At 68.5% G+C, this 56253-nt stretch carries 51 protein-coding genes (1 of these 51 only partly in view); 28 read left to right on the top strand and 23 right to left on the bottom strand.

Annotated elements, in window-relative coordinates:
- Positions 1-25: 25 nt before the first annotated feature.
- From mrdA to RZE77_RS01490, 4 genes are all read right to left on the bottom strand, one after another.
- Positions 26-1993 (bottom strand): penicillin-binding protein 2, encoded by a 1968-nt coding sequence (gene mrdA / locus RZE77_RS01505; protein ID WP_319440383.1) that lies wholly within the window; start codon positions 1991-1993, stop codon positions 26-28.
- A gap of 68 nt (positions 1994-2061) precedes the next feature.
- Positions 2062-2583, bottom strand: coding sequence for a rod shape-determining protein MreD (gene mreD / locus RZE77_RS01500; protein WP_124958383.1), 522 nt, complete (start codon positions 2581-2583; stop codon positions 2062-2064).
- Positions 2580-3563: a rod shape-determining protein MreC gene (mreC, locus tag RZE77_RS01495; RefSeq protein ID WP_319440382.1), complete on the bottom strand. Its 984-nt coding sequence runs from the start codon at positions 3561-3563 to the stop codon at positions 2580-2582. Before mreC ends, mreD begins: the two co-directional genes overlap by 4 nt.
- 171 nt (positions 3564-3734) lie before the next feature.
- Entirely contained in the window at positions 3735-4778 is a 1044-nt protein-coding gene (locus RZE77_RS01490) for a rod shape-determining protein (RefSeq protein ID WP_007833435.1), read from the bottom strand.
- Between the two features lie 214 nt (positions 4779-4992).
- Here RZE77_RS01490 and gatC point away from each other — a divergent pair, with 214 nt between their 5' ends.
- The 3 genes from gatC to gatB are packed head-to-tail and all read left to right on the top strand — an operon-like array spanning position 4993 to position 8268.
- Positions 4993-5292 (top strand): Asp-tRNA(Asn)/Glu-tRNA(Gln) amidotransferase subunit GatC, encoded by a 300-nt coding sequence (gene gatC / locus RZE77_RS01485; RefSeq protein WP_319440381.1) that lies wholly within the window; start codon positions 4993-4995, stop codon positions 5290-5292.
- Positions 5289-6776, top strand: coding sequence for an Asp-tRNA(Asn)/Glu-tRNA(Gln) amidotransferase subunit GatA (gatA, locus tag RZE77_RS01480; RefSeq protein WP_319440380.1), 1488 nt, complete (start codon positions 5289-5291; stop codon positions 6774-6776). The genes gatC and gatA overlap by 4 nt, the downstream gene beginning before the upstream one ends.
- A gap of 1 nt (position 6777) precedes the next feature.
- Positions 6778-8268 (top strand): Asp-tRNA(Asn)/Glu-tRNA(Gln) amidotransferase subunit GatB, encoded by a 1491-nt coding sequence (gene gatB / locus RZE77_RS01475; RefSeq protein WP_319440379.1) that lies wholly within the window; start codon positions 6778-6780, stop codon positions 8266-8268.
- 9 nt (positions 8269-8277) lie between these two features.
- On the opposite strand, the gene RZE77_RS01470 is transcribed toward gatB, so the two are convergent.
- Together RZE77_RS01470 and pyrE are read right to left on the bottom strand one after the other, a co-directional pair.
- The gene (locus tag RZE77_RS01470; protein ID WP_319442286.1) at positions 8278-8901 is read right to left on the bottom strand and encodes a DUF4124 domain-containing protein; all 624 of its coding nucleotides are present in this window, start codon (positions 8899-8901) and stop codon (positions 8278-8280) included.
- A gap of 70 nt (positions 8902-8971) precedes the next feature.
- Complete coding sequence (gene pyrE / locus RZE77_RS01465; RefSeq protein WP_124958378.1) at positions 8972-9655, bottom strand: orotate phosphoribosyltransferase; 684 nt, start codon at positions 9653-9655, stop codon at positions 8972-8974.
- A gap of 12 nt (positions 9656-9667) precedes the next feature.
- Here pyrE and RZE77_RS01460 point away from each other — a divergent pair, with 12 nt between their 5' ends.
- The gene (locus RZE77_RS01460) at positions 9668-10471 is read left to right on the top strand and encodes an exodeoxyribonuclease III (protein WP_319440378.1); all 804 of its coding nucleotides are present in this window, start codon (positions 9668-9670) and stop codon (positions 10469-10471) included.
- Between the two features lie 9 nt (positions 10472-10480).
- On the opposite strand, the gene RZE77_RS01455 is transcribed toward RZE77_RS01460, so the two are convergent.
- The 13 genes from RZE77_RS01455 to RZE77_RS01395 form a co-directional block, all read right to left on the bottom strand.
- Positions 10481-11245 carry a GntR family transcriptional regulator gene (locus tag RZE77_RS01455; RefSeq protein WP_319440377.1) on the bottom strand — a complete coding sequence of 255 codons (765 nt, stop codon included), beginning with the start codon at positions 11243-11245 and terminating at the stop codon, positions 10481-10483.
- Entirely contained in the window at positions 11242-11913 is a 672-nt protein-coding gene (locus RZE77_RS01450; protein ID WP_319440376.1) for a cysteine hydrolase family protein, read from the bottom strand. Before RZE77_RS01450 ends, RZE77_RS01455 begins: the two co-directional genes overlap by 4 nt.
- A gap of 463 nt (positions 11914-12376) precedes the next feature.
- Complete coding sequence (locus RZE77_RS01445) at positions 12377-13975, bottom strand: ABC transporter ATP-binding protein (protein ID WP_319440375.1); 1599 nt, start codon at positions 13973-13975, stop codon at positions 12377-12379.
- A gap of 7 nt (positions 13976-13982) precedes the next feature.
- Positions 13983-14687, bottom strand: coding sequence for a biuret amidohydrolase (gene biuH, locus RZE77_RS01440; RefSeq protein WP_319440374.1), 705 nt, complete (start codon positions 14685-14687; stop codon positions 13983-13985).
- Positions 14688-14692: 5 nt separating this feature from the next.
- Entirely contained in the window at positions 14693-15616 is a 924-nt protein-coding gene (locus tag RZE77_RS01435) for an ABC transporter permease (protein WP_319440373.1), read from the bottom strand.
- Complete coding sequence (locus RZE77_RS01430; RefSeq protein WP_319440372.1) at positions 15613-16674, bottom strand: ABC transporter permease; 1062 nt, start codon at positions 16672-16674, stop codon at positions 15613-15615. Before RZE77_RS01430 ends, RZE77_RS01435 begins: the two co-directional genes overlap by 4 nt.
- A 25-nt stretch (positions 16675-16699) precedes the next feature.
- The gene (locus RZE77_RS01425) at positions 16700-17818 is read right to left on the bottom strand and encodes a BMP family ABC transporter substrate-binding protein (RefSeq protein WP_319440371.1); all 1119 of its coding nucleotides are present in this window, start codon (positions 17816-17818) and stop codon (positions 16700-16702) included.
- Positions 17819-17866: 48 nt separating this feature from the next.
- Positions 17867-18247, bottom strand: a complete 381-nt coding sequence (hpxZ, locus tag RZE77_RS01420) for an oxalurate catabolism protein HpxZ (RefSeq protein WP_319440370.1) — start codon at positions 18245-18247, stop codon at positions 17867-17869.
- Complete coding sequence (locus tag RZE77_RS01415; RefSeq protein ID WP_319440369.1) at positions 18244-19077, bottom strand: ABC transporter ATP-binding protein; 834 nt, start codon at positions 19075-19077, stop codon at positions 18244-18246. Before RZE77_RS01415 ends, hpxZ begins: the two co-directional genes overlap by 4 nt.
- Positions 19074-19904, bottom strand: coding sequence for an ABC transporter permease (locus RZE77_RS01410; protein WP_319440368.1), 831 nt, complete (start codon positions 19902-19904; stop codon positions 19074-19076). The genes RZE77_RS01415 and RZE77_RS01410 overlap by 4 nt, the downstream gene beginning before the upstream one ends.
- A 2-nt stretch (positions 19905-19906) precedes the next feature.
- The gene (locus tag RZE77_RS01405) at positions 19907-20917 is read right to left on the bottom strand and encodes an ABC transporter substrate-binding protein (protein ID WP_319440367.1); all 1011 of its coding nucleotides are present in this window, start codon (positions 20915-20917) and stop codon (positions 19907-19909) included.
- 17 nt (positions 20918-20934) lie between these two features.
- The gene (gene atzF, locus RZE77_RS01400; protein ID WP_319440366.1) at positions 20935-22644 is read right to left on the bottom strand and encodes an allophanate hydrolase; all 1710 of its coding nucleotides are present in this window, start codon (positions 22642-22644) and stop codon (positions 20935-20937) included.
- A gap of 138 nt (positions 22645-22782) precedes the next feature.
- Positions 22783-23649 carry a M48 family metallopeptidase gene (locus RZE77_RS01395; RefSeq protein WP_319440365.1) on the bottom strand — a complete coding sequence of 289 codons (867 nt, stop codon included), beginning with the start codon at positions 23647-23649 and terminating at the stop codon, positions 22783-22785.
- A gap of 76 nt (positions 23650-23725) precedes the next feature.
- Between RZE77_RS01395 and RZE77_RS01390 the strand changes: the two genes are divergently transcribed.
- From RZE77_RS01390 to RZE77_RS01360, 7 genes are all read left to right on the top strand, one after another.
- On the top strand, positions 23726-25093 hold the full coding sequence (locus RZE77_RS01390) for an AmpG family muropeptide MFS transporter (RefSeq protein ID WP_319440364.1): 1368 nt from the start codon (positions 23726-23728) through the stop codon (positions 25091-25093).
- 129 nt (positions 25094-25222) lie between these two features.
- Complete coding sequence (locus RZE77_RS01385) at positions 25223-26425, top strand: beta-ketoacyl-[acyl-carrier-protein] synthase family protein (protein ID WP_319440363.1); 1203 nt, start codon at positions 25223-25225, stop codon at positions 26423-26425.
- 124 nt (positions 26426-26549) lie between these two features.
- Positions 26550-27386, top strand: a complete 837-nt coding sequence (locus RZE77_RS01380) for a beta-ketoacyl synthase chain length factor (RefSeq protein WP_319440362.1) — start codon at positions 26550-26552, stop codon at positions 27384-27386.
- 6 nt (positions 27387-27392) lie between these two features.
- The gene (locus RZE77_RS01375) at positions 27393-29099 is read left to right on the top strand and encodes an NAD(P)/FAD-dependent oxidoreductase (RefSeq protein ID WP_319440361.1); all 1707 of its coding nucleotides are present in this window, start codon (positions 27393-27395) and stop codon (positions 29097-29099) included.
- A complete protein-coding gene (locus RZE77_RS01370; RefSeq protein WP_012745423.1) occupies positions 29096-29818 on the top strand; it encodes a response regulator transcription factor in 723 nt (240 codons plus the stop codon). The genes RZE77_RS01375 and RZE77_RS01370 overlap by 4 nt, the downstream gene beginning before the upstream one ends.
- A gap of 7 nt (positions 29819-29825) precedes the next feature.
- The gene (locus RZE77_RS01365) at positions 29826-31025 is read left to right on the top strand and encodes an ATP-binding protein (RefSeq protein WP_319440360.1); all 1200 of its coding nucleotides are present in this window, start codon (positions 29826-29828) and stop codon (positions 31023-31025) included.
- 71 nt (positions 31026-31096) lie between these two features.
- Entirely contained in the window at positions 31097-32356 is a 1260-nt protein-coding gene (locus RZE77_RS01360) for an O-antigen ligase family protein (RefSeq protein ID WP_319440359.1), read from the top strand.
- A 48-nt stretch (positions 32357-32404) separates the two neighbouring features.
- Here RZE77_RS01360 and RZE77_RS01355 read toward each other — a convergent pair whose 3' ends face one another.
- Positions 32405-32614 carry a zinc-finger domain-containing protein gene (locus RZE77_RS01355; RefSeq protein WP_012745419.1) on the bottom strand — a complete coding sequence of 70 codons (210 nt, stop codon included), beginning with the start codon at positions 32612-32614 and terminating at the stop codon, positions 32405-32407.
- 8 nt (positions 32615-32622) lie between these two features.
- Positions 32623-33576: a branched-chain amino acid transaminase gene (locus tag RZE77_RS01350; protein WP_319440358.1), complete on the bottom strand. Its 954-nt coding sequence runs from the start codon at positions 33574-33576 to the stop codon at positions 32623-32625.
- 132 nt (positions 33577-33708) lie between these two features.
- Between RZE77_RS01350 and RZE77_RS01345 the strand changes: the two genes are divergently transcribed.
- Positions 33709-34713: a recombination-associated protein RdgC gene (locus RZE77_RS01345; protein WP_319440357.1), complete on the top strand. Its 1005-nt coding sequence runs from the start codon at positions 33709-33711 to the stop codon at positions 34711-34713.
- Between the two features lie 24 nt (positions 34714-34737).
- Here RZE77_RS01345 and RZE77_RS01340 read toward each other — a convergent pair whose 3' ends face one another.
- Together RZE77_RS01340 and radA are read right to left on the bottom strand one after the other, a co-directional pair.
- Positions 34738-35181: a glycerate kinase gene (locus RZE77_RS01340; RefSeq protein ID WP_319440356.1), complete on the bottom strand. Its 444-nt coding sequence runs from the start codon at positions 35179-35181 to the stop codon at positions 34738-34740.
- A 238-nt stretch (positions 35182-35419) separates the two neighbouring features.
- Positions 35420-36808, bottom strand: a complete 1389-nt coding sequence (gene radA, locus RZE77_RS01335) for a DNA repair protein RadA (protein WP_012745415.1) — start codon at positions 36806-36808, stop codon at positions 35420-35422.
- Between the two features lie 81 nt (positions 36809-36889).
- On the opposite strand from radA, the gene RZE77_RS01330 reads away from it, so the two are divergent.
- The 16 genes from RZE77_RS01330 to RZE77_RS01255 form a co-directional block, all read left to right on the top strand.
- Complete coding sequence (locus RZE77_RS01330) at positions 36890-39274, top strand: type VI secretion system Vgr family protein (RefSeq protein ID WP_319440355.1); 2385 nt, start codon at positions 36890-36892, stop codon at positions 39272-39274.
- 7 nt (positions 39275-39281) lie between these two features.
- Positions 39282-40865, top strand: coding sequence for a hypothetical protein (locus RZE77_RS01325; RefSeq protein WP_319440354.1), 1584 nt, complete (start codon positions 39282-39284; stop codon positions 40863-40865).
- A gap of 47 nt (positions 40866-40912) precedes the next feature.
- On the top strand, positions 40913-45247 hold the full coding sequence (locus RZE77_RS01320; protein WP_319440353.1) for an RHS repeat-associated core domain-containing protein: 4335 nt from the start codon (positions 40913-40915) through the stop codon (positions 45245-45247).
- Between the two features lie 2 nt (positions 45248-45249).
- On the top strand, positions 45250-45846 hold the full coding sequence (locus RZE77_RS01315) for an SUKH-4 family immunity protein (RefSeq protein ID WP_319440352.1): 597 nt from the start codon (positions 45250-45252) through the stop codon (positions 45844-45846).
- A 177-nt stretch (positions 45847-46023) separates the two neighbouring features.
- Positions 46024-46458, top strand: a complete 435-nt coding sequence (hpaR, locus tag RZE77_RS01310) for a homoprotocatechuate degradation operon regulator HpaR (RefSeq protein ID WP_012745410.1) — start codon at positions 46024-46026, stop codon at positions 46456-46458.
- A complete protein-coding gene (locus tag RZE77_RS01305; protein ID WP_319440351.1) occupies positions 46455-47093 on the top strand; it encodes a fumarylacetoacetate hydrolase family protein in 639 nt (212 codons plus the stop codon). The genes hpaR and RZE77_RS01305 overlap by 4 nt, the downstream gene beginning before the upstream one ends.
- Positions 47090-47863 (top strand): fumarylacetoacetate hydrolase family protein, encoded by a 774-nt coding sequence (locus RZE77_RS01300; protein ID WP_319440350.1) that lies wholly within the window; start codon positions 47090-47092, stop codon positions 47861-47863. The genes RZE77_RS01305 and RZE77_RS01300 overlap by 4 nt, the downstream gene beginning before the upstream one ends.
- Entirely contained in the window at positions 47860-49320 is a 1461-nt protein-coding gene (gene hpaE, locus RZE77_RS01295; RefSeq protein ID WP_319440349.1) for a 5-carboxymethyl-2-hydroxymuconate semialdehyde dehydrogenase, read from the top strand. Before RZE77_RS01300 ends, hpaE begins: the two co-directional genes overlap by 4 nt.
- A 2-nt stretch (positions 49321-49322) precedes the next feature.
- On the top strand, positions 49323-50186 hold the full coding sequence (hpaD, locus tag RZE77_RS01290; RefSeq protein WP_319440348.1) for a 3,4-dihydroxyphenylacetate 2,3-dioxygenase: 864 nt from the start codon (positions 49323-49325) through the stop codon (positions 50184-50186).
- 22 nt (positions 50187-50208) lie between these two features.
- Complete coding sequence (locus RZE77_RS01285) at positions 50209-50613, top strand: 5-carboxymethyl-2-hydroxymuconate Delta-isomerase (RefSeq protein WP_319440347.1); 405 nt, start codon at positions 50209-50211, stop codon at positions 50611-50613.
- 4 nt (positions 50614-50617) lie between these two features.
- Positions 50618-51421, top strand: coding sequence for a 2-oxo-hept-4-ene-1,7-dioate hydratase (gene hpaH, locus RZE77_RS01280; RefSeq protein ID WP_319440346.1), 804 nt, complete (start codon positions 50618-50620; stop codon positions 51419-51421).
- 10 nt (positions 51422-51431) lie between these two features.
- A complete protein-coding gene (hpaI, locus tag RZE77_RS01275) occupies positions 51432-52253 on the top strand; it encodes a 4-hydroxy-2-oxoheptanedioate aldolase (RefSeq protein WP_319440345.1) in 822 nt (273 codons plus the stop codon).
- Positions 52254-52267: 14 nt separating this feature from the next.
- Positions 52268-53998, top strand: a complete 1731-nt coding sequence (gene ilvD / locus RZE77_RS01270) for a dihydroxy-acid dehydratase (protein ID WP_319440344.1) — start codon at positions 52268-52270, stop codon at positions 53996-53998.
- A gap of 31 nt (positions 53999-54029) precedes the next feature.
- Positions 54030-55019, top strand: coding sequence for a Bug family tripartite tricarboxylate transporter substrate binding protein (locus tag RZE77_RS01265; protein WP_319440343.1), 990 nt, complete (start codon positions 54030-54032; stop codon positions 55017-55019).
- 19 nt (positions 55020-55038) lie between these two features.
- On the top strand, positions 55039-55836 hold the full coding sequence (locus tag RZE77_RS01260; RefSeq protein WP_018907534.1) for a class II aldolase/adducin family protein: 798 nt from the start codon (positions 55039-55041) through the stop codon (positions 55834-55836).
- Position 55837: 1 nt separating this feature from the next.
- Positions 55838-56253: the start of a 2-dehydropantoate 2-reductase gene (locus RZE77_RS01255; RefSeq protein ID WP_319440342.1), read on the top strand. Its footprint extends 562 nt past the window's final position; the window shows 416 of its 978 coding nt (coding positions 1-416); its start codon is at positions 55838-55840; its stop codon lies beyond the right edge, outside the window.

The raw sequence follows: 56253 nt of genomic DNA, 5'->3' as shown, positions 1-56253 counted from the left end.
CTCCCGGAGGGAGAGGGAGCAAGACTCAGGGTGCTGTTGCGGCAGAGGCCGCTGCCGGCCACGCCACTTCACTCGCCACGCGCGGCTTGCCGATCGGCGCCGTGGCCTTGCCGATCCTGACGGCCGCCATGTCGGCTTCGCTCGGATACTGGTCCATCAGCCAGTAGTCGAACACGCGGCGCGCAATGGGCGCCGCCGCGCCCGCGCCCCAGCCGGCGTTCTCGACGATCACCGCCAGCGCGATCTTCGGATCGGTGGCCGGGGCGAAGGCCATGAACAGAGCGTGGTCGCGCTGGTGCTCCTCGAGCGCCTTGGCGTTGTACTTGGTGTTCTGCGCCTGCGTCACGGCCTGCGCAGTGCCGGTCTTGCCCGCCGCCTGGTAGCCCGCGCCGGCGAACACGCCGCGCGCGGTGCCGCTGCTGACCACGCTGGTCAGGCCCTCGCGGATCACCGCGATGTTGGCCGCGGTGTAGCCCAGGTTCTCGGCCGGCGGCTGGGGCAGCGGCACCACCTGCCCGCTCACGGTGTTGCGCGTGGCCAGCACGAGGTGCGGCTTGCGCTTCAAGCCACCGTCGGCCACGATGGCCGTGGCCTGTGCGAGCTGCAACATCGTGAAGGTGTTGTAGCCCTGCCCGATGCCCAGCGAAATGGTCTCGCCCGCATACCACTTCTTCTGCTCGGGCCGCCGGTAGGCGTTGCGCTTCCACTCGGTGCTCGGCAGCACGCCGCGCACCTCGCCGCCCAGGTCGATGCCGGTGATCTGGCCGAAGCCCAGCGGCTTCATGAAGTCGTGGATCAGGTCCACGCCCATTTCGTTGGCCAGCGAGTAGTAGTAGATGTTGCTCGACAGCTGGATCGAGCGGCGCATGTCGACGCCGCCGATGTTGCCTTCGGGGCTGCCGAAGCGGTGGCCGCCGAAGTTGAAGTAGCCGGGATCGTTCACCACCACGTTCGGGCCGCGCTTGCCGGTCTGCAGCGCCGCCAGCGCCATGAAGGGCTTGTAGGTGGAGCCGGGCGGATAGGTACCGCGCAGCGCGCGGTTCAGGAGCGGCTTGTCGAGCGACTCGGTCAGCGCCTGCCAGCTCTCGGTGTCGATGCCTTCGACGAACAGGTTGGGGTCGAAGGTGGGCTTGCTCACGAAGGCCAGCACCTCGCCGGTCTTGGGGTCGATGGCCACCAGCGCGCCGCGGCGGTCCCCGAACATGTCTTCCACCAGCTTCTGCAGCTTGATGTCGAGCGACAGCATCACGGTGTTGCCGGGCGTGGCCGGGTGGCTGGCGAGCCGGCGCACCGCGCGGCCGCCGGCCGAGGTTTCCATCTGCTCGACGCCGGTCTGGCCGTGCAGCGTCTTCTCGTAGCTCTGCTCGATGCCGAGCTTGCCGATGTAGTCGGTGCCCTTGTAGTTGGCCTGGTCTTCCTCGGCCCAGTCTTCCATCGCGGTCTTCTCGCGCTGGTTGATGCGGCCGATGTAGCCGAGCACGTGCGAAGCCAGTTCGGCGTGCGGGTAGTTGCGGAACAGCCGGGCCTTGATCTCCACGCCCGGGAAACGGTAGCGCTGCGCGGCGAAGCGCGCGACTTCCTCGTCGCTCAGGCGGGTACGGATCGGAATGGAATCGAAGCTGCGCGAGTCTTCGCGCAGGCGCTTGAAGCGGCGGCGGTCGCGCGGCGAGACCTCGAGCACCTGGGTCAGGCTCTCGATGGTCTCCTCGACGTCGCCCACCTTCGAAGGCGTGATCTCCAGCGTGTAGGCCGAATAGTTGGAGGCCAGCACGATGCCGTTGCGGTCGAGGATCAGGCCGCGGTTGGGCACCACGGGCACGATGGCCGTGCGGTTGCTCTCGGCCTGCTCCGCCAGGTCTTCGTGCCGCACCACCTGCAGGTAGAACAGGCGGGCGCCGAGCAGGCCGAAGGCGAAGAGCACCACGAGGCCGATCACGATCACGCGGCGCTTGAAGCGCGCGAGATCGGCAGCGACGTTGCGGATTTCGGTCATGGCGGCGGAAGTGCGAGCTTAGGCGCGGGCCGTTGCCATGGCAACCGCGGGCCTGGTGAGCGACGAGCTCATAGCGGCCGGTTCTCGTCGGGATCCGGCGTGCGCAGCTGGGGCGCGAGCAGCAAGGCGGTGGCCAGCGGCCACAGCGCAGCCTCCACGGCCGGCGAGATCAGCACGCTCCAGCCCGGAAACACGCCGCCGCCGACCATCCGCGTGATCACCTCGATGAGCTGCGACAGCGCAAAGAGCGGCAGCACCTGCAGCGCCTGCGAGGCCACCGGATACCAGAGCAGGCGCCGGTGGATGGTGATCGCGAAGAAGCCCAGCGTGGTGTAGGACAGCGCATGCTGGCCCAGCATGGAGGCCTGGTGCACGTCCATGCACAGCCCGAAGACGAAGGCCGCGCCGATGCCCACGCGCATCGGCTGGTGCACGCCCCAGAACACGATGGCCAGCGCGAGCAGGTCGGGCATCCAGGCGGCGCGGCCGATCGGGATCATGTTGATGAGCAGCGCCACCACCAGGCTCGCCCACATGAACAGCGGGCTCACGGGCAGCAGGAGTTGCTGTTGTCCTGGACGCTTGATCATCGGGCGCGCTCCGCGGCTTTCTTGTTGTCGGCCTTGTCGGCGGCCTTGTCCGCCTTGCCGGCTGGCCTGGCCTCGGGCTTCTTGCGCACCGCGGCCGCGGGCGCTGCGGGCGGTGGCGCCGAGGGTGCGCCGGTGGGCGCGAGCACCAGCACGTAGCGCGCGGCGGTCACATGGGCCAGCGGCACGCAGTAGATGCGCGCAAAGGCCGAATCGGCCCGGCGCTCGATGCGCTCGATCTTCGCCACCGGCAGGCCGGGCGGATAGACGCCGTCGACGCCGCTGGTGGACAGCAGGTCGCCCTCCTGCAGGTCGGCATTGGCGGCCATGAAGCGCAGCTCGAGTCCGCCGCCATGCGCCGACGCGTCGCCGAAGGCCACGCTGCGCACGCCGGTGCGGGTGTTCTGCACGGGAATGGAAAGATCGCGGTCGATCACCAGCGTGACCTCGCTCGTGAACGGCTGCACCTGCGTCACCTGTCCCAGCACGCCGTGCGCGTCGATCACGGGGGAGCCGGCGGCCACGCCCTGCGTGAGCCCCTGGTCGATGACGATCTTGCGCGTGTAGGGGTCGGCCGCGTCGTACAGCACCTCGGCCGCGCGGCCCGGCGCCTGGGTGGTCTCGCGCAGTTCGAGCAGCGCGCGCAGCCGCGCGTTGTCCTGCGCGAGCGTGTCGGCCTGGCTCGCGCGCTCGGCCTGCAGCATGAGCGCCTTGCGGGCCTCGTCCTCGTTGCGCTGGGCCGTCTGCAGGTCTTCGAAATAGCGGCTGCCGCCCATCACCATCTGCACCGGCTTGAGCGCCAGCCACTGCACCGGGTAGAGCACCGCGCCGACGGCCGCGCGCAGCGGCTGAACCAGATGGAAGCGCGCATCGGCCACCATCAGGAACAGCGAGAGCGCGCCGAAGAAGATCAGCTTGCTGAGTGCCGACTGCCCCTGGTTGAACAGGGGTGGGGCTGTGCGATCGAGCGTGCCCAAGGGCATGGATTCGGCCTAGTTATCACCGCGCTTTGCGCGAGTCACGACACGTGAAAGTAACACACCGCCATTCGCCGGAATACCGCGGAACCGGCTTTGCCGGGCCGCTGGTATTGCCCCCTGCAAGGGGGTTGGCGCAGCGACACGAAGTGCGCGAAGCCTGGGGGTGTGCGTCAGTTACTCGCTCGTGAAGATGCTGCCCAGGCGGTCCATGCGTTCCAGCGCAATGCCGCAACCGCGCACCACGCAGGTCAGCGGATCTTCGGCCACCAGCACCGGCAGGCCGGTTTCCTCGGCCAGCAGGCGGTCCAGGTCGCGCAGCAGCGCGCCGCCGCCGGTCAGCATCATGCCGCGCTCGGCGATGTCGGCGCCCAGTTCGGGCGGCGTCTGCTCCAGCGCGTTCTTCACGGCCGAGACGATGTTGTTGAGCGGATCGGTCAGGGCCTCCAGCACTTCGTTGCTGCTGATCGTGAAGCTGCGCGGCACGCCTTCGGAGAGGTTGCGGCCCTTGACTTCCATCTCCTTGACCTCGGAGCCCGGGAAGGCCGAGCCGATGTTCTTCTTGATGACTTCGGCCGTCGGCTCGCCGATCAGCATGCCGTAGTTGCGGCGGATGTAGTTGATGATGGCTTCGTCGAAGCGGTCGCCGCCCACGCGCACCGAGCCCTTGTAGACCATGCCGCCCAGGCTGATGACGCCCACTTCGGTGGTGCCGCCGCCGATGTCGACCACCATCGAGCCCGAGGCCTCGCTGACGGGCAGGCCGGCGCCGATGGCCGCGGCCATGGGTTCCTCGATCAGGTAGACGGAAGTGGCGCCAGCCGCTTCGGCCGCGTCCTTGATGGCGCGGCGCTCGACCTGGGTCGAGCCGCAGGGCACGCAGATGATGATGCGCGGGCTCGGCGTGAGCAGCGTGCGCGGGTGCACCATCTTGATGAACTGCTTGATCATCTGCTCGGTGATCACGAAGTCGGCAATCACGCCGTCCTTCATCGGGCGGATGGCCTCGATGTTGCCGGGCACCTTGCCCAGCATGGCCTTGGCCTCGCGGCCGACGGCCTGGATCACCTTCTTGCCGTGGGGGCCGCCTTCATGGCGGATGGCGACGACCGAGGGTTCGTCCAGCACGATGCCCTTGTTGCGAGCGAAGATCAGGGTGTTGGCGGTGCCGAGGTCGATCGCCAGGTCGGTGGAAAAGTACCGACGGAAAGCTCCAAACATGTGCGGAATCCTCTGGAGCACGCCTGCGCGTCGGCAGGTCGTCGCTCTGTTTTTTGGGTCGTATGACGGGGTGAATTGATCGTTTTTGGCGCAAAAGCCGGCGCGTTCGCGGGGGTTGCGGCAAAGGCGGGATAATACCCGAATCCCCTCTGAATCCCGTGTTAGCACCCTCTCCGGCGTGCGATTACTTCCGGTTTTTCGACCGGTCCGACCCATGTCACTTTCCGCTTCAGATATTGCACGCATCGCCTCCCTGGCGCGGCTGCAGCTTGCTTCCGACGAAAGCGAGCGCATGCTCAGCCAGATCAACGGCTTTTTTGACCTGGTCGAGCGCATGCGTTCGGTCGACACCGCCGGGGTGGAGCCGCTGGCCCATCCGGTGGCGGCCGTGGAGGACGTCACGCTGCGCCTGCGCGACGACGTGGCGAGCGAGCCCGACAACCGGGAAGCCAACCAGAAGAGCGCCCCGGCCGTCGAAGCCGGCCTGTTCCTCGTGCCGAAAGTGATCGAATGAGCGGCGAATTGCATCAAATGGGGGTGGTCGCCCTGGCCAAGGCCCTGGCCGACCGCAAGGTTTCTGCCGTCGAGGCCTCGCAGGTCTTCCTGGGCCGCATGAAGGCCCACGAATCGCTCGGCACCTTCGTCGACGTGAACGAGGAAGTCACGCTGGCCCAGGCCCGCGCGGCCGACGCGCTCATTGCCAAGGGCAACGCGCCCGCACTGGCCGGCGTGCCGATCGCGCACAAGGACATCTTCGTCACCACCGATTTCGCCACCACCGCCGGCTCCAGGATGCTCGCGGGCTACCGCTCGCCCTTCGATGCCACCGTGGTCAAGCGCCTGGCCGAGGCCGGCGCGGTCACGCTGGGCAAGCTCAGCTGCGACGAATTCGCGATGGGCTCGGCCAACGAGAACGTCGCCGTGCCCGCCGTGGGCCACGACAAGGCCGTGCCGGTGCAGAACCCGTGGAACCGCGAGCGCATTCCGGGTGGCTCCTCGGGCGCCAGCGCCGCGGCCGTGGCGGCGCGCCTCGCGCCTGCGGCCACCGGCACCGACACCGGCGGCTCGATCCGCCAGCCGGCCTCGTTCTGCGGCATCACCGGCATCAAGCCGACCTACGGCCGCGCCTCGCGCTACGGCATGGTGGCCTTCGCATCGAGCCTCGACCAGGCCGGCCCGATGGCCCGCTCGGCCGAGGACTGCGCGCTGCTGCTGTCGGCCTTCTGCGGCCCCGACCTGGACCGCGACTCGACCTCGCTCGACAAGCCCGCCGAAGACTTCGGCCGCTCGCTGAACGGTTCGCTCGAAGGCCTGCGCATCGGCGTGCCGAAGGAGTTCTTCGGCGAAGGCGTGGCGCCCAGCGTGCGCGCGGCCATCGATGCGGCGCTCGCGCAGTACGAGAAGCTCGGCGCCAGACGCGTCGAAGTCACGCTGCCGCTCACCGAACTCTCGATTCCCGTGTACTACATCCTGGCCGCGGCTGAAGCCTCGAGCAACCTGAGCCGCTTCGACGGCGTCAAGTTCGGCCACCGCGCCAAGCAGTACAAGGACCTGGCCGACATGTACGAGCGCACGCGCGCCGAAGGTTTCGGTGACGAGGTCAAGCGCCGCATCATGATCGGCACCTACGTGCTTTCGCACGGCTACTACGACGCCTACTACCTGCAGGCGCAGAAGGTGCGCCGCATGATCGCCGACGATTTCCAGCAGGCCTTCAGGCAGTGCGACGTGATCGCCGGCCCGGCCGCGCCGACCACCGCCTGGAAGATCGGCGAGCACGGCGGCGATCCGGTGGCCGACTACCTGGCCGACATCTTCACGCTGCCCGCCTCGCTGGCCGGCCTGCCGGGCATGAGCGTGCCCGCGGGCTTCGATTCCGGCATGCCCGTCGGTTTGCAGCTGATCGGCAACTACTTCGGCGAAGCGAAGCTGCTGAACGCAGCCCACCGCTTCCAGCAAGCCACCGACTGGCACATGCGCACGCCGGAGGGCTTTTGAAATGAGCGAACCCGTGAACACTTTCGAAGCACAGCAAGAAGGCCGCCCGACCGGCCCGCTGGTGCGCGGCTATGAAGTCATCATCGGCTTCGAGACGCATGCGCAACTCTCGACCGCGAGCAAGATCTTCAGCCGCGCCTCCACCGCCTTCGGCGCCGAGCCCAACACGCAGGCCTGCGCGGTCGACCTCGCGCTGCCCGGCACGCTGCCCGTGATGAACAAGGGCGCGGTCGAACGCGCCATCAAGCTGGGCCTCGCGCTCGGCTCGCACATTGCGCCGCGCAGCGTGTTCGCGCGCAAGAACTACTTCTACCCCGACCTGCCCAAGGGCTACCAGATCAGCCAGTACGAGATCCCGGTGGTGCAGGGCGGCTCCGTCTCGTTCTTCCTCGGCGAAGAAAAGAAGACCGTGCGCCTGGTGCGCGCCCACCTCGAGGAAGACGCGGGCAAGTCGCTGCACGAGAACTTCATCGGCCAGAGCGGCATCGACCTGAACCGCGCCGGCACGCCGCTCCTGGAGATCGTGACCGAGCCCGACATGCGCTCCACCGCCGAGGCCGTGGCCTATGCGCGCGAGCTGCACAAGATCGTCACCTGGATCGGCATCTGCGACGGCAACATGCAGGAAGGGAGCTTCCGCTGCGACGCCAACGTGTCGGTGCGCAAGCCCGGCGAGAAGCTCGGCACGCGGCGCGAGATCAAGAACCTGAACAGCTTCAAGTTCATGCAGCAGGCGATCGACTACGAGATCAACTCGCAGATCAACGAGCTGGAAGACGGCCGCAAGATCGAGCAGGCCACCGTGCTGTTCGACCCCGACACCGGCGAGACGCGCACCATGCGCACCAAGGAAGACGCGGCCGACTACCGCTACTTTCCCGACCCCGACCTGCCGCCGCTGGCCATCGAGGCCGAGTGGATCGAACGCGTGCGCGCCACCATGCCCGAGCTGCCGCGCGCCATGGCCGAGCGCTATGTGCGCGACCACGGCATGTCCGAATACGACGCGGCGCAGCTCACGCAGAGCCCGGCGCTCGCGCGCTATTTCGACGACGCGGTGAAGGCCGGCGCGACGCCCAAGCTCGCGAGCAACTGGATCACCGGCGAAATGGCGCGCCGCCTGAACGCGCAGGAGATCGGCATCGAGGCCGCGCCCGTCACGGCGCAGCAGCTGGCGCAACTGGTCGGGCGCATTGCCGACGGCACGCTGCCCAACAACGCCGCGCGCCAGGTGTTCGACGCGCTCTGGACCGGCGAAGGCAGCGATGTCGACGCCATCATCGAGGCCAAGGACCTGAAGCCCATGAGCGACACCGGTGCGCTCGACAAGATCCTGGACGAAGTGATCGCAAAGAACGCGAAGAACGTCGAGGAATACCGCGGCGGCAAGGAAAAGGCGCTCAACGGCCTCGTGGGCCAGGTGATGAAGGCCAGTGGTGGCAAGGCGAACCCGGCGCAGGTGACCGAGCTGCTCAAGGCAAAGCTGGGCTGACGCTGGCCCTCAGCGTTTGCTGAGGCCGTTCTGGGGGGCCCAGAGCGGCTTGAGGCGCGTGCGCTCCTCGTCGAAGCGCGCGTTGACGCGCTTCTTCTCGTCTTCCTGCTCGCCGATGAAGCGGTTCTGCACCGCCACGCTCTGCGCGTTGTCCTCGAGCTTGCGGCGCACGGCGCCGGGCGCCTTGCTCACGTCGTGCTTGTAGAACTCGAGCTCCTCGTCGACCTTCCGGCGGTCTTCGGCGAGTTCGACCAGGCGCTTCTTCGCGGCCTGGATCACCGCGTCGATCTGCACCAGTGCCTCGGCACGCTCGCGGTCATGCACCTCGGCGTTGGGATAGCGCACCAGCAGTGCGCGTTCGCGGCGGCGCTCGTCGGTCAGGCGCGCGGCCTGCAAGGCGGCCTCGCGGGCGCGGTCTTCGCGCTCGGCCAGTTCACGGGCCGTGTAGGTGGGCTCGAGCCGGCGGCGCGTGGTGCCGCTCGGGTTCAGTTCGCGCTGCTCGCGGTCGATGCATTCGGCAATCGGGCGGTCGGCCGTGAGCGTGCGGCCGCGCGCATCGGTGCATGAATAAATGCCGGCGGCCGGCGCCGGTGCGGGCTGCGCCGGCGCCGCGCCGGCCCACAGTGCCATCATCAGCAGCACCCAGGGGGCTGCGAACGGCCGGGCCGCCAGGTCGAGCTTGCGCTTGGGCACGGCGTCGATCTCAGCTGGCGCCGTAGCGCGCCCGGTAGGCGAGCACCCGCTCGCGATGCACGCCCAGGTCGGCGGCGGCACTGCCCGAGAGATAGTTCAGCAGGTCGTCGAGCGTGGCAATGGCCACCACCTGCAGGCCCAGCTGGTTGCGCACGTACTGCACGGCGCTGTGGTCCACGTCGACGCCGTTCTCGGTGGCTTTTTCCTGCCGGTCGAGCGCAATGGCCACGGCGTGCGGCGTGGCGCCCGCGGCCTCGATGGCGGCAATGGATTCGCGCACCGCGGTGCCGGCCGACATCACGTCGTCGACGATCAGCACGCGGCCCTTGAGCGGCGCACCCACCAGGTTGCCGCCTTCGCCGTGCGCCTTGGCTTCCTTGCGGTTGTAGGCAAAGGGATGGTTGCGCCCGCGCCGGGCCAGTTCGGCCGCCACCGTGGCGCCCAGCGGAATGCCCTTGTAGGCGGGGCCGAAGATCATGTCGAACTCGACGCCGCTCTCGATCAGCCGGTCTGCATAGAATCCGGCGAGCCGCGCGATCTTGGCGCCATCGTCGAAGAGCCCCGAATTGAAGAAATAGGGGCTCATTCGCCCGGCCTTGGTCTTGAACTCGCCAAAGCGCAGCACCCCTGCGTCGAGTGCGAACTGGACGAAATCCTGCGCCACCGCGCTGCCTTGCACACCATCTACAGCCATCGGAAATTCCTTGTGTTCAAACTGACCAGCCTCAATCTCAATGGCCTGCGTTCGGCCGCCACGAAGGGGGTGGCGGACTGGGTGGCCGAACTTGCGCCGGATTGTATTTGCATGCAGGAGATCCGGGTGCAGGCGAGCGACATCGAGGGCCGCTTCGAGGAAATGGCCGGCCTCAAGGGCCATTTCCATTTCGCCGAGAAAAAGGGCTACGCCGGCACCGCGATCTACACCCGCCACGCGCCGAGCGCCGTGGTGGTGGGCTGGGGCGACGCCGAATTCGACGCCGAGGGCCGGTATCTCGAACTGCGCTTCGACACGCCCCAGCGCAAGCTCTCGATCATCAGCTGCTATTTTCCGAGCGGCAGCTCGGGCGAGGAGCGGCAGGAAGCCAAGTTCCGCTTCCTGAAGGGCTTCTTTCCGCACCTCACCGCGCTCAAGAAAGAGCGCGAATTCATCCTTTGCGGCGACATCAACATCGCCCACAAGGAAATCGACCTCAAGAACTGGCGCGGCAACCAGAAGAACAGCGGCTTCCTGCCCGAGGAGCGCGCCTGGATGACCCGGCTGCTCGACGCCGGCACCGACGGCGCGGGCTTGGTGGACGTCTACCGCCTGCTCAAGCCCGACACCACCGCCGAGGCCTACACCTGGTGGAGCAACCGCGGCCAGGCCTACGCGAACAACGTGGGATGGCGGCTGGACTACCACCTGGCCACGCCGGCCCTGGGCGCGCTCGCGCGCAGCGAGCAGATCTACAAGACCATCAAGTTCAGCGACCACGCGCCGATCACGGTGGACTACGACTTCACGCTGTAGAAGGGCCGCTCAGCGCGGCGCCGCCTTGCCCGCGTGCCGCGCCAGGTGCACCTGGTGCAGCGTGATCTTGCGCACCTCCGCCTGGCTGGTCTCGATGTGCGCGCGCAGCAGCATCGCGGCCTGCTCGCCGCGGTTGGCGCGAACGGCCTTCAAGATCTTGGCGTGCTCTTCATACGTGGCGTCGATGCGCGGCTGCTGCGTGAAGTCGAGCCGGCGGATGATGCGGATGCGCTCGGTCACGTCGCCATGCACGCGCGCCATCTCGGCGTTGCCCGCCGCGGCCACGAGCGCGCAGTGAAAGGCCTCGTCCCACTGCGCCACCTGCGCGGTGTCGCTGCTGCGCTGGGCGGCGGGCACGAGCCAGATCTCGGCCAGCGCGTCGAGCAGGCTGCGGTCGACGCGGCGGTCGGCTTCGCAGAGGCGGTGCACCGCGGTGGTCTCGAGCACCATGCGCAGGTCGTAGAGCTGCTCGAACTGGTCGAAGTCGAAGGGCAGCACGCGCCAGCCGCTGCGGAACAGCACCTCGACGAAGCCCTCCTGCTGCAGGCGGAACAGCGCCTGCCGCACCGGCGTGCGCGAGACGCCGAGCCGGTCGCTGATCTCGTTTTCGGTGAAGCGGTCGCCGGGCACGAGGATGAAATCGGCCACGTCGCGCTTGAGCTGCGCGTAGACCTCGTCGGCCCGCGTGCGGAAAACGGTGGCGTCGGAAGCGGGGGCGGGCGAAGCGGAGCGGGGTCGGGCGGTAGACACGTGGGGAATGGTAGTCGCAGTCATTGCCCCTGTCCGAGCGCCGCCAGCAGCGCGCTGCTCGGCGCGGTCCAGCCCACGATCGCGCCCTGCGCGCGGACCATCTCGAGCGTGGCCGCCTTGAAGGCCGGAAAGTAGCTTTCGGTGCAGTCTTCGAGCAGCAGGCTGTCGTAGCCGCGGTCGTTGGCCTCACGCATGCTGGTCTGCACGCAGACCTCGGTGGTGACGCCGCCGAACAGCAGGTGCGTGATGCCGCGGCGTTGCAGCAGTTCATGCAGGCCGGTGGCGTAGAACGCGCCCTTGCCGGGCTTGTCGATGACGATCTCGCCGTCCACGGGCGCCAGCGCATCGATGATCTGGTTGCCGGGTTCGCCCGCGACGAGGATGCGGCCCATCGGGCCTTCGTCGCCGATGCGCAGGCTCGGGTTGCCGCGGTTGCGCTTGGCAGGCGGGCAATCGGAAAGATCCGCCTTGTGCGCCTCGCGCGTGTGGACCACGAGGCCGCCGGCCTTTCGCCATGCCTGCAACGCCGCTTTTGTGGCCGGAACGATCGCTTCGAGCAGCGACACATCGTTGCCCAGCGTTTCACCGAAGCCGCCGGGCTCGATGAAGTCGCGCTGCATGTCGATGAGGACCAGGGCGGTGTTCTTCAGCTCGAAGTCATAGGGAAATGGGTTGGCAGTTTCTATGCGCATGCTGGTTCTCGCTGTTTTCCATGCCTGGGGTTCGGCGATGAGCGGTGTGCCCCTGGCCGGCCGACGTCACCGGCCCTTCGGGCTGCCCTGCGCTGCTCACGACAGGCGGGGTCTCGCCCAAACTCGCTTCGCTCAAACAAGGGCGAGCCCTGATCCGCCTGTCGCTGCGCTGCTCGGCGGTGCCTCAACGGCCGGCCAGGGGCACACCGCTCATCGCCTCGGACGCACCGGGGGCAAACACTCCACCTCGGAGCCCGGTGTGTGGTGCGGGGCGGGCGGCCCCTCTGTGCCGCCGAGGAGCGCAGCGTTTCGCGGATCAGGGCTCGCAGCTGTTTGAGCGAAGCGAGTTCTGCGAGACCCCGCGAAACGCGAGCACCGCAGGGCAGCCGCGAAGCGGCCGGCACAGTGGGGCCGACCGCGCCGCACCGCGCACCGGGCGGCCCCGCAACAGCTGCCAGGGCACTCATGCCGCAACCTTCAACGGCTCATGGTGCCCCCCACCCATGTGCGCCCCGATCACATGCCTCTCTGCCCCCGCAGCCGAAGTCTCGAACACGATCCGCCCCTCGCTCATCACGACGATGCGGTCGGCCAGCTCCAGCAGCTCGTCGAGGTCCTCGCTGATCAGCAGCACCGCCCCGCCCTTCTCGCGCACCTGCACGATGCGCTCGTGGATCTCGGCCACGGCCGCGAAGTCCAGGCCGAACACCGGGTTGGCCGCGATCAGCACGTTGATGTCGCCGGCCAGCTCGCGCGCCAGCACCGCGCGCTGCACGTTGCCGCCAGACAGGCTGCGGATCGGCGCACCCTCGCCCTGCGTCTTCACGCCGTATTCGGCAATCCACTCGCGCGCCCGGTTGCGCCAGAACGGGAAGTTCAGCACGCCGCCGCGCGACAGCGGCGGCCGGTCGAAATCGCGCAGCGCCATGTTCTCGGCCACGCTGAGGTCGCCCACGCAGGCATTGCGCAAAGGCTCCTCGGGCAGGCTGCGGACCTTGAGGCTGCGGTTCTCTGCGCGGCGCGCGCTGTAGGGCTGGCCCATCACGCTCACCCTGCCGGCCAGCCGCGCGCGCTGCCCGACCAGCGCCTCGACCAGTTCGCGCTGGCCGTTGCCCGAGACGCCCGCCACGCCGAGGATCTCGCCCGCGCGCACCGCGAGGCTCAGCCCGTGCAGCGCGAGCGTGCCGCGATCGCCCTGCGCCTCGAGGCCTTCGACCCTCAACGCGACGGACGCCGCATCGGGCACCGGTTTTCTCGCGACAGGCGATGAAGCCGGCGCAGGCGCCGAAGCGCCCTCGCCACCCATCATGGCCTGCGCCAGCTGCGCCGGGTTCGTGTCCGCCACGCGGCAGTGGTGCACCGCCTTGCCGCGGCGCAGCACCGTCACGCTGTCGGCGTACGCCATCACCTCGCGGAACTTGTGCGTGATGATGAGCACCGTGCACAGGCCGCTCTTCGCGAACTCGCGCACATGGCCCAGCACCTCGTCGGCCTCCTGCGGCGTGAGCACCGAGGTCGGCTCGTCGAGGATCAGCAGGCGCGGCCTCAGGTACAGCTGCTTGAGCAGTTCGAGCTTCTGCTTCTCGCCCGCCGCGAGTTCGGATGGCCGTGCATCGAGGTCGAGGCTGAAGGGCGTGGTCGCAAGAAAATTCCTGAGCTCCGCGCGTTTCGCCTTCCAGTCGATCAGCGCCGGTGTCTTGCCGCCCGCGAGCAGCAGGTTCTCGGCCACCGTCATGCCCGGCGCCAGCGTGAAGTGCTGGTAGACCATGCCGATGCCGAGCGCGCGCGCCACGATCGGGTTGGCAATGTCCTGCTCGCGCCCGTCGATCAGGATGCTGCCCTCCTCTGCGCGCTGGAAGCCCGCCACGCATTTCACCAGCGTGCTCTTGCCCGCACCGTTCTCGCCGAGCAGCGCATGCACCGTGCCGGGCTCGACTCGCATCGTCACGCGGTCCATCGCGGTGAAGGCGCCGAAGCGCTTGGTCAGCGCGTAGGTGTCGAGCGCGAGCGCGCCGCTGCCCGCAGGCAGTGCGCCGATGGCGTGGGGCGTGGGGTCGGCCATGCCTTCGTCAGTCCAGCGCAGCCAGCAGTGCCTGCGAGCTGGCATGCGCGCCGAACACGCCGCCCTGCATCGTGATCATCTTCAGCGCCGCCAGGTGGTTGCCGTGGTCGGTGGCGGCCGTGCAGTCCGACAGCAGCAGGCATTCGAAGCCGCGGTCGTTGGCATCGCGCATCGTGGTGTGCACGCACACGTCGGTGGTGATGCCCGCGAGGATGAGGTTCTCGATGCCGCGCGTGCGCAGGATCAATTCCAGGTCGGTGGCATAGAACGAGCCCTTGCCGGGCTTGTCGATCACCACCTCGCCGGGCAGCGGCGCGAGTTCGGGAATGATCTCCCAGCCCGGCTCGCCGCGCACCAGGATGCGCCCGCATGGCCCGTCGTCGCCAATGCCCACGCCGTTGGCGCCGATCTGGCGCGAGCGCCAGCGCTTGTTGGCGGGCAGGTCGGCCAGGTCGGGCCGGTGGCCTTCGCGCGTGTGGATGATGTGGAAGCCCAGCGGCCGCAGCGCCGCGAGCGTGCGCGCGATCGGCTGGATCGGCGCCTGCACCAGCGAGAGGTCGTAGCCCATCACGTCGACGTAGCCGCCCTTGCCGCAGAAGTCGGTCTGCATGTCGATCACGACGAGCGCGGTGTTGCCGGGCCGCAGGTCGCCGTTGTAGGGCCAGCCATAGGGCTCGGCGGCCACGTGGCGGGGAGATGTGGTGTTCGCCATGGGATTCAGCTCCTTGTCGATGAAAGTTCGCCCGGCGCACCGGCGGCGGCCGTGCCGGGCCTGCAGGTGAACACCAGGATCACCAGCGTGAGCACATAGGGCACGGTGTTGAACAGGTGGTAGCCCCAGCCGATGCCGATGGATTGCAGCGCCGGTCCGATGGCGCCGGCCCCGCCGAAGAGCAGCGCCGCGCCCACGCAGCGCAGCGGGCTCCAGCGCGCGAAGATCACGAGCGCCACCGCGATCAGTCCCTGGCCGCTGGAGATGCCTTCGTTCCAGCTGCCCGGATAGAACAGCGTGAGCGACGCGCCGCCGAGCCCCGCGATGAAGCCGCCGGCCGTGGTCGCCGCAATGCGCAGGCCCGAGACCGAATAGCCGAGCGCGCGCGTCGCCTGCGCCGAATCGCCGGCCATGCGCACCAGGAGGCCGGCCCGCGTGCGCGCAAAGCCCCACCACAGCAGCACCGCCAGCGCCACGCCGATCGGCACCAGCGCATTGAGCTGCAGCGCCGAGCGCACCACCGTGTTGTCGCTCCAGAAGCCCAGCGGTATCGCGGGAATCTGCGGCGCCTGCGGCTGGATCAGCGGCTTGCCCAGGTAGAACGCGAGCCCGGTGCCGAGCAGCATCAGCGCGATGCCGGTCGCCACGTCGTTCACGCGGTCGAGCGAGCACAAAAGGCCATGCAGCAGCGCGAGCGCCGCCCCGGCCAGCGCGCCGATCAGCACGCCGAGCCAGGCCGAATCGGTGAGGTACGCACCGCCGAAGGCCGCCATCGCCGAGAGCACCAGCACGCCTTCGAGCCCGAGGTTGATGCGGCCCGACTTTTCGGTGAGGCATTCGCCCAGGCTCACGAAAAGAAACGGCGCGCCCACGCGCAGCGCACCACCGACGATGCCGGCCGCGAGCGCGATCCACTGGTCCGCGCTCATCGCACCACCCCCGCGCCGCGCGGCACGCGCGCGCGCAGCGCGTTCCAGTCGACCATGCGCAAGCCCTCGCTCGCAAGGATCAGCACAAAGGCCATGCCCTGCAGCACCAGCACCGAGGCATCGGGCAGCCCGAGCCGCCGCTGCAGCAGGCTGCCGGCCGCGCCGAAGCCGCCGAACAGGATCGCCACCGGCACGATGGCCACCGGGTTGTGCCGCGCGATGAACGACACCAGGATGCCCGCATAGCCGTAGCCCGCGATCAACGAGGCATTGGCGTTGGTGTGCACCGCCGCCACCTCGACCGCGCCCGCGAGCCCCGCGCAGGCGCCGCCGAGCCCGCAGGCCCCTAGGATGAGCCGCGTGGCCGGCAGTCCCACGAGCTGCGCGGTGCGCGGATTGCCGCCCACCACGCGCACCGAAAAGCCCGAGGCGGTGGCGCGCAGCCACCACCCGAGCGCCAGGCAGGCGACGACGCCGATCACCAGGCCCCAGTGCACGTCCGAGCCGCCGATGCCGCCGATCAGCAGCCCGTCGGCCAGCGCATGGGTCGAGGGCTTGTTGAGGCTCGCCGGATCGCGCAGCGGCCCTTCGACCAGGTGCTTGAAGATGCCGATGGCGATGTAGGCCAGCAGCAGGCTGCTGATGGTTTCGTTGATGCCGCGGTACTGGCGCAGCCAGCCCGCAAGTGCGATCCACAGCGCGCCGGCCATTGCGCCCGCGAAGCAGACCGCCACCGTGCCCGCGGCATTGCCCGGCAGCGGCACCGCATGCGCGAGTGCGGCCGAGGCCAGGCCGCCCAGCACCAGCGCGCCTTCGCCGCCGATGACGATGAGACCCGCGCGCGCCGGCAGCGCCACGCACAGCGCGGCGAGCATCAGCGGCGCTGCGCGCTGCAGGGTGTTCTGCCAGGAGAACCAGTCGCCGAACGCGCCCTTGAAGAGCGTCGCCCAGACCTCCAGCGGATCAACGCCGGCAAAGGCCGCGAGCACGCCGAACAGCAGCAGCGCCGCCGCAATGGCGAACACCGGCAGGGCGAATTCCTTGAGCGCTTGGCGCATGGCGTGCGGGCCTGTGCGGCGGCGATCAGGCCTGGCCGATCACGCCTTCGACCAGGTAGTTCATCTTTTCGAGTTCCAGGTCGGTCTGCTTGAGCACCTTGCCGGCGGGCACCACGACCGCGCCCTTGTTGTCCTTGATGCCGTCCTTGAAGATGTCGAAGCTGCCCGCGACCATCTTCGCCTTGATCTCGTCGGCCTGCTTCTTCGCGGCGTCCGGCACCATCGGGCCGTAGGCCGACATCTTCACGTAGCCTTCCTTCAGTCCGCCGCGCAGGAAGTTGGGATGCGGCTTGCCGGCCTGCGCGGCCTCGATGGCGGTCTTGTAGGCCGTGAGCCAGTTCCATTCGGCACCAGTGAGGTACGCGTTGGGCGCGAGCTTGGCCTGGCTCGCGTGGTAGCCGCAGACCATCTTGCCGCGCTTGGCCGCCGTCTCGACCACCACCTTGGGACCGTCGACGTGCATGGTGAAGACATCGCAGCCCTGGTCGGCCAGGCTGTTGGTGGCCTCGGCTTCCTTCACGGCCATCGACCAGTCGCCGGTGAAGATCACGCTGCAGGTGATGTTCGGCTTGACCGAGCGCGCACCCAGCGTGAAGGCGTTGATGTTGCGCAGCACCTGCGGAATCGGCTTGGCGGCGACGAAGGCGATCTTGTTGCTCTTGGTCATGTGCGCCGCGATCACGCCGTTCAGGAACTGGCACTCGTCGATGTAGCCGAAGAAGCTGCCCGCGTTCTTCGGGTGCTTGCCTTCGGTCCAGAGGCCGCCGCAGTGCGAGAAGCGCACGTCGGGATTCTTGGGCGCCACGGCCAGGATGTGCGGGTCGAAGTAGCCGAACGAAGTGGGGAACAGCAGCTTGGCGCCGTCCTGCGAGATCATGCCGGCCATGGTCTTCTGCACCGCGGCGGTCTCGGGCACGTTCTCTTCCTCGACCACCTTGATGCCGGGCAGCTTCTTGATCTCGGCGGCCGCCATGGCGTGCGCCTGGTTGTAGCCGTAGTCGTCGCGTGCGCCGACGTAGATCACGCCGACGGTCAGCGGCTTGCCTTGTGCGCCGGCGAGCGCGCTCCAGCCTCCGAGGGTGCCGGCGGCGCCCAGCGCAGCCAGGGACTTGAGGGAATCGCGGCGATTGATCGGGCTTGTCATGGCGGTTCTTTCCAGAGGTTGAAGGGAGTGCAAAAAATGTGCCCCGGCTCAGCCCGGCAGGCTCACGTGGGCGGCGACCACGCGCCAGCCGTCGGCCGTGCGCAGCCAGGTCTGGCTCTGCCGGCCGACAGCGGTGGCGCCTTCGCGCCGGAACTCGCAGTTGGCGGTGGCAAAGTCGCGGCCGAAGGTGGTGATGACGGTGCGCAGCAACTCGCGCGGCGGGCTCTGCACCGGCAGCGAGGCGCGAAAGGCGCTGATGGCGGCATGGCCGTAGTGGCTCTCCGAGAAACCGTAGCGCAGCGTGTGCGGGCTGCTCCAGAACAGTTCGTCGAGCACCGCGGGCTGGTTGGCCATGAGCGCTTGCTCGTAGCGCGCGAACACGGCCGTCATTTCGGCAAGCACCTCGGGAATGTTGATCTCGGGCGTCACCGGCGGACCTCGCGCTGGAAGATGTCGAGGCTGAGCTTCTTGGTTGCGACGAAGCTCTCGGTGCTCAGGGTCTCGACCGTGCGCGGCCGCGCATCGCCGTAGCGCAGGATCTCGGCCACCCCGGTGGGCCGCTTGGTCAGCAGCAGCACCTCGTCGGCCAGGTACACGGCCTCTTCGAGGTCGTGCGACACCAAGAGCATGGTGGTGCCGGTCTGCATGAACACCTCCTGCAGCTTCTCGCGGATGAACAGCGTCATCTCGAAGTCGAGCGCCGAAAAAGGCTCGTCCAGAAACAGCACCTCGGGCTTGGGCGCGAGCGCGCGCATGATCGATGCGGTCTGCTGCTGGCCGCCCGAGAGCTCGTACGGAAAGCGCTTCAAGTCGAACTTCACGTCGAACGACGCCACCAGTTCTTCCATGCGGCGGTCGACCTCGGCCTTGCTGCGGCCTTCGAGCTTCAGCGGGTAGGCGATGTTGTCGATGGTGCGCATCCACGGGAACATCGCCTCGCGGTAGTTCTGGAATACGTAGCCGATCTTGGTGTCCTTGCGCTCCTTGCCGTCGAACAGGATCTCGCCCGAATCGATGGGAACCAGCCCCGCGATCATGTTGATGAGCGTGGACTTGCCGCAGCCGTTGGGCCCGAACACCGAGACGATCCGGTGCTTGGGGATGTCGAGGTCGAAGTTCTCGTACAGCGGCCAGCCCGCGAAGTACTTGGTGAGGCCGCGGATGGTGATGTGCGTGCCGGCCGGGCCGGGCCTGAAAACCGGCTTGGGCACGTCGGCATACACCGGTCCGTTGACGACGATGTCGGGCGTGGCTTTCATCTTCCGCTCCAATGCACGATGCGGCGCTCGGCAACGAGGAAGAGGATGTTGAGCGCATAGCCCAGCGCGCCCGCCGCAAGAATGGCCGCATACATGCTCTTCACGTTGAGCACCTGTTGTGCATCGATGATGCGGTGGCCGAGGCCGGTGTCGGAGCCGATGAACATCTCGGCCACGATGACGATCACCAGTGCCATCGACACCGCCGAGCGCAGGCCCACGAAGCTGGGCTGCAGGCTTTCCCACACCAGCACGTCCTTGAAGATCTGCCAGCGCGAGGCGCCCATGACGCGCGCCGCCATCACGCGCTGCTTGCGCGCGTTGATGACGCCGTAGGCGCTGTTGAACACCACGATCAGCAGCGCGCCGAAGGCCGCGATCGCCACCTTGTTGACGTCCGACACGCCAAAGATCAGCAGGAACAGCGGGATCAGCGCAGACGAAGGCGTGGAGCGGAAGAAGTCGATCAGGAACTCGACGCTGCGGTAGGCGCGCTCGTTGCTGCCGAGCAGCACGCCCAGCGGCACGCCGACCACCGCCGCAATCGCGAAGGCCTGCAGCGTGCGCCACACGGTCATCGCGAAGTCGGTGAGCAGCGGCCCGCCCGCGAGCCCCGTGATGAGCGCCGCAACGGTGTCGGCGGGCGTGGGCAAGAGGATCGGCTTGATGAAGCCCAGGCGCACCGCCAGGTCCCACACGATGAACAGCACCACGGGGCCGATGAAGGGCAGCAGCCGGTCGCGCAGCGGCGGCTTCGGCGCCGAGGTGGCGCTGCCATCGGCCGGCGGTGTCCACGGCGCGGCCGTGGTCGTGCTTGCGTCGGCCATGGTCAGGCTTTGTAGAGCAGGCCGTCCACCAGCACCTTCTTCTCGAAGATGCCTTTCTCGGTGAACAGGTCGTAGAACTTCTGGAAGTACGCGACGTCGCTCGGCTTGAACTCGTTGTAGAGCATGTACGAGGCGAGCGGCACTTCGGCCGTGAGGCTGCCTTCGATGGCGGTGTAGCCCTTCATGTGCTGGCGCGCGTCGTCGGGCTTGCTGCGCACCAACTCCACGCCGCGCGCATAGGCGGCGATGTACTTTTTTGCCACTTCGGGGTTCTTCTTGATGAACTCGCTGGTGAGGCTGGCCGCGCCGCCGTGCCAGGGCGCCATCGGATCGCCGAGGATGTACTTGGCGACCACGCCGGCCTCGATGACACGCGTGGTGCCGTTCATGCGGCCCACGGTGCCGGTGGGCTCGAGCGTGTAGCAGGCGTCGACCTGGCCCGCGACGAGCGCGGCCACATGCTGGCCGATGGGAAGCTCGCTCACGGTGGCGCCCTTGGCGCCCGCGCGCTCGAGCATGGTCTTGCACAGCGTCACGTTCTGGATGCCGGGGCCGGACGCGATCTTCTTGCCGGCCAGTTCGGCCACGGTCTTGATCGGGCTGTCCTTGGCGACGATGAATTCGTCGAGCACGAACCTGGCGTTGCTCGGGTTGGTGCAGAAGATCTTGAACAGCCCCGGCTGCGCGATCTCGCCGATGGCGAGGTTGGCCGAGCCCGTGCCGTTGGAGCTGCCGTCGCAGCGGCCCGCGAGCATGCCTTCCATGACCTGCTGCGCGCCCGCGAACTTGAGCGGCTCCACCTCCAGGCCCGCTTCCTTGAAGTAGCCGCGGTCGACCGCGGCAAAGAAGGGCAGGCCCGCGGCCACGGGCCAGAAGCCGATGCGGATCTTGGGCGCGGCCTGCGCGCGCACGATGGCAGGCGCGGCCAGCACGGCCAGCCCCGCGGCGCCGGCCTGCAGCAGTTGGCGGCGCGACGCAGCGGCGGCCGCGGGCGATTTCTCAGGGGTGCTCATGAAGACTCCTCGATCGGTCAGGTTGGAATGGCTTGGGAAGAGGCCGCAGCGCGGCTCGCGATGTAGGCGCGCCAGCCGCCGTGGTGGCTCACGTCCTCGGCATCGGCCAGCGCATGGCCCTCGCAGATGAAGCCGTGCACCCAGCTGCCGTCGGCGAGCTCGACGCTGCCCAGGCCCAGCGGAGGCGGGATCAGCGCCAGGAAGCTGCCGACCTCGGCCACGGGCACGGACCACACTTCGAGCGCGATGGCGGTTCCGCCCACGGCGCTGCGCTGCAGCCCCGGCTTGGGCGGCATGGTGCCCGGCAAGGCGTGCAGGCGGTAGCGCGGCGCGGTGGTGGTGGCATGCAGCAGCGTGGCGCCGCGTTCGGTGAGCTGGCCGTTGAGCGGCATGCCCGAGAGGTGCGCGCCGACGACGGCGATGGGCATGGCCTGCACTGGCGAAGCGCCCAGGCCCGGAATGGGGCGCGGCTCGGGCAGCGGCAGGCCCGTGGCGCCCTGCGGCAGGCCGGTGGCGTGGTGATAGCGCTGGCCCAGTTCGGCCAGCGCAAGATCGCTGCCGCACGGGCCGATCAGCGTGATGCCGAAGGGCAGGCCGTCGGCACGCAGCGAGCTCGGTACCGAGATGGCGGCGTAGTCCAGCAGGTTGACGAAGTTGGTGTACGCGCCGAGGTTGCGGTTGAGCACCACGGGGTCGGCGCGCATCTGTTCGCGCGTGTAGTGCGTGGGCGCGGTCGGCACCAGCAGCAGGTCGATGCCGCGCCACATCGGCTCGACCTGCTGCCCGATGGCACGCAGGCGGGTCTGCGCCTCGAACACGTCGGCGGCGCTGTAGCCGCGGCCGCTTTCGAGGATGCCGCGCACCGGCTCGATCACCTGGGAGCCGTGCGCATCGAAGAACCCGCGCACCGCCGCATAGCGCTCGGCCACGAGCGCGCTCTCGTAGAGCAGCGCGGCGGCCTCGGCCAGCGGCGCATAGGGAATTGCCACGGCCGTGCCGCCGAGGGCGGCGAGCCTCACCTGCGCATCGCGGAAGGCTTGCTCGGCGGCGGCATCGCCGAAGAAGCTCAGCGTGTCGGGCACGCCGAAACGGAAGGCCGCCGGAAACGGATCGCTGCGCAGTGCAAGCGCCCGCGAATAAGGGTCGCGCGCGTCGGGTCCGGCGGCCGCAAGAAGCACATCGACGGCCAGGCCGACCGTGCGCGCGAAGATCGACACGCAGTCCGCGCTCTGGGCGGCGGGCACCACGCCGAAGGCGCTCAGCAGGCCGCGCGAGGGCTTGAGTCCGACGATGTTGTTGAGCCCGGCGGGCACGCGGCCCGAGCCGGCGGTGTCGGTGCCGAGCGCGAAATCGACCTCGCCGGCGGCCACCACATAGGCCGACCCAGAGCTGGAGCCGCCCGAGACGTAGCGCGCGTCGAAGGCATTGGGCACTTCGCCGTACGGCGACCGCGTGCCGTTCAGGCCGCAGGCGAACTGGTCGAGGTTGGTCTTTCCGAGCAGCGATGCACCGGCATCGAGCAGCTTCTGCACCACGGCCGAATGCTGCGCGGGCCGGCGATCGAAGGCCGGGCAGGCGGCCGTGGTGGGCATGCCGGCCACGTCGATGTTGTCCTTGACGGCAAAGCGCAGGCCCGCGAGGCGGCCCGTGCCCGTGCCGGGCACGGGCTGGGGAAAGCGGGCAATCCACGCTGCGGCAGCCGATCCGTTTTCTTCATGCACCATCATCAGGCATCCAAACTTGTGTACAAGTCGAGATGCAAGCAATGTGCCAGGCGAGAACAGGCCGTCATGGATTTACTCCCTCTCCCTCCGGGAGAGGGAGCAAGATACAGCCCTCTTTCAGAAGAAGAGGTGGCTCACGCCTCAGCTGCGCTTGGCTTCCTTGTAAAGCCCCTCGACCTTCGGCAGGTTGGCCTCGAGCTTCTGGATCCGGTCCGGCCCGCTCGGGTGGGTCGACAGAAAGCTCAGCCCGCCCTGGTTCTTCGACGCCACGGCCATCTTCTTCCAGAGCGACACCGAGGCCTGCGGGTCGTAGCCCGCGCGCGCCGCGAGCTCGAGCCCGACGAGATCGGCCTCGGTCTCGTCGCTGCGGCTGAACTTGAGGGTCAGCAGCTGCGTGCCGGCACGCGCCGCCAGGTCGCCCATCTGGCCCAGGCCCAGCAGCTGCGCGCCGATGGAAAGCGCCGCGCCGGTGCCCGCGCTCTTGGCCATGCGGGCACGTGCGTGCTCGCGCAGCGCGTGGGCCATCTCGTGCCCCATCACCATGGCGACCTCGTCGTCGCTGAGCTTGAGCTGTTCGAGGATGCCGGTGAAGAAGGCGATCTTGCCGCCCGGCATGCAGAAGGCGTTGATCTGCTTGCTGCCGATCAGGTTGACCTCCCATTTCCATTCACGCGCGCGCGAGTTCCACGGCGTGGCAAAGGGAATCAGCCGGTTCGCGATGGTGCGCAGCCGCTGCAGCTGCGCGTTGCCGTCGCCCGCGAGCGCACGCTTGGCGCGCGCCTGTTCGAGCAACTGGCCGTACTGCTGCACGCCTGCGGCCTCGATCCGGTCGGCCGGCACCAGGTTGCGCGCCACCGAGGCATTGCCCACATTCACCTGCGCCAGGGCCGGGCCGGCCAGCGCCGCACCGGCCGCCGCGAGCAGGAAGGCCCGCCGCGGCTGCCAGGCCGAGGCGCGCGACGCCGAGGAAGCCGCGGAAGAAAGGAGAAGCTCGCATCGTGTGCACATGCGCGGATCATAGGAACAATTGCCGACAAAAAGACGGCTCGGCAGGCGGCGCGCGCTCATGGACAATCCGAAGTTCATGTCTGCCCAGCCCGCCGAAACCTCCACCGCCCCCTCCCTGCCCTGGCGCGATGCGCTGAAGGTCTACCTCGAGCCCGCCACGCTGCGCATGCTGGCGCTGGGCTTTTCCGCCGGCCTGCCGCTGCTGCTGGTGCTGGGCACGCTGAGCTTTCGCCTGCGCGAGGCGGGCATCGACCGCACCACCATCGGCTACCTGAGCTGGGTGGGCCTGGCCTATGGCTTCAAGTGGGTCTGGGCGCCGCTGGTCGACCGGCTGCCGCTGCCGCCGCTGACCACGCTGCTCGGGCGCCGGCGCGGCTGGCTGCTGCTGGCGCAGGGGGTGGTGATCGCGGGGCTGGTCGGCATGGCGCTCAACGATCCGCGCCAGGGCCTCGCGCCGCTGATCTGGTGCGCGCTGCTGGTGGCCTTCGGCTCGGCCACGCAGGACATCGCGCTGGACGCCTTCCGCATCGAATCGGCCGAAACGCGCAAGCAGGCCGCGCTCGCCGCCGCCTATCAAACGGGCTATCGGCTCGCGATGATTTGGGCCGGCGCCGGCGTGCTCTGGGTGGCGGCCTGGGCCGAGGTGGCGCCGGCGGCCGGTGCCACGGGCGCGGCGGCCTACCAGAACGGCGCCTGGAAGACGGCCTACCTGGTGATGGCGGCCTCGATGGCGGTGGGCGTGCTCACCGTGCTGCTGTCGCCCGAGCCGGTGCGCCGCGTGCTGCCCAAGGCAAGGAACGCGGCCGAGTGGCTGCAAAGCGTGCTGATCGAGCCCTTTGCCGACTTCATCCGCCGCTACAAGTGGCAGGCCGCGCTGATCCTCTCGCTGATTGCCATCTACCGCATCAGCGACGTGGTGATGGGCATCATGGCCAACCCCTTCTACGTGGACATGGGCTTCACCAAGGACGAGGTGGCCACGGTCAGCAAGATCTACGGCGTGGTCATGACGCTGGCCGGCGCCTTCGTGGGCGGCGTGCTGTCGATGCGCCTGGGCGTGATGCGGGTGCTGATGCTGGGCGCGGTGCTCAGCGCCGCGAGCAACCTGCTCTTTGCCTGGCTGGCCTCGCGCGGGCACGACCTGACGGCGCTGATCGCGGTGGTGTCGGCCGACAACCTGGCCGGCGGCATTGCCTCGGCGGCCTTCATCGCCTACCTGTCGAGCCTCACGAACATCAGCTATTCGGCCACGCAGTACGCCCTGTTCAGCTCGCTGATGCTGCTGCTGCCGAAGTTCATTGCCGGCTATTCGGGTGCTTTTGTCGACAGCCACGGCTATGCCCAGTTCTTCACCGCCACCGCCTTCCTGGGCGTGCCGGTGCTGCTGCTGGTGGCGCTGGCCGCCCGCATCACCACCACCAAGGCCCCGGCCGGGCGTCAATAGGGCGCGGTCCGCATGGGAAAACAGCTGACGCCCGGGGGCCCGCGCAACTGGTAGGCTGTCACTTTCCGCTTACCTCCGCTTCGCTCCCAGAGCGATCATCCACCTTCCGTCCGCCAACCCACAAGCAACGTGCCGCCCCGCATTTCTCCCCTTCAGATCAGCGCCTTCACGGCCACTTCGGCCGTCGGCGTCGGCAAGGAGCCGCTCGCCGAGGCGCTCGAGCATTCGCGCAGCGGCCTGCGCGCCAACGATTTCGGCGATGCGCCGCTGCCCACCTGGATCGGCCGGGTCGACGGGCTCGAGGACATCCGCCTGCCCGAGGCGCTGGCCTCGTGGGACTGCCGCAACAACCGGCTGGCCTGGCTGGGCCTGCATGCGGACGGCTTTCCCGAGGCCGTGGCGGCCGCGCGGGCCAAATACGGCCCGTCGCGCATCGCGCTGATCCTCGGCACCTCGACCTCCAGCATCGGCGAGACCGAGCTGGCCTACACCCAGCTCGACGCCGACGGCCTCTTTCCCATGGACCAGCGCCGTGCGGCCGTGCACACGCCGCACTCGCTGGCCATGTTCGTGCAGCAGGTGCTCGGGCTCACCGGGCCGAGCGAGACGATTTCCACCGCCTGCTCGTCGAGCGCCAAGGTGTTCGCCTCGGCCGAGCGGCTGATCCGCCTGGGCCTGGCCGACGCTGCCGTGGTCGGCGGGGTCGACACGCTGTGCGGCAGCGTGCTGTTCGGCTTCAACTCGCTCGAACTGGTGTCGAGCGAACCGTGCCGGCCGTTCGATGCGAGCCGCAAGGGCATCAGCCTCGGCGAGGCGGCCGGCTTCGCGCTGGTGGAGCGCGTGCAGGACGACGACGCCGCGCCGCTGCGGCTCCTGGGCTACGGCGAAGCCAGCGACGCGCACCACATGTCGACGCCGCACCCCGAGGGCCTGGGCGCCGAACGCGCGCTCGACGAGGCGCTGGCGCGCGCGGGCCTCGCGCCCGAGGCGATCGACTACATCAACATGCACGGCACCGCGAGCCAGAAGAACGACGAGGTCGAAGGCGCGCTGGTGGCGCGGCGCTTTCCGGCGCGCACCCATGCCAGCTCGACCAAGGGCTTCATGGGCCACACGCTGGGCGCGGCGGGCATCGTCGAATCGGTGATCAGCCTGCTCGCGATCGAGCGCGGCCTGATGCCGGGCACGGTCAACACGAACCAGCTCGACGCCGGCTTCGGCCCGCAGATCCGGCTCGCGCCCGCGCATGGCGAGGTGCGCTACGCACTGACCAATTCCTTCGGCTTCGGCGGCAACAACTGCTCCCTGGTGTTCGGCAAGGCAAAGGTATGAGGCTCGCCCCCAGGCTCCGCGCACTTCGTGTCGCTTCTCCCTCCCCCTACCGGGGGCAACACCAGTGGCCCGGCAAAGCCGGTTCCACGGTGTTCCGCGAAGGGGCCATCCAATGACAACCAGCATGAGCGTCCCCACGCCCCCGACTCTCTATATCGAAGGCCCGGCCTTCTGGACGCCCACCCTGCCGGGCTGGGACGCCGCGCGCGCTGCCTTCCGCGGCGAAGGCGGGCTGGCCGATCCGCCGGCCAAGCGGCCGTCGCCGCAGGTGCTGGCGCCGGCCGAGCGCCGCCGCGCACCCGACACGGTGGCGCTGGCGCTCGAAGTGGCCGCCGCGTCGATGGCGGCCTCGGGCCGCAACGCGGCCGACGTGCCCTGCGTGTTCGTCTCGGCGCATGGCGACCTGTCGATCAACGACTACATGTGCAGCACGCTGGCCACCGATCCCACGGTGCTGTCGCCCACGCGCTTCCACAACTCGGTGCACAACGCGGCCGTGGGCTACTGGACCATAGGAACCGGCTGCATGGCGGCCAGCAACTCGGTCTCGGCCTACGAGAACAGCTTTGCGGCCGGCCTGCTCGAAGCGGCCGTGCAATGCGCGGCCGACCAGTCGCCGGTGCTGCTGGTGGGCTACGACACGCCCACGGTGGGCCCGCTGACCTCGGTAACCGACAGCCAGGGCCTGCTGGCCGTGGCGCTGGTGATCGCGCCGGAGCGCACGGCGCGCGCCGTGGCCGCGCTCGACTGGTCGGTGGACGACGGCGGTGGCGACGGCTCCGCGCCAGCGCCGCTTTCCGACGCCGCCAAGACCCTGGCGCACATCAACCCGATGGCCCATGCGCTCGGCCTGTTCGAAGCGCTGGCGCGGCTGGACGCAGACGGCCCGCCGCCGCCCATCGGCCTGCCGCTTTCCTCCACCCTTTTGCTGCGGCTGCAACTGCGGCCGATCCGGGACTGAGGCTCCATGACCGGCACTGCGCAACGATGTGACGCAGTGATCATGGGCGGCGGGCTCGCGGGGCTGACCCTGGCGCTGCAGCTGAAGCAGCGCTTCCAGGACATCGACGTGCTGGTGCTGGAGCGCCGCACGCACCCGGTGCCGCATGCGGCGCACAAGGTGGGCGAGTCGTCGGTCGAGATCGGCGCGCACTACTTCGACACGGTGCTCGGCCTCAAGCCCCACATGGACGGCGCGCAATTGCGCAAGTTCGGCTTCCGCTTCTTCTTCAGCGAGGGCCGGCGCGACATCGACCAGGTCACCGAGATCGGCGCCAGCCGCTACCTGGCGGTGCCCAGCTACCAGATCGACCGCGGCATCTTCGAGAACTACCTGGCCGAGGAAGCCGTGCGGCGCGGCGTGCGCTTCGACGATGCCGCGCTGGTGCGCCGCGTCGAGCTGGCCCAGGGCGCCGAGGCGCCGCACCGCCTCGAATGGACACGCGGCAGCGAAACCCACAGCGCCGAGGCGCGCTGGCTGGTCGATGCCTGCGGCCGCGCCGGCCTGCTCAAGCGCAAGCTCGGCCTGGCCGAGGCCAACGCGCACGACGTCAACGCCGTGTGGTTCCGCATCGGCGAGCGCATTGCCATCGACGAGTGGAGCGACGACGCCGCCTGGCGCGGTCGCTGCGATCCGCAGGCGCGCTGGCTCTCGACCAACCACCTGGTGGGCGCGGGCTACTGGGCCTGGCTGATTCCGCTGGCCTCGGGCTCGCATTCGGTGGGCATCGTGGCCGATCCGAAGCTGCACCCGCTCGACACCATCGACACCTTCGACAAGGCCATGCGGTGGTTCGCCACCTACCAGCCGCGGCTGTACGACGCGCTCGACGGCAAGCGGCACCTGCTGCAGGACTTCGCGTTCCTCAAGCACTTCTCGCACGGCTGCCGGCAGGTGTTCTCGGGCCAGAGGTGGGCCCTGACGGGCGAGGCCGGGCTGTTCCTCGACCCCTTCTACTCGCCGGGCAGCGACTTCATCGCGATCAGCAACACCTACATCGCCGACCTGGTGGCACACGACCGCGCGGGCCACCCGGTGGAAGCGCGTGCGCAGCTCTACGACCAGATCTACCACTCGTTCTACGAAAGCACGCTGGCGCTCTACCAGGACCAGTACCCGCTGTTCGGCGACCCCGAGGTGCTGCCGGTGAAGGTGATCTGGGACTACGCCTACTACTGGGGCGTGCTGTCGCAGATCTTCTTCCAGCAGCGGCTCACCGACCTGGTGCTGCTGGGCAGCCTGAAGGACGAGCTGCAGCATTGCCAGCGCCTGAACCTCGCGGTGCAGCAGCTGCTGCGCCGCTGGTCCGCGGCCAGCGCCAGGCGCAACGCGCCCGTGATGCTCGACCAGGCCGCCATGCCCTGGTTCGCCGAGCTCAACCGCAGTCTGAAGGACCCGCGGCTGGGCGACGCCGCGTTCAAGGCGCGCATCCGGGCCTCGGCCGCGCAGCTGCGCCAACTGGCCGGCGAGATCCTCGCGCGCGCGCGGGCGGACAATGCGGACCTGGGCGATTGCGCCCTGCCCTCGATACTCGAGGAAAACATCGCCGGCCTGCCCGCCAGCGTGCAAGCCGGCGCTATGCTTTTCGCAGCACTTCCGGATGACAGCCGGAAGCCGCGTTTACCCAACTTTACGGAGCGTTCAAGCCCCGTTGCCCCCCGTGCACGACCATGAAGCGCATGAGTACCCCCCAGCTCCTGATGATCGAAGACGACGCCCGCCTGGCACAGATGGTGGGCGAATACCTGACGCAGTCGGGATTCCTCTTCACCCATGCCGGCGATGGCGCGAGCGGCCTCGAGCAGCTGCAGCAGCACGCGCCCGACCTCGTGATCCTCGACCTGATGCTGCCCGACACCGACGGCCTGGAGATCTGCCGCCGCATCCGCTCGCTGCCGCCGCCGGCTTCCAAGGTGTCGGTGCTGATGCTCACCGCCAAGGGCGATCCGATGGACCGCATCATCGGCCTGGAGATCGGCGCCGACGACTACCTGCCCAAGCCCTTCGAGCCGCGCGAGCTGCTCGCGCGCATCCGCGCGGTGCTGCGCCGGCGCAGCGAGAACAATGCCGACACCGAAGCCAGCACGGTGATGCGCTTCGGCACGCTCGAGATCGACCGCAACGCGCGCACCGTGTCGGTGGGCGGCGCGCTGGCCGACCTGACCTCCTACCAGTTCGACCTGCTGGTGGCCATGGCCGAGCGCGCCGGGCGCGTGCTCACGCGCGACCAGATCATGGAGGCCGTGCGCGGCCGCGAGCTCGAGGCCTTCGACCGCTCGATCGACGTGCACATGGGCCGCATCCGCGCCGCCATCGAGGTCGATGCCAAGAACCCCAAGCGCATCCTCACGGTGCGCGGCGTGGGCTACGTGTTCGCCAAGCAGCAGGACTGACCGGCCGATGCTGCGCAGCCTCTACTCCCGCCACCTCTACGTGCGCATCTGGCTCGCGGTGGTGGGCGGCGTGGTCATCCTCACGCTGATGGCCAACTGGATCGTGCGCGAGGCGGCCGAGGCCGAGCGCGAGCGGCTGGCGCCGGTGCCGCGCAACGTGGTGGTGCTCGATGCGCAGGACAAGCCCATCGGCACCGGCAAGGCGCTGCGCGTGCCGGGCCAGGGGCTGGAGTTCGACGTGACGCTCGGCGACGGCAGGGCCATCACGCTGCGCGTGGCGCCGCGCGACCGGCCCTCGGGCACCGGCGGATTCGCGCCCTGGCGCACGCCGTTCGGGCTGGGCTGGATGATCGCGCTCGTGGGCATTGCAGTGGCACTGGGCGTGTATCCGATCGTGCGGCGGCTCACCCAGCGGCTGGAGGCGCTGCAGCGCGGCGTTCAGCGCTGGGGCGAGGGCGACCTCTCGGTGCGCGTGATCGAAGAAGGGCAGGACGAAGTGGCTGATCTCTCCAAACGTTTCAACGCGTCGGCCGAACGCATCGAACAGCTGGTGCGTTCGCACAAGTCGCTGCTGGCCAATGCATCGCACGAGCTGCGCTCGCCGCTCACCCGCATCCGCATGGGCCTGGAGCTGATGGGCGAGCGCCCGAGCCCCAAGGCGCGCGAGGAAATCTCGCGCAACATCGGCGAGCTCGACCAGCTCATCGACGAGATCCTGCTGGCCAGCCGGCTCGATGCGAGCGAGGCCGACATGGGCACCATCGAGGCGGTCGACCTCACGGGGCTCGCGGCCGAGGAGTGCGCGCAGGTGAATGCCGAGCTCGACCTGGTCGAAGGCACCGACAACGCCAGGCTCACCGTGCCCGGCGTCTCGCGCCTGCTGCGCCGCGCGATCCGCAACCTGCTGGAGAACGCGCGCCGCTACGGCGCCGGCGAAATCAGCGTGGAACTCGGCAGCGCCAACGGCTTTGCCACGGTGCGCGTCACCGACCGCGGCCCGGGCGTGCCGCCGGCCCTGCGCGAACGCATCTTCGAGCCCTTCTACCGGCTGCCCGGCGCCAGCGAGCGCAACGGCGGTGTCGGCCTGGGGCTCGCGCTGGTGAAGTCGATCGCCGAGCGGCATGGCGGCAGCGTGCGCTGCGAAGACGGCCCGGAGGGCGGTGCGAGCTTCGTGATCCGCCTGCCGGCGGGCGCACCCGCGCACTGAGCCCACGCCCCGGGGGTGCGTCGGGGCAAGTCAGCCTGGGGCCTGCCGGCCCCACCTAAAATCCCGCCCCTATGCAGAGATCGCACATCGTCAGGCCCGCGGCCATGTTCTGGGGGCTGGTGGTGTTCATGCCCGTCGGCGTCACCTACCTTTCGGCCCTGCTGCTGCTCGCCACCATGCTGCTGGCCGGCGGGTTGCGCGAGCGCTTCGCGCGGCTGCGCGCCAACCCGCTGTGGTGGCCGCTGGTGGCGTACCTGGCCTGGACCTTCATCGTGCTGGCCATCGGGCCGCACTACCCCCAGACCGGCTCGAACCTGTTCCACGGCCTGCGCATCGGCCTCACCATCCTCATGGCGATGGCGCTCACGCGCGAGGAAGCGGTCTGGGCGCTGCGCGGCTTCCTGCTGATCGCGGCGCTGAACATCCTGCTGATCGTGGCCTATTACGCCATCGGCTTTCCGATCTGGTCGCCGCTGCGCGCGGTGGTCATGGAAGTGGGCAACAAGTCGATCAGCAATGCGCTGCTGTTCAGCGTGGTGGCGTCCACGGCCGCTGTGTGGGGCATCGCGCAGATCGCCGCGCACCGGCCGCTGCGCGCCGTTCCGGCCTTTGCGCTGGTGCTGGGCCTGGGGCTGGTGGTGGCGCTGCCGCTGACCTCGCGCACCTCGGTGCTCGCGCTGATGCTGGTGATCCCGGTGATCTGCATCCACCAATGGCGCAGCCACCTGAAGATGCTGGTGAGCGCGCTGGTGCTGGGAGCCGTGGTGCTGGCGGCCGCGCTCTACCAGGTGCCGCAGCTGCAGCACAAGGTCGAGACCGGCGTGGAGGAAATCGAGAAGGCGCAGGCCGGCGAAATCTTCAAGGGCAGCTGGGTCATCCGCTACTACATGTACCGCGACACCGGCCTCATGATCGCCGACCGGCCGCTCGCCGGCTGGGGCATCGGCGGCTGGACCGACCAGTGGCACAAGCGCGGCCCGGCGCTCTTCGCCGACTCGAACATGCCGCACAACGACTTCCTGTGGGTCGGCGCGCAAGGCGGGCTGCCGGCCTTGCTGAGCCTGCTGGTGATCATGGCGGGCGCCGTCTGGCAGGCGTGGAAGCGGCCCGACATCGCGGGCCGCTACGCGTTGGCGGCCACGCTGATCGCGCTGATCGCGTCGAGCGTGAACTCGGCCGTGCGCGACGCGCAGATCGGGCTGGCGCTGCTGTGGATCGCGATGGTCTACCTGCGGCTCGCGCAGGAACCGCGGGATACGCAGCCCTGGCGCGACCTGTGGCCGACGCGCCGCATCGCAGCGGCGCTCGAGGTCCCGCCGCAATCCCGATAGCTGTCTGCGACTGCCGCTGCTGCGCTTGGCTTCAGCGGTTGCGAACGGTCAATGCCGGGACGACACCGTCTCGCCCGCCTTCAGGCGGTAGACGGTGCCGCAGTACGGGCACTTGGCTTCGCCGGTGCGCGCCACGTCCAGGTAGACCTTGGGATGGGTGTCCCAGAGCTTCATGTCGGCCTTGGGGCTGGGGCAGAACACGCCGCCCTGATGGTTGAGTTCCCTGGCCAGGAGTTCGACGACTGCGTTGGTAGGCATGGGTTTTCTCAGACTTTCGTGAGCCAGTGGGCGTATTTGGGGTTCTTGCCGTTCACGATGTCGAAGAAGGCAGACTGGATCTTTTCAGTGATGGGGCCGCGCGAGCCTCCGTCGCCGCGGTTGCCGATCTCGATGCGGTCGAGCTCGCGGATGGGCGTGACTTCAGCAGCCGTGCCGGTGAAGAAGGCCTCGTCGGCAATGTAGACCTCGTCGCGCGTGATGCGCTTTTGCACCAGCTCCAGCCCCAGGTCCTTGCACACATGCAGGATGGTGTTGCGCGTGATGCCGTTGAGCGCGCCGGCCGAGAGGTCGGGCGTGTAGACCACGCCGCCCTTGACCACGAAGATGTTCTCGCCCGCGCCTTCGGAGACGAAACCGCTCGCGTCGAGCAGCAGCGCCTCGTCGTAGCCGTCGTCCAGCGCTTCCATGTTGGCGAGGATCGAGTTGGTGTAGTTGCTCACCGTCTTGGCCTGCGTCATCGTGATGTTGACGTGGTGGCGGGTGAAGCTGGAGGTCTTCACGCGGATGCCGCGCTTCATGCCCTCTTCGCCCAGGTAGGCGCCCCAGGACCAGGCCGCGACCATGGCGTGGATCCGGTTGCCCTTGGGGCTCACGCCGAGCTTTTCGGAGCCGATCCAGATCAGCGGGCGCAGGTAGCAGCTTTCGAGCTTGTTCTCGCGCACGACCTGCTTCTGGGCTTCGTTGAGCTGTTCCTGCGTGAAGGGAATCTTCATGCGCAGGATCTTGGCGCTGTTGAACAGGCGCTCGGTGTGCTCGGCCAGGCGGAAGATGGCAGTGCTGCCGTCGGCCGTCTTGTAGGCGCGCACGCCCTCGAAGGCGCCGCAGCCGTAGTGCAGCGTGTGGCTCAGCACGTGGATCTTGGCGTCGCGCCAGTCCACGAGTTCGCCGTCCATCCAGATCTTGCCGTCACGGTCGTCCAGCGAGGGGGGGATCGAGCTCATTTCCTGATTCCTTTGGGAGCTGTGTGGGGAGCGACCGGGGGAAGTCGCAAAAGCTTTCGATTTTACGGTGGCCGCCGGAACGCCGTGCCCGACAATGGCCGGTTGTCCAAACCAGTGGAAAAAAGGGTTTCCGTGTCCGTATTCAAGAACGTCATCGTCTATCGCATCGAACCTGCCTGGTCCCAAACACTGGCCGAGGCCGAAGAAGCGCTCGCCAAGGCGCGCTTCGAGCCCTGCGGCCCCTCGCAGGAAAAATCCGCCGGCTGGGTCGAACCCCGCGGCGAAGCCAACGGCCCGCTGGTCGAATCCATCGACGGCCAGTGGCTGGTCGAATACATGATCGAGAGCAAGGCTGTGCCCGGCTCCGTGGTGCGCCGCAAGCTCGACGAGCGCTGCGCGCAGATCGAGGCCACCACCGGCCGCAAGCCCGGCAAGAAGGAAAAGAAAGAGCTCAAGGAGGACATCACCCTCGAGCTGCTGCCGATGGCCTTCACGCGCAGCGCCCGCGTGGCCGTGTGGATCGACAAGGCCGAGCGCCGCCTGGTGATCAACAGCGGCAACGCCGCGCGCGCCGACGAAGTGGTCACCAGCCTCGTGAAGTCGCTCGACGGCTTTGCGGTGGCCCTCATCAACACGCAGGTGGAGCCGGCCGCCGCCATGGCCAACTGGCTCCTGACGCAGGAGCCGCCCGCCGGCTTCACCATCGACCGCGAGTGCGAGCTCAAGGCTTCGGACGACTCCAAGGCCGTGGTGCGCTACGCCAAGCACCCGCTCGACATCGAGGAAGTGCAAAAGCACATCACCGACGGCAAGCGCCCCACGCGCCTGGCGCTCACCTGGGACGACCGCGTGTCCTTCGAGCTGACGCACGGCATGCTGATCCGCAAGATCGTGTTCCTCGAAGGCACGGGCGACGGCGCGGCCGGCGGCAAGAAGGAAGACAACTTCGATGCCGACGTGGCCATTGCCACCGGCGAACTCGGCCAGCTGGTGCCGGCGCTGCTCGACGCACTGGGCGGCGAGGCGGCCTTCAGCGGCGCGCCAACGGACGCAGCAGCGCCGAAGGCTGCCGCGGAAGTGCCTACCACCACCACGCCGGCCGATGCCGAAGCCGAGGAAGAAGACGCGCCCTTCTGACGGCCGGCGCTTCTTCGCTTCTTCCTAGCCCGCCTTGTCTTCTTCGGAAGACGGCGCGTCGTCGGGCGCGGCTTCGGGCCGCGTCAGCGTCCAACTCTGCAGCTTGCCGCCGTTGAACACGGCGTCGACATGCGAGCCGCCGGTGTCGGTCCAGCGGTAGAGCTCGGGCTGCTCGTCCTTGGGCGAGCGCAGTTCGCCCAGGGCGCGCGTCATCGCAATCACGTGCATCAGCGTCACGCCGGGCTTGAGCTTGGCGTTGAGCATCACCGCGCTCGCCACGTAGCCGATCGGGCGGTCGGCTGCGCGCTTGAGCACCTGCATCGCGCGGTGGAAGTGCAGCAGCAGGAACATCACGATGGCCCCGCCCGCCAGGGCCACACCGCCCCAGCCACCGCTGCGCCAGGCCAGCCCGAGCAGGACGATGGCGCCCACGGGCACCAGTATTTTCTGGAAATTCATGGCGCGCATTGTCGCCGCGTGCGGTAGCGGCCGTTGCTACTGCCAGGTGCACAAGGCGGTACTCGCCTCGAAAAGCGCCCCGAGTCCTGGTTCCAGCAGGCACATTTCACCGAACGGGGCCGACGCAACTGGCTTCAGGGGAGAGGCAACCGAGGTTGCCAGCACAACATGGCACACATCGTGGGAACAGGGAGGATCGCCCGGCGCGTCCCTGGCGCGCCGGGCATTTTTTCCCTGGCAACCGGTCTTAATCCAGGCGGCGGACCACGTCCATCGCCTCCTCGATACGTTCTACGGCATGGATCGTCAGACCTTCGATCTCCTTCGTGCCCTTGCGCGGCGCATTCGCCTTGGGCACCACGGCCACGCTGAAGCCCAGCTTGGCCGCTTCGCGCAGGCGCTCCTGGCCGCGCGGCGCGGGGCGCACTTCGCCCGCAAGGCCGACCTCGCCGAATGCGATGAATCCCCTGGGCAGCGGCTTGCCGCGCAGGCTCGAGGTGATGGCGAGCATCACGGCCAGGTCGGCCGCGGGCTCGCTGATGCGCACCCCGCCCACCGCGTTCACGAACACGTCCTGGTCCATGCAGGCCACGCCCGCATGGCGGTGCAGCACGGCCAGCAGCATGGCGAGCCGGTCGCGGTCCAGGCCCACCGAGAGGCGGCGCGGGCTCGGCCCGCCGTTGTCGACCAGCGCCTGGATCTCTACCAGCATCGGCCGCGTGCCTTCGAGCGTGACCAGCACCACGCTGCCGGGCACCGGCTCGGCATGCTGGCTCAGGAAGATCGCGCTCGGGTTGGCGACGCCCTTCAGGCCGCGCTCGGTCATGGCGAACACGCCGATCTCGTTCACGGCGCCGAAGCGGTTCTTGATGGCGCGCACGAGGCGGAAGCTCGAATGCGTGTCGCCCTCGAAGTACAGCACCGTGTCGACCATGTGCTCGAGCACCCGCGGGCCGGCAAGCGCGCCCTCCTTGGTGACGTGGCCCACCAGCACCACGGCCGTGCCGCTGGTCTTGGCAAAGCGCGTGAGGTGGGCCGCGCATTCGCGCACCTGGGCCACCGAGCCCGGCGCGGAGGTGAGCTGGTCGGAGTACACGGTCTGGATCGAGTCGATCACCGCGATGGCCGGGCGCGTGGCGTCGAGCGTGGCGATGATCTTCTCGAGCTGGATCTCGGCCAGCACCTGCACCTGGGAGTGATCCAGGCCCAGGCGCCTGGAGCGCAGCGCCACCTGCGCGCCGCTTTCCTCGCCGGTGACGTAGAGCGCGTTCTGCCCCGCGCGCTGCAGCGCATCGACCGCCTGCAGCAGCAAGGTCGACTTGCCGATGCCCGGGTCGCCGCCGATCAGCGTGACGCCGCCCGAGACGATGCCGCCGCCCAGCACACGGTCGAGCTCGTCGAGCCCGGTGGGCGTGCGCGCGACGTCGGTCGCTTCTATTTCGGAGAGGGTTGCGAGCTCCGACACGCCCGCGAGCGCGGCGTACTGCGTGCCGAAGCGGTTGTTGGCCGGGCCGCTGCCGCCCGCCACCTGTTCGATGAGAGTGTTCCAGGCGCCGCAGCTCGGGCATTTGCCGAGCCACTTGGGACTGGTGCCGCCGCATTCGCTGCAGACGAAGAGAGTTTTTTCCTTGGCCATGCCGAAGTGTAGGGAGACGCAAGAAGCTAATTTGTGTTTTGGTCAAGGAAATATGGACCCAATCCAGGGAGTCTCAACGCCATGTCCGACTTCAACCGCGGCCGCAAGCTCGCCGCAACTTCCAGCGCCATGCCCACGTTCGCAGGCATGGATGCACTTGAACCGATGCGGGTGGAGGGGGAAGAAGCCCTCAGCCGCCCCTACAGCTACACCATCACGCTGACCACGCCGGAGTCGCCGGAGATCGATGCGCGCTCGGCGGCGAACGTCCAGCTCAAGCCCCTGATCGGCGAGGAGTTCAGCGTGCACATCCTGCTTGACGGACGCACCGGCGGCGCCGGGCAGGAGCGCCACATTTCCGGCCTGGTGACGCGCGCCCGCTTCCTGCGCCTGGAGAACAGGCGGGCGCTCTACGAAGTGGTCATCGAGCCCTGGCTGAGCCTGGCCCAGCGAACGCGCGATTTCAAGATCTTCCAGAAAAACAGCGTGCTCGACACGGTGGGCGAAGTGCTCGGCGCGTACGGCTTTGCGCTTTCGGTCCGGGCCACGGGCAGCTATCCCGCGCGCGAGTTCGTGGTGCAGTATGGCGAGACGGACTACGACTTTGTCAGCCGCCTGTTGCACGAGTGGGGCCTGTACTACTACTTCGAGCACGGCGAGGCCGGCCACACGATGGTGATCGTCGACGACATGCAGTCGCACCGGCCCTTTCCGGCCGGCGGCTACGAGCAGGTTCCCTTCAGCGCCGTGCAGGCATCGTCCAACGAGGAGCATTGCCACCGCTTCCGGCTGTCCGAAGGCCTGCAAAGCGGCAAGTGGGTCACGGGCGACTTCGACTTCACGCGGCCGAAGGCGGACCTCACGCAGGCCCGCGCGATGCCGCGGCGCACGCAGCACAGCACGCGCGAGGTGTTCGCGTGGCCCGGCAACTACGCCGTGGAATCCGAGGGCGAGCAGCTCGCGCGTGCGCGCATGGAAGAAGCCGGTGCGCCGGGGCAGGTGGCCAGCGGCGCGGGCAACCTGCGGGGCGTGGCGGCCGGCTATCGCTTCACACTGGCCGGCCATCCGCAGGACAGCGCGAACGCCGACTATCTCGTCACGGTGGCACGCCTGTTCCTGCAGGAAGCGGGTGACGCCACCGGGCAGGAAGAGTTCCAGTGCAATGTCGAGTTCGAGGTCATCCCGGCAAGCAACATCTTCCGCCCGACCCCGGACGCGGCCAAGCCGCGCACCGCCGGCCCGCAGACCGCGGTGGTCACCGGCCCCGCGGGCCGCGAGATCTGGACCGACCAGTACGGGCGCGTGAAGCTCAGCTTTCACTGGAACCGCTACTGCACCAGGGACGAAAGCAGTTCGTGCTGGGTGCGGGTGTCCTCGCCGTGGGCCGGCAACAACTTCGGGGGCATGCAGATTCCGCGCATCGGGCAGGAGGTGGTGGTCGACTTCGAATACGGCGACCCGGACCGGCCGATCATCACCGGCCGCGTCTACAACGCGGACAACATGCCGCCGTGGGAGCTGCCGGCCAACGCGACGCAGAGCGGCCTGCTGTCGCGCAGCTCTGAAGGCGGCACCAGCGAGAACGCGAACGCCCTTCGCTTCGAGGACAAGAAGGGCGAAGAGCAGCTCTGGCTGCATGCGGAGAAGGACCAGCTGATCGAGGTCGAGAACGACGAGGTGCACACGGTGGGCCGCGACCGCACCAAGACCGTCGACCACGACGAAACCAATCACATCAAGAACGACCGCACGGAAACGGTGGACCGCAACGAGACGATCACGGTCCACGGCAAGCGCGCCGAGACGGTGGATGGCGACGAGACGGTCACCGTCAAGTCCAACCGCAGCCACTCGATCACCGGCACCGAGGCCCTCACGGTCACGGGCGACCAGACCCACACCGCCAAGGCCAATCGCACCGCCAGCGTCACCGGCAACCAGAGCACCTCGGTCACGGGCACGGATTCGCTCGCGGTGGCGCAGGCCCGCAGCGTCACGGTCCAGGACAGCGACACCTGGAACGTCGCCCTCGGCCAGACCACCACCATCGGACAGGCCTACCAGGTCTCCGCCAGGTCGCACACCGGCACCTACAACGACGCGATGACGCTGACCGTGCCGGCAGGCCCGGCCTCGGCCACTTCGCAGGGCGACTTCTCCCTGACCAGCTCGGCCGCCAACATCTATGGAACGGCCGCCCTCAACGTGGGCCTGTTCGCGCAGGGCGGAGACTTTTCCGCCGTGGCCTCGACCAATGTCGGCGTGAGCGCCGAGGGCGGCACGCTGGACACCTACGCCTCCGGCGCCATGACGCACGCGAGCCCGACCAGCGTGGTGCTCAACGTCGAGGGTACGACCGTGGAGGTGACGCCGGGGCGCATCGTGCTGCGCGCCGGCAGCGCGAACCTGATGCTGGACGACGCCGGCGTCACGGTCAACGGCACCAAGATCTTCCTGAACTGCTGAGGCCGCCATGTCGACACGCAACCCCGTCGAGAAGCGCATGGCCCAGCTGCACGACCTGTGGTGGGAGCGCACCGATGACCCGGCCCTGCGCGCCATCGTGCTGCGCGCGCCGCCCGACTCGCAGCGCATGCTGGAGGCCTTCTTCACGCTCCAGATGGTCGACAGCGAATACAGCACGCCCGATCTCTTCCTGCGGCTGGACACGGCCTTCGAGACCGGCTTTCGCTACAGCCGCGAACTGCGGCAGCAGCTGATCGACACGTACAGGCACAACCGGCCGCAGCTCGTGAAGCAGGGTGTCTCGGCCAACTGGGACGAAGAGGGCCAGCCCGGCTGGGACAGCGCCGCCGGCTTCGTGGAGGCCGGCTGTTCGCTCGCGCGGCACCTGCGCTGCCAGCGCATGTCGGTCGTGCTGCAGCCCGGCAGCGTGAGCGACGTCAACTGCTTCGAGCGCTGGTTCGACGCGGCGATGCAGACGGCCGTGCCGCCGCAGGAGGCCGGCCTGCTGCGGCTGGTGCTGGTGGACGACAGCGACTCGCGCGCCTGGCAGCCGCTGGTGGAGCGGCATGCGGGCGCGATGCGCGTGGTCGATGCGCCGCTGGACATCCTCGAGGCCGCGCGCGAGATCGCCGCCCAGAGCGGCGGCGGGGGCAGCGGCGTGGCCCTCTTCCGCCAACTCTATGCCGACATGCTGTCGCTGCTGCGCCTGGGCGACGCGGCCGGGGTGCAGGCCGCGGGCGAACGCGCCCTGCGGCTGGCCACGCGCAACGGCTGGGCCGACCAGCGCGCCGTGCTCGACATGATGGTGGGCGGCGCCTGGCTGCAGGCGCGCGACTTCGTCGCGTCGATCGCGCGCTACCGCAGGGCCCGCGATTCGGCGGCCGAGGCGGCGCAGGCCGGCAATCCCATGGGTGCCACGTTGTTCATGCAGGGCTGGATGGCCGAAGGCGGCGCCTGGGCCGCGGCGGGCGACATGAAGCAGGCCGCCCATGCGTTCGAAGAGGCCGCCGAAGCGGCCCGCCGCGTGCCCCACTCCATGTTCGCCATCGAAGGCCAGCGCGCCGCGGCCCAGGCCTGGCGCAGCGCCGGCGAGCGCGACCGGGCCTGGACCTCCGCGCTGGCCGGCATCCGCGAGGCGCGCACCATGGCCGACGCCGACCGCCCCTGGAGCACCGTGCCGCAGCTGCTGCACGACATGCTCGTCATGCAGGACCCCAAGCGCTGCGAGCGCATCGCGCACTGCGCCACCCGCTACGAGCGCGGCGCGCGCGCGGCCGTGGTCGAAGCCGACCTGGCCGGCCATCGGCTGGGCGAGCGGCCGCCGCGGCCCGCGATCGACGCCATCGAGGCGCGGCTCGCGCAGCGCTACGAGCAGGTGTTCCAGGCCCTGCTGCGCGAGCGCGAGAAATGGGTCCAGGGCAGCGAGGACGTGTTCCGCACCGTCATTGCGCTGGGCCGGCAGTGGCTCGATCCGGCCTGGAGCGGGCTGCCGCATGTGAGCCATCCGCTGGACCAGGGGGTCGACGAATGGCGCGAGGCGCCCGCGTTCGCCCGCCTGCCCGATCCGCAGCCCTTCGTCGAAGCGGCCTGAACTGGGTCGCGCCGCTTCACCCCACCGCACGCCAGAGAGACAGCACCTTGTTCTTCGCGGCCAAGCACTTCGACCCCCAGCTGGGCATCGATGCCCACACCTACCTGGCGCCGCCCGGCGTATGGCCCTCGCTGCACATCGGCATGGTGTTCGATCCATTCGACTACCTGCCGACCATCAGCGTCTCGCCCGACAACCCGGTGCTGCAGGCGCTCTCCGCGGCCGGCAACGTCATGCAGGACGGGTTGAGCCTGATCGGCGAGAGCACGCGCGCTCCAGAAGTCCCCGCACCGCCCGGCGCCACGGCGGGGGCACCAGAGAGCGTGCCCATTCCGTTGGGTGCCACGGTGGAGGTGGCAGGCGTCAAGCGCGCCAACGCGGGCACCGGCGGCCTGGACTTCCATATCCTCATCGGCGCGCCGATGCCGGTGATCCGTGCACCGGCGGGCCCGCAGTTCGACGACGAACTGTTCATGGGTAGCCGCATCGTTCTCGCCGACGGTGATCCGTTCTCGCGCATCACCATGCCGGTGCTGGCTTGCAACGTGGTCGGCATGATCCCGCCGTTTCGCCCCAAGAAGCTGGCCAAGAAGGTCCATCTGAGCCTGCTGCTGCCGACGACCTTCAACATTGCGCTGCCGGTCAACGTGTTCGTCGGCGGGCCGCCGACGATCTCATGGGCCAGCATGATGAGCCGCGCATTCCTGAAGGCGCTGGGCAAGGGGTTCAAGGCGGCGGCTCGCAAGGTGTTCAAGAACATGCCTTCCGGGTTCCTGAAGTGCAAGGTGCTGCGGGCGGAACCCGTCGACCTGCGCGACGGCAGCGTCTCGGTGGAGCACCAGGACTTCGAGATTCCTGGGCGACTGCCGCTGGCCTGGACTCGCGAGTACTCATCGAGCAGCAGCCACGACGGCGTGTGCGGCCATGGATGGCAGACCCCCGCCGACATCCGCCTGGAGATCGCCGCAGACGGCACGGTGTGCTTCATCGGCCCGGGACAGGTGGCGCTGTTCGAGGGGCTCCCGCAGGTCGACGGCAGCACGCACTATCTGCTGGATGTGATCGACGGTGCGCGGCTGTGGCGCACCGGCGGGACGCTGGTCGTCAGGACGAAAGACGGGTTGCGCCACTGCTTCGAGCCCGCCGCCGCAATGGTCATGCCCGGCAGCGGGCGCGTCGTTCCCATCGAACGGATCGAGGATGCCTGCGGCAACCATTGGCGATTCGTGTGGCGGGGCCGGCAGCTGATGCGCATCGTCGAAAGGGGCCACGGCGCGCAGCCGGGCCGCGTGATCGAGGTGGGCTCACAGGCGGGACGCATCCGCGAGATGGCGCTGCAGGACCCTGACACGCAACGGCCACACGTCCTGGTGAGCTATCGCCATGAGCAGGCCGACCTCGCGGCAGTGCTCGATGCGCTGGGTGCCGCGCGCAGTTTCGAGTATGTCGAGCACCGCATGGTGCGGCACACCGACAGGCTGGGCCTGTCGTTCAGCTACGCGTACGACACGCGGTGGCGCGTCGTCCACGCCTGGGGCGACGATGGCCTGTACGACTACCGCTTTGCCTACGACGACACGCTGCGCCAGACTCGGGTGACCGACTCGCTCGGCCATGTGTCGGTGGTCACGCTGGACGAGAACCGGCTGCCGCTGTGCGAAGTCGATCCGCTTGGCGGCGTGACCGTCTTCGAGTACGACGAGTCGGGCCGCACGGTGGCCGTGATCGGCCCTGAGGGCCTGTGCACCCGCTTTGCGTACGACGCACGCGGCAACCTGCTGCGCATGCAGTTGCCGGATGGCAGCAGCACCGGCACCGAGTACGACGAACAGGACCAGGTGCTGGCCGTGATCGATCCGCTCGGGCATCGGTGGCCGCGGAGCAGCGACGGGCGCGGCCTGCTGCTCAGCCAGACCGACCCCCTGGGTGCAGCAACGCACTTCGCCTATGACAGCCGCGGCCAGCTGACGCGCATCACCGACCCACGCGGCGCCGTCACCGAATTGAGTTACGACGCGCACGGCCAACTGGCCTCGCTGCGCGACCCGCTCGGGCATGCGAGCCGATTCGAGCATGACGCACTGGGACGGCTGACGGCGCAGTGCGATCCACTGGATCGCTGGACCCGCTATCACCACGACGGCAAGGGCCGCGTGGTACGCATCTTCCAGCCCGATGGCTCGCAGATCGCCTGCGCCTACGATGCAGAGGACCAGCTCGTCTGCCATGTCGACGAGGCGGGCGCCGAAACACGGCTGGAGTATGCAGGCCTCGGGAAGGTCAGCAGGCGAACCCAGGCCGACGGCCACAGTGTGAGCTACCGCTACGACACGGAGGAACAGCTCGTCGGCCTGACCAACGAGCGCGGCGAGCACTACGCGCTGCAGCGCGATACGCTGGGCCGCATCGTCGAGGAGGTCGACTACTGGGGCCAGTCCCGGCGCTATGACTACGACGGAGCCGGGCGCCTCGTGTCGACGCTGGACCCGCTGGGCCAGCGCATTGCGTACACCACCGACAAGCTCGGCCGCATTCTCTGCAAGACCCTGCCGGACACCCTTCAGGCTGGCCGGCAGGTGCAGGAGCAGTTCGCCTACGACGCAGCCGGCCGCCTGGTGGAGCTGCGCAATCCCAGCCGGCATGTGCGCCGCCGATACGACGCAGCGAGTCGATTGCTGGAAGAAACGCAGGACGGCTTCCGAGTGATCAGCAGCTACGACGCGGCCGGCAACCGCGTACTGCGCGAGACCAGCGCAGGCAATCGCGTGGCCTGCACTTTCGACCTGCGCAACCAGGTCGCCAGCATCGCGGTGAACGACGAACCGCTCATCCTCGTGACACGCGATGCGCTGGGCCGCGCCACGCGCGAGCAACTCGACGAGCATGCGCAGCGTCACTTTGCCTACGAGGCTGGAGGGCGGCTGACCGCCCAGGCCGTGCTCGTCGACGCGCACCCCGTTTTCGAGACGCGCTACGACCACGATGCGGCAGGCCATCTGATTCGCCGCACCGACAATCGCCAAGGCGTGGACGAGTACCGCTACGACGCGCTCGGCCGGTTGCTGCAGCACACCGACCCCAAGGGCCGCATCGAGCGCTTCCTGAACGACCCCGCCAACGACCGCCTGCGCACAGTGGTCCGCGAAACGCCGGCCCTGCAGGTTGCCGGCGGCGCTCCCAGCCCGGCCAGCGTGTGGATGCGCGAGGGCGACCACAACGGATTGCACTACGTCTTCGACCGCGCGGGCGACCTGGTGAGCCGCCGCCGAGAAAGCCCGGATGCGCCCCAGGATCTGCAGCTGCTGTGGGACGCGAACCACCGCCTGGTGCAGACCCGCGGGAACGGTAGGACCGTCACCTACGGCTATGACGCTCTGGGCCGGCGGGCATTCAAGCGCGATGCCACACACACGACCTGGTTCTTCTGGGACGGCGATGCGCTGCTGGGCGAAACGCGCCAACGGCTGGATCTGCCGAGAACCGCACCGATCGATATCGGCCGGGTGAAAGAGTGGTGGGCGGCTCGCCGGCGCGGCCATCCATCGGAGACCGCGCATGGGCAGGCCAGGGAGTACGTCTATTACCCCGACAGTTTTGTCCCGCTCGCACTGGTGGAAGGCGAAGGCCCGGATGAGCAGCCCGGCGCTTCGCGCAGGCGCCTGCTTCACTACTACACCGATCCCAACGGCAGCCCGATCCGCGTTTTCGACGGCAAGGGCGCAACGCTGTGGTCGGCCACCTATACGGCGTGGGGACACGCCCTGCCTGCGCCTGCCGGCAGCATCGACAACCCGCTTCGCTATCAAGGCCAGTACCACGATCCAGAGACCGGCCTTCACTACAATCGATACCGGTACTTCGATTCGAACATTGGACAGTTTGTCGGCCAGGATCCCCTGCGACTGGCCACAGGCAGCAATCTGTACGCCTATGCGCCCAATGCGATCGCCTGGGCCGATCCGCTCGGACTGCATTCGACAGAAGTCGACTACGGCTCCACCGACTTGAGCCAGATGGCTCAGGCCTACAGAATGGACAACGGCATCTTCGGCGGACGAAACGTCGCGGTATTCGAATACCTGGACCACAACGGCATGCCCAACTACGTCACGCAGGTCAGCCAGGGGAAGCATGCCGAAAGAAGAATCGCGGAATACCTCGACAAGATTGGGATCAAGCCTGAACAGGTGACCCGGGTCTATACCGAGCTTGCGCCTTGCCCGCCCATTCGCGGCATGCAGTACTGCAGAAACATGCTGGACGAACGATTCAAGAAAGCCACCGTCACCCACAGCTTCGAGTACGGTGAGAGCTACGCCTCGCGCAGAAGAGGCGTGAAGAAAATGACGGAAGCGGCGAGGAAGCTGTTTCGAGGATGCTGACGATGACCCATCTTGAATACTCCCCGACCGTCATTGCCTGGATCAACGCCGACAGGGCGCATTTGACCAGCCTCGGCATCGCCCCCGAGACCGCCCGGTATCTCGAAGAGAAGGGACTGCCGGTGTTTGGGGACGACCCGCCATTCGGCATTCGCTTCGAAGAGATCAAGGCCATCTCGCTGAACAATCGCAGCTACCTGCTGCTTGGGCGCGAGATATGGAAGGACGATCTGCTGATCGCGCTCGATCCGAGCGACATGGGGGTCTATGCCGTCTCGCCCGGCGCGAAGCCGAGCTACATGAATGCCTCCGTCGAATCGCTGACCGTGTTTGTCTACACGGTTTACGACCTCATGCGCCGAGCCGCCGCCAGTGAGCCTGATCCTGCGCCCGCCGTCATGAATCTCCAGCAGATGCAGGAGAAGCTGGCCCTTCTCAGGCAGGGCCTGCTGAGGCCGCCCAAGGTCCAGGTCCGGTTCAACCGCGCGGCGGAAGCGAAGAAGGTCAAAGACACCTTGAAGCAGATCGACGCCAAGGCCCTCAAGGGGACAGCGTGGTGGAAGGTCGTCCTCGACGAATTCGAGGATGGGCTGATCTAGGACCGGCGGGCGCGATCTGCGGGGTCGCAAAGCGCCCGCCCCCGCCCCTTCATCAACGGCGCACGGCGCCGCCAGCACCCCGCGATTTCGAATGCGACCCGGGTTTACCCGATCACATGTTGGCAATGCCGCGCCGGATCATTTAATATATTAAATAATTCGACGCGACACTCCGACGTGGCCAGCACCTTCACCCACCGCAACCTTCCGCGCCTGCTGCTGCAGGCGCGCGAAGCCGTCATGGCCCACACGCGGCCCAGCCTGCGCGAGCACGCGCTGTCCGACCAGCAGTGGCGCGTGCTGCGCGTGCTCGGCGAGCACGGCGCGGTGGAAACCGGCCGCGTGGCGCGCGAGGCGTTCATCCTCGGGCCCAGCCTCACCGGCGTGCTCGCGCGCATGGAGCGCGACGACCTCATCACCCGCAGCCGCGACCCCGAGGACCAGCGCCGCACCGTGGTCGAGGCCACGGCGCACGGGATGAAGCTGGTGAAGAAGCTGTCCTCGAGCATCGAGTCGCATTACCAGTGGCTGGAGCAGTCGCTGGGCAAGACCAAGCTGACGCAGCTGTACGGACTGCTGGACGAACTGATCGCGCTGGAGCAACCCGAATGACCTCCTCCTCCCCTTTCCTGCCCACCGGCACCGTGTACGGCACGCTGCTGAACTTCCGCGCGGAAGTGCAGGCGCTCGCACCGCAGATGACGCAGCCACCGTACAAGGCACCGCCGAAGGCCCCCGTGCTCTATGTGAAGACCGCCAACACCTGGAGCCCGCACGGCAGCGCCATCACGGTGCCTGCATCGGTGCCCGAGGTGGAGATCGGCGCCAGCATCGGCATGGTGATCGGCGCGGAGGGCGACGTGGAAGGCTTCGTGCTGATGAACGACCTCTCGATTCCGCATGCGAGCTTCTTCCGCCCGCCCGTGAAGTTCAAGTGCGTCGACGGCTTCCTGGGCGTCGGCCCGGCGCTGCGCGATGCGCAGGAGGTGGCCGATCCCGCGGGCTTTCGCGCCGAGGTGCGTGTCAACGGCGCGCTGAAGCAGTCGATCGACTTTTCGCAGCTCGTGCGGCCCGCGCAGCAGCTGCTGGCCGACGTGGGCGAATTCATGACGCTCGCGCATGGCGACGTGCTGATGCTGGGCTGCGATGCCGGCCGGCCGCTGGCGCGTGCGGGCGACCGCATCGAAATCTCCGCGCCGGGGTTCGAGAGCCTCTGCAACACGCTGGTGCAGGAGGCCGCCGCATGAAGCACGCACGCGTCATCTTCGAAGGCCGCGAGCACACCGGCACCGCGCACGAATTCAACGGCCAGGCCGATGCCGCGGTGCGGCTGGACGACGGCCGCATCGTGCCGCAGGAACAGCTCGTGTGGCTGCCGCCGCTCGCGCCCACTCTGCGCCCGCGCACCATCCTCGCGCTCGGCCTCAACTACGCCGACCATGCGAAGGAACTCGAGTTCAAGGCGCCCGAGGAACCGCTGGTGTTCGTCAAGGGCCAGAGCACGCTGATCGGCCACCGCCAGCACACGCACCGGCCAGCCGGCGTGCAGTTCATGCACTACGAGTGCGAGCTCGCCATCGTGGTCGGCAAGACCGCGAAGCACGTGAAGCGCGATGACGCCTACGACTTCATCGGCGGCTACACCGTGGCCAACGACTACGCGATCCGCGACTACCTCGAGAACTGGTACCGCCCCAACCTGCGCGTGAAGAACCGCGACACCTGCACGCCGCTCGGCCCGTGGTTCGTCGATGCGTCCGACGTGCCCGACCCCATGGCGCTCGCATTGAAGACCACGGTGAACGGCACCGTCACGCAGCAGGGCAGCACGCGCGACATGATCTTCGACGCGCCCTTCCTCATCGAATATTTCAGCCGCTTCATGACGCTGTCGCCCGGCGACCTGATCCTCACGGGCACGCCCGACGGCGTGGTCGATTGCAGGCCGGGCGACGTGGTCGTGACGGAGATCGAGCGCATCGGCGCGCTGGTCAACACCATCCAAGGAAAAGCATGAGAGTCGATCACCTGATCGCCGGCAAGGCCGTTGCCGGCAGCGAATACTTCGAAACCGTCAATCCCGCCACGCAGGAAGTGCTGGCCGAGGTCGCCTCGGGCGGGGAGGCCGAAGTGAATGCGGCCGTGGCTGCCGCGAAGGAGGCCTTTCCCAAGTGGGCCGGCCTGCCCGCCACCGAACGCGCCAAGCTCATCCGCAAGCTCGGCGACCTGATTGCCAAGCACGTGCCCGAGATCGCGCAGACCGAAACCAACGACTGCGGCCAGGTCATCGCGCAGACCGGCAAGCAGCTGATCCCGCGCGCGGCCGACAACTTCTATTACTTCGCCGAGATGTGCACGCGCGTCGACGGCCACACCTACCCCACGCCCACGCACCTGAACTACACGCTGTTCCATCCGGTGGGCGTGTGCGCGCTGATCAGCCCGTGGAACGTGCCCTTCATGACCGCCACCTGGAAGGTCGCGCCCTGCCTCGCCTTCGGCAACACGGCCGTGCTGAAGATGAGCGAGCTCTCGCCACTCACGGCCGCGCGCCTCGGCGAACTCGCGCTCGAAGCGGGCATTCCGCCCGGCGTGCTGAACCTCGTGCACGGCTATGGCAAGGAAGCGGGCGAGCCGCTGGTGGCACACCCCGACGTGCGCGCGATTTCGTTCACCGGCTCCACCGCCACGGGCAACCGCATCGTGAAGAGCGCGGGCCTGAAGAAATTCAGCATGGAGCTCGGCGGCAAGAGCCCGTTCGTGATCTTCGAGGACGCCGACCTCGACCGCGCGCTCGACGCGGCCGTGTTCATGATCTTCAGCAACAACGGCGAGCGCTGCACCGCCGGCTCGCGCATCCTGGTGCAGCAGTCGATCTATGCCGACTTCGCGGCGAAGTTCGCCGAGCGCGCCAGTCGCATCACGGTCGGCGATCCGCTGGACGAGAAGACCATCGTCGGCCCGATGATCTCGCAGGCCCACCTGGCCAAGGTGCGCAGCTACATCGAGCTCGGGCCGAAGGAAGGGGCGACGCTGCTGTGCGGCGGGCTGGAGGCGCCGGACAACCTGCCCGACCGCGTTCAGCGCGGCAACTACGTGATGCCCACGGTGTTCGCCGATGTCGACAACCGCATGCGGATCGCGCAGGACGAGATCTTCGGACCGGTCGCCTGCCTGATCCCGTTCAGGGACGAGGCGCACGCGATCGAACTAGCCAACGATATCCAATACGGCCTGAGCAGCTACGTGTGGACCGAGAACATCGGCCGCGCGCACCGCGTGGCCGCCGCGGTCGAAGCCGGCATGTGCTTCGTCAACAGCCAGAACGTGCGCGACCTGCGCCAGCCCTTCGGCGGCACCAAGGCCTCGGGCACCGGACGCGAAGGCGGCACCTGGAGCTACGAGGTGTTCTGCGAGCCGAAGAACATTGCGGTGTCGATGGGCTCGCACCACATTCCGCACTGGGGAGCCTGACCATGGGCACGCTCGCACTCGCCGCCAAGATCACGCACGTGCCGTCGATGTACCTCTCGGAATTTCCGGGACCGAACTTCGGCTGCCGCGACGCCGCGATCAACGGCCACAAGGAAATCGACCGGCGCTGCCGCGCGCTGGGCGTGGACACCATCGTGGTGTTCGACGTGCACTGGCAGGTCAACAGCGAATACCACATCAACTGCGGTCCGCAGTTCGGCGGCACCTACACCAGCAACGAGCTGCCGCACTTCATCAAGAACATGCCCTACGCCTACCCGGGCAACCCGGCGCTCGGCCACCTGATCGCCGACATGGCGAACGAAATGGGCGTGAAGAGCCGCGCGCACAGCGACACCACGCTCGAGCTCGAGTACGGCACGCTGGTGCCGATGCGCTACATGAACCCCGACCAGCACTACAAGGTGATCAGCATCAGCGGCTGGTGCGACTGGCACGACCTCGCCGAGTCGGGCCGCTTCGGCCTGGCGGTGCGGCGCGCGATCGAGGAGCGCTACGAGGGCACGGTGGCAGTGTTCGCGAGCGGCTCGCTCTCGCACCACTTCGCGGACAACGGCCGCGCGCCGGAGTTCATGCACAAGGTGTACGACCCCTTCCTCGAGCAAATCGACCGGCGCGTGGTCGAGCTCTGGGAGCGCGGCGACTGGGCCACCTTCGTCGGCATGCTGCCGATGTACGCCGAGAAGTGCTGGGGCGAAGGCGACATGCACGACACCGCGATGCTGCTGGGCCTCCTGGGCTGGGACCGCTATGCCGCGCCGGTGGAAGTGGTCACGCCCTACTTCGGGAGCTCGGGCACGGGGCAGATCAACGCGATCTTCCCGGTCACGCCCCTTCCCGTCTGAGTACATCGCCCGAACACACGCCATGCCCCATCTCGTCATCCTCTACACGCCGAACATCGAAGCCGAGACCGACATCTCGGCGCTGTGCCGCACGCTGGCCGACACCATGCTCGCGCAGCGCGACGAGGCCGGCAAGCCGGTGTTCCCCGTCGGCGGCACACGCGTGCTGGCCTATCCGGCCGCGCACTATGCGGTGGCCGACGGCAAGGCCGACTATGCCTTCGTGTACCTCAACATCCGCATGGCCGCGGGGCGCTCGGAGGCGGTGAAGAAGAAGGCCGGCGACGAACTGCTGGCCGACGTGCGCACGCATTTCGAACCGATCTTCGACAAGCGCCACATCGGCATCACGCTGCAGATCGACGAAAGCCCGGGCCAGGTGTATGACGGCAAGCACAGCAACCTGCATCCACTCTTCAACAAGTAGCACCATGCTCACCGCCGACACCATCGCCAGCCTCGCGGCCGAACTGCACGAAAGCGAAAGATCGCGCGTGCAGGTCGAGCATTTCTCCAAGCGCTTTCCCGAAATGACCATCGAGGACGGCTACGCCATCTCTCGCGAATGGGTTCGGCAGAAGATCGCGGAAGGCCGCGTGCCGCGGGGCCACAAGATCGGCCTGACCTCGCGCGCCATGCAGCAGTCCAGCCAGATCGACGAGCCCGACTACGGCACGCTGCTCGACGACATGTTCTTCGAGCAGGGCAGCGACATTCCGTTCAAGCGCTTCATCGCGCCGCGCATCGAGGTGGAGCTGGCCTTCGTGCTCGGCAAGAAACTGCAGGGGCCGAACGTGAGCATCTTCGACGTGCTGGCGGCCACCGACTACGTGGTGCCGGCCATCGAGATCATCGACGCGCGCATCGAACAGTTCGACCGCCACACCAAGGCGCCGCGCAAGGTGTTCGACACCATTGCCGACAACGCGGCCAATGCCGGCATCGTGATGGGCGGCCGGCCGGTCAAGCCCGACGCGGTCGACCTGCGCTGGGTGAGCGCGCTGCTCTACAAGAACGGCGTGATCGAGGAGTCAGGCGTCGCCGCGGCCGTGCTCAACCACCCGGCCACGGGCGTGGCCTGGCTCGCGAACAAGCTCGCACCGTGGGACGAATGCCTCGAAGCCGGCGAAGTCGTGCTCGGTGGCTCGTTCACGCGGCCGACCACCGCCCTGCCCGGCGACACCTTCCATGCCGACTACGGCCCACTCGGCAGCATCGCATTCCGACTTGCCTGAAAGACACACCATGCAAACACCCCTGAACACCTTCAAGCAGGCCATGCAGGCCGGCGAACAGAAGATCGGCCTCTGGGTCGGCCTGGCCGACGGCTATGCGGCCGAGATCCTGGCCGGCACCGGCTTCGACTGGCTGCTGGTCGACGGCGAGCACGCGCCCAACGACGTGCGCTCGGTGCTCGCGCAGTTGCAGGGCATCTCGAGCGCCTGGTCGGCACAGCCCGAGTCCGAGCGCTCGCACCCCGTGGTGCGGGTTCCGGTGGGCGACGTCACGCTGCTCAAGCAGTTCCTGGACATCGGCGCGCAGACCATCCTGGTGCCGATGGTCGACACCGCCGAGCAGGCGGAGCGCATGGTGCAGGGCATGCGCTATCCGCCCGAAGGCATCCGCGGCATGGGCAGCGCCCTGGCGCGCGCCTCGCGCTGGCAGGCCTATCCGCGCTACCTGCACGAGGCCAACGCGCAAACCTGCCTGCTGGTGCAGGCCGAAACCGTGGAAGCGATGAAGAACCTCGACGCCATCGCCGCCACGCCGGGCGTGGACGGCGTGTTCATCGGGCCGGCCGACCTGTCGGCCTCGATGGGCTTTGTCGGCCAGCCGAACCATCCCGAGGTGCAGGCCATGATCGCCGACGCCATTGCGCGCATCCGCAAGGCCGGCAAGGCGCCGGGCATTCTCTCGACCACCGAGGAGCAGGCGCGCAAGTGGCTGGCCGCCGGTGCGCAGTTCGTGGCGGTGGGCGTGGACACCATCCTGCTCACGGCGGCGGCAAGGCAGCTGTCGTCCCGGTACAAGAACGCCGCGAGCGCGGTGACGCCCAGCGGCTACTGAACCTCCTTCGCGCCATGACTTCCCCGACCGATCCCAAGCGCTTCCGCTCCGCCACCATCCGCGAGGGCACCATCCGCGCGACCACGCGCAGCTTCCTGCATGCGCTCGGCCAGGACGACGAGGACATCGCGCGCCCGCACATCGGCGTGTTCCACACCGGCGGCGAGATGAGCCCGTGCAACCTCAACCTGCGCGAGCAGGCGCAGCACGCCAAGACCGGCATCTACGCGGGCGGCGGCACGCCGCACGAATGCCCGGTGGTGTCGGTGAGCGACGGGCTCACCATGGCGCATTCGGGCATGCGCTTCTCGCTGATCTCGCGCGAGCTGATCGCCGACAGCGTGGAGGCCTCGACGCGCGGCCACCAGTGGGACGGCATCTTCGCCATCGGTGCCTGCGACAAGAACCTGCCGGGCCTGATGATGGGCATGGTGCGCTGCAACGTGCCGAGCGTGTTCGTGCATGGCGGCTCGGCGCTGCCGGGGCAGATGCCGGGTCCCGATGGCCGCGACCTCAACGTGGTCGACACCTACGAGACCATCGGCAAGGTGCTGGCCGGCACCGCCACGCACGACGAGCTCGACGCCATGAGCCGCGCCTGCCTGCCCACCGCGGGCGCCTGCGCGGGCCAGTTCACGGCCAACACCATGGGCATGGTGTCGGAAGCATTGGGCCTCGCGCCCATCGGCTCCAGCATGGTGCCGGCGGTGTTCAGCGAGCGCGCGCCGCTGATGCGCCGCGCCGCGAAGAACCTCATGAAGGCGGTGATGGGCGACAGCCCGCTGCCGCGCGACATCGTCACGCGCAAGGCGCTCGAGAACGCCTGCGCCGTGGTCTCGGCCACCGGCGGCTCGACCAACGCCGCGCTGCACCTGCCGGCCATCGCGCACGAGGCGGGCATCAGGTTCCACCTGGACGACGTGGCCGAGATCTTCGCGCGCACGCCGCTCATTGCCGACCTGCGTCCGGGCGGGCAGTACCTGGCGCGCGACGTGTTCTACATCGGCGGCGCGGGCGTCATTCTTCGCACGCTGATGGAGCAGGGCTTCGTGCATGGCGATGCGCTCAGCTTCACCGGCCGCACGCTGGCCGAGGAACTGGCCGATGCCGCCGCGCCCGATGGCCGCGTGGTGCGCGCGCCCGGCAACCCGATCACGCGCGACGGCGGGCTGGCCGTGCTCAAGGGCAACCTCTGTCCCGACGGCGCGCTGCTCAAGACCGCGGGCCTCCAGACGCTGGTGCACCGCGGCCCGGCGCGCGTCTTCAACTCGGAAGAAGAAGCGCAGGCGGCCGTGCAGAACCGCCGCTACGAAGCCGGCGACGTGATCGTGATCCGCAACGAGGGCCCGAAGGGCAGCCCCGGCATGCGCGAGATGCTGGGCATCACCGCCCTGCTCTACGGCCAGGGCATGGGCGACAAGGTGGCGCTGCTGACCGACGGGCGCTTCTCGGGCGCCACGCGCGGCCTGTGCATCGGCTATGCGGGGCCCGAAGCGGCCGACGGCGGGCCGATTGCGGCACTGCGCGACGGCGACATGGTGGCCATCGACGCGCGAGCCGGGGCGCGCACCATTTCGGTGGAACTGGCAGCGGAAGAAATTGCACTGCGGCTCTCCAGACGTCAGGTAAACGCGGGGGTCCCGCACCGCGGCTTGCTGGAAAAATACGCGCTCACCGTGCGCCCTGCCTACCAGGGCGCCGTGACCCATTCGGGCGCAGTCACCTGGCTGCGCGACGAGTCGTGAAACGCAACTGACAACACCCTGGAGACAGACCATGACCTTCACCCGCCGCCAACTGCTGCAGACCACCGGCGCCTCGGCGCTGCTTGCCAGCCTGGGCCAGCAGGCCTTCGCGCAAGCCTCGCTCGAAACCGCCACCATCGTCACCGGCTTTGCGGCCGGCGGCACCTCGGACACCACCTGCCGGCGCATCGCGCAGAAGCTCAGCCCCGACTACGCCAAGTCGGCCGTGGTCGAAAACCGCACCGGCGCGGGCGGCCAGATCGCCGTGAGCTACGTGAAGGGCCGCCCGGCCGACGGCGCCACCATCCTGCAGACGCCCACCTCCATCCTCACGATCTACCCGCACATCTACAAGAAGCTGCCGTACGACCCGATGGTCGACCTCACACCTGTGAGCATTGCCTGCATCTTCGACTTCGGCTTTGCGGTCGGCCCCTCGGTGCCCGCCAGCGTGAAGACGGTGCCCGAGTTCCTCGCCTGGGCCAAGGCCAACCCGACCGGCGCCAATTTCGGCTCGCCGGCCGCGGGCTCCACGCCGCACTTCATCGGCGCGCTGCTGGGCAAGAAAGGCGGCGTCGAACTCAAGCACGCCGCCTACCGCGGCACGCAGCCGGCCATGCTGGACCTGCTGGGCGGCAACATCTCGGCCGTCTCGGGCCCGATCGGCGACATCACGCAGCACCTGGCCTCGGGCAAGGTGCGCATCCTGGGCGTCTCGGGCGCCAAGCGCAGCCGCTTCGCACCCGACGTGCCGACCTTCGGCGAGCAGGGCATCAAGGACATGGCGCACAGCGAATGGTTCGCCTTCTTCCTGCCCGCCAAGGCCTCGCCGGAACTGGTCGCGAAGCTCAACGCGTCGATGAAAACCGCGCTGGCGCACAAGGACGTGATCGAAGGCCTCGGCAACTTCGGGCTGGAAGCCATGTCTTCCACGCCCGGCGAGCTGACCGATCTGCTCAAGAAAGACACCGCCAAGTGGGCGCCAATCGTCAAGGAAGTCGGCTTCACGGCTGAGGGATAACCTGAATGAAGGAACTGCAATGAACACAACACTCGCCACCCGCGTACCGCCGTCGGCGCCGGTCCATCCCTCGATCCATCCGGACGAGCGCGCCGCGCGCGAACAGCTTGCGGCCTGCTACCGCGTGTTCGCGATGCTGGGCTGGACCGAGATGATCTACAACCACATCACGGTGCGGCTGCCCGACAGCGTGACGGGCGGGGAGAAGCAGTTCCTCATCAACCCCTTCGGCCTGCACTACAGCGAGGTCACGGCCAGCAACCTGGTGAAGATCGACCTGCAGGGCAAGGTGCTCGACGGCTCGACCTGGCCGGTGAACCCGGCCGGCTTCACGGTGCACGCCGCCATCCACGACGGCCTGCCCGGCGCGCACTGCGTGATGCACACGCACACCACGGCCGGCGTGGCCGTGGCCTGCCTGCAGGGCGGCCTGCAGCAGACCAATTTCTATACCGCGCAGTTGCACGGCATGGTGGCGTACCACGACTTCGAGGGCATCACCATCCATGCCGACGAGGGCCCGCGCCTGCTCAGGAGCATCGGCGACCGCAATGCCGTGATCCTGCGCAACCACGGCCTGCTGGCCTGGGGACAGACGCTGCCGCAGACCTTCGCCATCCTGTGGACCCTGCAGCGCGCCTGCGAGATCCAGATGGCCACCTTCTCGATGGGCGCGGCCATTCCGGTGAGCGAGGAAATCGCGCAGCGCTGCACGCGCGATGCGCTGCAATTCAGCCCCGAGCACGGCGCCGGGCAGGACGTGTTCGATGCGTTGGTGCGCCAGGTCGACCGCATCGACGCCAGCTACAAGAACTGACATGAAGATCTGCATCTACGGCGCCGGCGCCATCGGCGGATGGATCGGCGCCAGCCTGGCGCAGGCTGGCGAGCGGCTCAACGTGGTGGCGCGCGGCGCCACGCTCGAAGCGCTGCAGCAGGATGGCCTTTCGCTGATGCGCGGCGAGGTGCGCACGCGCGTGCCGGTCAACGCGGTGGCCGACCCCGAATCGCTTGGCACGCAGGACCTGGTGGTCATCGCCGTGAAGGCGCCCGCGCTGGCCGGCGTGGCCGAACGCATCGGGCCGCTGATCGGGCCCGACACCCTGGTGCTGGTGGCCATGAACGGCGTGCCGTGGTGGTTCCTCGAAGGCGGCTTCGGCGGCGCCATCACCGGCCACCGCCTTGCGGCCGTGGACCCTGACGGCGCAATTGCAAGGGCCATCCCCTCGCGCAA

This window comes from Variovorax sp. SPNA7, from assembly GCF_033807855.1.
Classification (GTDB): Bacteria; Pseudomonadota; Gammaproteobacteria; order Burkholderiales; family Burkholderiaceae_C; genus Variovorax; species Variovorax beijingensis.
The sequence above is the reverse complement of the archived record's forward strand: the minus strand, read 5'-3'. Positions and strand labels throughout refer to the sequence as shown.

What these genes read in the sequence shown, in the direction of transcription:
- mreC (WP_319440382.1), bottom strand. Translation starts at nt 3,563, where the DNA reads ATGCCCTTGGGCACGCTCGATCGCACAGCCCCACCCCTGTTCAACCAG.
- RZE77_RS01350 (WP_319440358.1), bottom strand. Translation starts at nt 33,576, where the DNA reads ATGAGCTCGATCCCCCCCTCGCTGGACGACCGTGACGGCAAGATCTGG.
- RZE77_RS01455 (WP_319440377.1), bottom strand. Translation starts at nt 11,245, where the DNA reads ATGACTGCGACTACCATTCCCCACGTGTCTACCGCCCGACCCCGCTCC.
- RZE77_RS01430 (WP_319440372.1), bottom strand. Translation starts at nt 16,674, where the DNA reads ATGCGCCAAGCGCTCAAGGAATTCGCCCTGCCGGTGTTCGCCATTGCG.
- RZE77_RS01425 (WP_319440371.1), bottom strand. Translation starts at nt 17,818, where the DNA reads ATGACAAGCCCGATCAATCGCCGCGATTCCCTCAAGTCCCTGGCTGCG.
- RZE77_RS01285 (WP_319440347.1), top strand. Translation starts at nt 50,209, where the DNA reads ATGCCCCATCTCGTCATCCTCTACACGCCGAACATCGAAGCCGAGACC.
- RZE77_RS01305 (WP_319440351.1), top strand. Translation starts at nt 46,455, where the DNA reads ATGACCTCCTCCTCCCCTTTCCTGCCCACCGGCACCGTGTACGGCACG.
- RZE77_RS01315 (WP_319440352.1), top strand. Translation starts at nt 45,250, where the DNA reads ATGACCCATCTTGAATACTCCCCGACCGTCATTGCCTGGATCAACGCC.
- mreD (WP_124958383.1), bottom strand. Translation starts at nt 2,583, where the DNA reads ATGATCAAGCGTCCAGGACAACAGCAACTCCTGCTGCCCGTGAGCCCG.
- RZE77_RS01415 (WP_319440369.1), bottom strand. Translation starts at nt 19,077, where the DNA reads ATGAAAGCCACGCCCGACATCGTCGTCAACGGACCGGTGTATGCCGAC.
- RZE77_RS01355 (WP_012745419.1), bottom strand. Translation starts at nt 32,614, where the DNA reads ATGCCTACCAACGCAGTCGTCGAACTCCTGGCCAGGGAACTCAACCAT.
- RZE77_RS01395 (WP_319440365.1), bottom strand. Translation starts at nt 23,649, where the DNA reads ATGTGCACACGATGCGAGCTTCTCCTTTCTTCCGCGGCTTCCTCGGCG.
- hpaI (WP_319440345.1), top strand. Translation starts at nt 51,432, where the DNA reads ATGCAAACACCCCTGAACACCTTCAAGCAGGCCATGCAGGCCGGCGAA.
- hpaE (WP_319440349.1), top strand. Translation starts at nt 47,860, where the DNA reads ATGAGAGTCGATCACCTGATCGCCGGCAAGGCCGTTGCCGGCAGCGAA.
- RZE77_RS01435 (WP_319440373.1), bottom strand. Translation starts at nt 15,616, where the DNA reads ATGAGCGCGGACCAGTGGATCGCGCTCGCGGCCGGCATCGTCGGTGGT.
- RZE77_RS01410 (WP_319440368.1), bottom strand. Translation starts at nt 19,904, where the DNA reads ATGGCCGACGCAAGCACGACCACGGCCGCGCCGTGGACACCGCCGGCC.
- mrdA (WP_319440383.1), bottom strand. Translation starts at nt 1,993, where the DNA reads ATGACCGAAATCCGCAACGTCGCTGCCGATCTCGCGCGCTTCAAGCGC.
- atzF (WP_319440366.1), bottom strand. Translation starts at nt 22,644, where the DNA reads ATGATGGTGCATGAAGAAAACGGATCGGCTGCCGCAGCGTGGATTGCC.
- RZE77_RS01330 (WP_319440355.1), top strand. Translation starts at nt 36,890, where the DNA reads ATGTCCGACTTCAACCGCGGCCGCAAGCTCGCCGCAACTTCCAGCGCC.
- RZE77_RS01470 (WP_319442286.1), bottom strand. Translation starts at nt 8,901, where the DNA reads ATGATGGCACTGTGGGCCGGCGCGGCGCCGGCGCAGCCCGCACCGGCG.
- RZE77_RS01260 (WP_018907534.1), top strand. Translation starts at nt 55,039, where the DNA reads ATGAACACAACACTCGCCACCCGCGTACCGCCGTCGGCGCCGGTCCAT.
- gatA (WP_319440380.1), top strand. Translation starts at nt 5,289, where the DNA reads ATGAGCGGCGAATTGCATCAAATGGGGGTGGTCGCCCTGGCCAAGGCC.
- gatB (WP_319440379.1), top strand. Translation starts at nt 6,778, where the DNA reads ATGAGCGAACCCGTGAACACTTTCGAAGCACAGCAAGAAGGCCGCCCG.
- RZE77_RS01450 (WP_319440376.1), bottom strand. Translation starts at nt 11,913, where the DNA reads ATGCGCATAGAAACTGCCAACCCATTTCCCTATGACTTCGAGCTGAAG.
- RZE77_RS01365 (WP_319440360.1), top strand. Translation starts at nt 29,826, where the DNA reads ATGCTGCGCAGCCTCTACTCCCGCCACCTCTACGTGCGCATCTGGCTC.
- pyrE (WP_124958378.1), bottom strand. Translation starts at nt 9,655, where the DNA reads ATGGCTGTAGATGGTGTGCAAGGCAGCGCGGTGGCGCAGGATTTCGTC.
- RZE77_RS01375 (WP_319440361.1), top strand. Translation starts at nt 27,393, where the DNA reads ATGACCGGCACTGCGCAACGATGTGACGCAGTGATCATGGGCGGCGGG.
- RZE77_RS01265 (WP_319440343.1), top strand. Translation starts at nt 54,030, where the DNA reads ATGACCTTCACCCGCCGCCAACTGCTGCAGACCACCGGCGCCTCGGCG.
- RZE77_RS01360 (WP_319440359.1), top strand. Translation starts at nt 31,097, where the DNA reads ATGCAGAGATCGCACATCGTCAGGCCCGCGGCCATGTTCTGGGGGCTG.
- biuH (WP_319440374.1), bottom strand. Translation starts at nt 14,687, where the DNA reads ATGGCGAACACCACATCTCCCCGCCACGTGGCCGCCGAGCCCTATGGC.
- RZE77_RS01405 (WP_319440367.1), bottom strand. Translation starts at nt 20,917, where the DNA reads ATGAGCACCCCTGAGAAATCGCCCGCGGCCGCCGCTGCGTCGCGCCGC.
- RZE77_RS01325 (WP_319440354.1), top strand. Translation starts at nt 39,282, where the DNA reads ATGTCGACACGCAACCCCGTCGAGAAGCGCATGGCCCAGCTGCACGAC.
- radA (WP_012745415.1), bottom strand. Translation starts at nt 36,808, where the DNA reads ATGGCCAAGGAAAAAACTCTCTTCGTCTGCAGCGAATGCGGCGGCACC.
- hpaD (WP_319440348.1), top strand. Translation starts at nt 49,323, where the DNA reads ATGGGCACGCTCGCACTCGCCGCCAAGATCACGCACGTGCCGTCGATG.
- RZE77_RS01300 (WP_319440350.1), top strand. Translation starts at nt 47,090, where the DNA reads ATGAAGCACGCACGCGTCATCTTCGAAGGCCGCGAGCACACCGGCACC.
- RZE77_RS01380 (WP_319440362.1), top strand. Translation starts at nt 26,550, where the DNA reads ATGAGCGTCCCCACGCCCCCGACTCTCTATATCGAAGGCCCGGCCTTC.
- RZE77_RS01390 (WP_319440364.1), top strand. Translation starts at nt 23,726, where the DNA reads ATGTCTGCCCAGCCCGCCGAAACCTCCACCGCCCCCTCCCTGCCCTGG.
- gatC (WP_319440381.1), top strand. Translation starts at nt 4,993, where the DNA reads ATGTCACTTTCCGCTTCAGATATTGCACGCATCGCCTCCCTGGCGCGG.
- RZE77_RS01370 (WP_012745423.1), top strand. Translation starts at nt 29,096, where the DNA reads ATGAAGCGCATGAGTACCCCCCAGCTCCTGATGATCGAAGACGACGCC.
- RZE77_RS01340 (WP_319440356.1), bottom strand. Translation starts at nt 35,181, where the DNA reads ATGCGCGCCATGAATTTCCAGAAAATACTGGTGCCCGTGGGCGCCATC.
- RZE77_RS01490 (WP_007833435.1), bottom strand. Translation starts at nt 4,778, where the DNA reads ATGTTTGGAGCTTTCCGTCGGTACTTTTCCACCGACCTGGCGATCGAC.
- RZE77_RS01445 (WP_319440375.1), bottom strand. Translation starts at nt 13,975, where the DNA reads ATGGCCGACCCCACGCCCCACGCCATCGGCGCACTGCCTGCGGGCAGC.
- ilvD (WP_319440344.1), top strand. Translation starts at nt 52,268, where the DNA reads ATGACTTCCCCGACCGATCCCAAGCGCTTCCGCTCCGCCACCATCCGC.
- hpaH (WP_319440346.1), top strand. Translation starts at nt 50,618, where the DNA reads ATGCTCACCGCCGACACCATCGCCAGCCTCGCGGCCGAACTGCACGAA.